General features: G+C 60.2%; 57 protein-coding genes and 2 pseudogenes (2 of these 59 only partly in view). 38 read left to right on the top strand and 21 right to left on the bottom strand.

Features of this window, described 5'->3' with window-relative positions; all coding sequences use genetic code 11:
• The 4 genes from FHX15_RS12920 to rsmA form a co-directional block, all read left to right on the top strand.
• Positions 1-901, top strand: the 3' end of a protein-coding gene (locus FHX15_RS12920; RefSeq protein WP_184397614.1) for an LPS-assembly protein LptD. It extends 1,454 nt beyond the left edge of the window; 901 of the gene's 2,355 nt are visible here — the last part of the coding sequence; its start codon lies off the left edge, out of view; it ends in the stop codon at positions 899-901.
• A gap of 184 nt (positions 902-1,085) precedes the next feature.
• Positions 1,086-2,027: a peptidylprolyl isomerase gene (locus FHX15_RS12915; RefSeq protein WP_184397612.1), complete on the top strand. Its 942-nt coding sequence runs from the start codon at positions 1,086-1,088 to the stop codon at positions 2,025-2,027.
• Between the two features lie 6 nt (positions 2,028-2,033).
• Positions 2,034-3,062, top strand: coding sequence for a 4-hydroxythreonine-4-phosphate dehydrogenase PdxA (pdxA, locus tag FHX15_RS12910; protein ID WP_184397610.1), 1,029 nt, complete (start codon positions 2,034-2,036; stop codon positions 3,060-3,062).
• A complete protein-coding gene (gene rsmA / locus FHX15_RS12905) occupies positions 3,062-3,889 on the top strand; it encodes a 16S rRNA (adenine(1518)-N(6)/adenine(1519)-N(6))-dimethyltransferase RsmA (RefSeq protein ID WP_184397608.1) in 828 nt (275 codons plus the stop codon). Before pdxA ends, rsmA begins: the two co-directional genes overlap by 1 nt.
• 97 nt (positions 3,890-3,986) lie before the next feature.
• On the opposite strand, the gene gmk is transcribed toward rsmA, so the two are convergent.
• The 7 genes from gmk to fabD form a co-directional block, all read right to left on the bottom strand.
• Positions 3,987-4,649 (bottom strand): guanylate kinase, encoded by a 663-nt coding sequence (gene gmk, locus FHX15_RS12900; RefSeq protein ID WP_184397606.1) that lies wholly within the window; start codon positions 4,647-4,649, stop codon positions 3,987-3,989.
• A 3-nt stretch (positions 4,650-4,652) separates the two neighbouring features.
• On the bottom strand, positions 4,653-5,540 hold the full coding sequence (locus tag FHX15_RS12895) for a YicC/YloC family endoribonuclease (protein WP_184397604.1): 888 nt from the start codon (positions 5,538-5,540) through the stop codon (positions 4,653-4,655).
• A 16-nt stretch (positions 5,541-5,556) separates the two neighbouring features.
• Complete coding sequence (mltG, locus tag FHX15_RS12890) at positions 5,557-6,786, bottom strand: endolytic transglycosylase MltG (RefSeq protein ID WP_184397602.1); 1,230 nt, start codon at positions 6,784-6,786, stop codon at positions 5,557-5,559.
• Between the two features lie 118 nt (positions 6,787-6,904).
• Positions 6,905-8,167, bottom strand: a complete 1,263-nt coding sequence (gene fabF / locus FHX15_RS12885) for a beta-ketoacyl-ACP synthase II (RefSeq protein ID WP_184397600.1) — start codon at positions 8,165-8,167, stop codon at positions 6,905-6,907.
• A 94-nt stretch (positions 8,168-8,261) separates the two neighbouring features.
• Positions 8,262-8,498 (bottom strand): acyl carrier protein, encoded by a 237-nt coding sequence (locus FHX15_RS12880; protein WP_003547058.1) that lies wholly within the window; start codon positions 8,496-8,498, stop codon positions 8,262-8,264.
• A 286-nt stretch (positions 8,499-8,784) separates the two neighbouring features.
• Positions 8,785-9,522 (bottom strand): 3-oxoacyl-[acyl-carrier-protein] reductase, encoded by a 738-nt coding sequence (fabG, locus tag FHX15_RS12875; protein WP_184397598.1) that lies wholly within the window; start codon positions 9,520-9,522, stop codon positions 8,785-8,787.
• Between the two features lie 28 nt (positions 9,523-9,550).
• Positions 9,551-10,495 (bottom strand): ACP S-malonyltransferase, encoded by a 945-nt coding sequence (fabD, locus tag FHX15_RS12870; RefSeq protein WP_184397596.1) that lies wholly within the window; start codon positions 10,493-10,495, stop codon positions 9,551-9,553.
• 205 nt (positions 10,496-10,700) lie between these two features.
• Between fabD and FHX15_RS12865 the strand changes: the two genes are divergently transcribed.
• The 5 genes from FHX15_RS12865 to rplI all read left to right on the top strand — a co-directional run bounded on the left by FHX15_RS12865 (position 10,701) and on the right by rplI (position 14,540).
• Entirely contained in the window at positions 10,701-11,744 is a 1,044-nt protein-coding gene (locus tag FHX15_RS12865) for an aldo/keto reductase (RefSeq protein WP_184397593.1), read from the top strand.
• Positions 11,745-12,094: 350 nt separating this feature from the next.
• Positions 12,095-12,553, top strand: a complete 459-nt coding sequence (gene rpsF / locus FHX15_RS12860) for a 30S ribosomal protein S6 (RefSeq protein WP_184397591.1) — start codon at positions 12,095-12,097, stop codon at positions 12,551-12,553.
• A 12-nt stretch (positions 12,554-12,565) separates the two neighbouring features.
• On the top strand, positions 12,566-12,814 hold the full coding sequence (rpsR, locus tag FHX15_RS12855) for a 30S ribosomal protein S18 (protein WP_007531286.1): 249 nt from the start codon (positions 12,566-12,568) through the stop codon (positions 12,812-12,814).
• Positions 12,815-12,941: 127 nt separating this feature from the next.
• On the top strand, positions 12,942-13,940 hold the full coding sequence (locus FHX15_RS12850) for a DUF2232 domain-containing protein (RefSeq protein WP_210290702.1): 999 nt from the start codon (positions 12,942-12,944) through the stop codon (positions 13,938-13,940).
• A 21-nt stretch (positions 13,941-13,961) separates the two neighbouring features.
• Positions 13,962-14,540 (top strand): 50S ribosomal protein L9, encoded by a 579-nt coding sequence (gene rplI, locus FHX15_RS12845; protein WP_184397587.1) that lies wholly within the window; start codon positions 13,962-13,964, stop codon positions 14,538-14,540.
• 58 nt (positions 14,541-14,598) lie between these two features.
• On the opposite strand, the gene FHX15_RS12840 is transcribed toward rplI, so the two are convergent.
• Complete coding sequence (locus FHX15_RS12840; protein ID WP_184397585.1) at positions 14,599-15,663, bottom strand: HlyD family secretion protein; 1,065 nt, start codon at positions 15,661-15,663, stop codon at positions 14,599-14,601.
• A 15-nt stretch (positions 15,664-15,678) separates the two neighbouring features.
• Positions 15,679-17,355 (bottom strand): MFS transporter, encoded by a 1,677-nt coding sequence (locus tag FHX15_RS12835; RefSeq protein ID WP_184397583.1) that lies wholly within the window; start codon positions 17,353-17,355, stop codon positions 15,679-15,681.
• 446 nt (positions 17,356-17,801) lie between these two features.
• Here FHX15_RS12835 and FHX15_RS12830 point away from each other — a divergent pair, with 446 nt between their 5' ends.
• Complete coding sequence (locus FHX15_RS12830) at positions 17,802-19,298, top strand: replicative DNA helicase (RefSeq protein WP_184397914.1); 1,497 nt, start codon at positions 17,802-17,804, stop codon at positions 19,296-19,298.
• 24 nt (positions 19,299-19,322) lie between these two features.
• Here the strand turns inward: FHX15_RS12830 and FHX15_RS12825 are convergent, their stop codons facing one another.
• The 3 genes from FHX15_RS12825 to FHX15_RS12815 all read right to left on the bottom strand — a co-directional run bounded on the left by FHX15_RS12825 (position 19,323) and on the right by FHX15_RS12815 (position 21,234).
• Positions 19,323-19,625, bottom strand: coding sequence for an AzlD family protein (locus FHX15_RS12825; protein WP_184397581.1), 303 nt, complete (start codon positions 19,623-19,625; stop codon positions 19,323-19,325).
• Positions 19,626-19,638: 13 nt separating this feature from the next.
• Positions 19,639-20,343: an AzlC family ABC transporter permease gene (locus FHX15_RS12820; RefSeq protein ID WP_184397579.1), complete on the bottom strand. Its 705-nt coding sequence runs from the start codon at positions 20,341-20,343 to the stop codon at positions 19,639-19,641.
• A gap of 69 nt (positions 20,344-20,412) precedes the next feature.
• On the bottom strand, positions 20,413-21,234 hold the full coding sequence (locus tag FHX15_RS12815) for an AraC family transcriptional regulator (RefSeq protein ID WP_184397912.1): 822 nt from the start codon (positions 21,232-21,234) through the stop codon (positions 20,413-20,415).
• Between the two features lie 189 nt (positions 21,235-21,423).
• Here FHX15_RS12815 and alr point away from each other — a divergent pair, with 189 nt between their 5' ends.
• Positions 21,424-22,590 carry an alanine racemase gene (gene alr, locus FHX15_RS12810; RefSeq protein WP_184397577.1) on the top strand — a complete coding sequence of 389 codons (1,167 nt, stop codon included), beginning with the start codon at positions 21,424-21,426 and terminating at the stop codon, positions 22,588-22,590.
• A 105-nt stretch (positions 22,591-22,695) separates the two neighbouring features.
• On the opposite strand, the gene FHX15_RS12805 is transcribed toward alr, so the two are convergent.
• A complete protein-coding gene (locus FHX15_RS12805; protein ID WP_184397575.1) occupies positions 22,696-23,331 on the bottom strand; it encodes a LysE family translocator in 636 nt (211 codons plus the stop codon).
• Positions 23,332-23,477: 146 nt separating this feature from the next.
• Here FHX15_RS12805 and radA point away from each other — a divergent pair, with 146 nt between their 5' ends.
• From radA to FHX15_RS12785, 4 genes are all read left to right on the top strand, one after another.
• A complete protein-coding gene (radA, locus tag FHX15_RS12800) occupies positions 23,478-24,878 on the top strand; it encodes a DNA repair protein RadA (RefSeq protein ID WP_184397573.1) in 1,401 nt (466 codons plus the stop codon).
• Positions 24,879-24,967: 89 nt separating this feature from the next.
• Positions 24,968-25,588, top strand: coding sequence for a CvpA family protein (locus FHX15_RS12795; protein WP_184397571.1), 621 nt, complete (start codon positions 24,968-24,970; stop codon positions 25,586-25,588).
• A gap of 231 nt (positions 25,589-25,819) precedes the next feature.
• Complete coding sequence (purF, locus tag FHX15_RS12790) at positions 25,820-27,310, top strand: amidophosphoribosyltransferase (protein ID WP_184397569.1); 1,491 nt, start codon at positions 25,820-25,822, stop codon at positions 27,308-27,310.
• A gap of 178 nt (positions 27,311-27,488) precedes the next feature.
• Positions 27,489-28,229 carry an SDR family NAD(P)-dependent oxidoreductase gene (locus FHX15_RS12785; protein WP_184397567.1) on the top strand — a complete coding sequence of 247 codons (741 nt, stop codon included), beginning with the start codon at positions 27,489-27,491 and terminating at the stop codon, positions 28,227-28,229.
• Between the two features lie 9 nt (positions 28,230-28,238).
• Here the strand turns inward: FHX15_RS12785 and FHX15_RS12780 are convergent, their stop codons facing one another.
• Entirely contained in the window at positions 28,239-28,988 is a 750-nt protein-coding gene (locus tag FHX15_RS12780) for a GH25 family lysozyme (protein WP_184397565.1), read from the bottom strand.
• A 351-nt stretch (positions 28,989-29,339) separates the two neighbouring features.
• On the opposite strand from FHX15_RS12780, the gene cysS reads away from it, so the two are divergent.
• The 7 genes and pseudogenes from cysS to cimA all read left to right on the top strand — a co-directional run bounded on the left by cysS (position 29,340) and on the right by cimA (position 35,070).
• Positions 29,340-30,716: a cysteine--tRNA ligase gene (gene cysS / locus FHX15_RS12775; RefSeq protein WP_184397563.1), complete on the top strand. Its 1,377-nt coding sequence runs from the start codon at positions 29,340-29,342 to the stop codon at positions 30,714-30,716.
• 123 nt (positions 30,717-30,839) lie between these two features.
• Positions 30,840-31,034, top strand: a pseudogene (locus FHX15_RS12770) (endonuclease domain-containing protein); the annotation flags it as partial.
• The gene (locus FHX15_RS12765; protein ID WP_184397561.1) at positions 31,031-31,510 is read left to right on the top strand and encodes a GFA family protein; all 480 of its coding nucleotides are present in this window, start codon (positions 31,031-31,033) and stop codon (positions 31,508-31,510) included. The pseudogene FHX15_RS12770 and the gene FHX15_RS12765, both read left to right, overlap by 4 nt.
• Positions 31,510-31,995 carry a GFA family protein gene (locus FHX15_RS12760; RefSeq protein WP_184397908.1) on the top strand — a complete coding sequence of 162 codons (486 nt, stop codon included), beginning with the start codon at positions 31,510-31,512 and terminating at the stop codon, positions 31,993-31,995. Before FHX15_RS12765 ends, FHX15_RS12760 begins: the two co-directional genes overlap by 1 nt.
• On the top strand, positions 31,992-32,468 hold the full coding sequence (locus FHX15_RS12755) for a GFA family protein (protein ID WP_184397559.1): 477 nt from the start codon (positions 31,992-31,994) through the stop codon (positions 32,466-32,468). Before FHX15_RS12760 ends, FHX15_RS12755 begins: the two co-directional genes overlap by 4 nt.
• Complete coding sequence (gene pip, locus FHX15_RS12750) at positions 32,465-33,424, top strand: prolyl aminopeptidase (RefSeq protein ID WP_184397557.1); 960 nt, start codon at positions 32,465-32,467, stop codon at positions 33,422-33,424. Before FHX15_RS12755 ends, pip begins: the two co-directional genes overlap by 4 nt.
• 29 nt (positions 33,425-33,453) lie before the next feature.
• Positions 33,454-35,070 (top strand): citramalate synthase, encoded by a 1,617-nt coding sequence (cimA, locus tag FHX15_RS12745; RefSeq protein ID WP_184397555.1) that lies wholly within the window; start codon positions 33,454-33,456, stop codon positions 35,068-35,070.
• Position 35,071: 1 nt separating this feature from the next.
• Here the strand turns inward: cimA and FHX15_RS12740 are convergent, their stop codons facing one another.
• Complete coding sequence (locus FHX15_RS12740) at positions 35,072-35,932, bottom strand: protein-L-isoaspartate O-methyltransferase family protein (RefSeq protein WP_184397553.1); 861 nt, start codon at positions 35,930-35,932, stop codon at positions 35,072-35,074.
• A 115-nt stretch (positions 35,933-36,047) separates the two neighbouring features.
• On the opposite strand from FHX15_RS12740, the gene rarD reads away from it, so the two are divergent.
• Positions 36,048-36,962 carry an EamA family transporter RarD gene (gene rarD / locus FHX15_RS12735; RefSeq protein ID WP_184397550.1) on the top strand — a complete coding sequence of 305 codons (915 nt, stop codon included), beginning with the start codon at positions 36,048-36,050 and terminating at the stop codon, positions 36,960-36,962.
• A gap of 193 nt (positions 36,963-37,155) precedes the next feature.
• On the opposite strand, the gene FHX15_RS12730 is transcribed toward rarD, so the two are convergent.
• Complete coding sequence (locus tag FHX15_RS12730) at positions 37,156-38,169, bottom strand: ABC transporter substrate-binding protein (protein ID WP_184397548.1); 1,014 nt, start codon at positions 38,167-38,169, stop codon at positions 37,156-37,158.
• A 486-nt stretch (positions 38,170-38,655) separates the two neighbouring features.
• Complete coding sequence (locus FHX15_RS12725) at positions 38,656-39,279, bottom strand: TIGR00730 family Rossman fold protein (protein ID WP_184397546.1); 624 nt, start codon at positions 39,277-39,279, stop codon at positions 38,656-38,658.
• A 155-nt stretch (positions 39,280-39,434) separates the two neighbouring features.
• Here FHX15_RS12725 and FHX15_RS12720 point away from each other — a divergent pair, with 155 nt between their 5' ends.
• The 5 genes and pseudogenes from FHX15_RS12720 (at position 39,435) to FHX15_RS31460 (ending at position 45,468) form a co-directional block, all read left to right on the top strand.
• Positions 39,435-41,429, top strand: coding sequence for a LysM peptidoglycan-binding domain-containing protein (locus tag FHX15_RS12720; protein WP_184397544.1), 1,995 nt, complete (start codon positions 39,435-39,437; stop codon positions 41,427-41,429).
• 163 nt (positions 41,430-41,592) lie between these two features.
• Positions 41,593-43,470 (top strand): ABCB family ABC transporter ATP-binding protein/permease, encoded by a 1,878-nt coding sequence (locus tag FHX15_RS12715; RefSeq protein ID WP_184397542.1) that lies wholly within the window; start codon positions 41,593-41,595, stop codon positions 43,468-43,470.
• Between the two features lie 127 nt (positions 43,471-43,597).
• Positions 43,598-44,302 (top strand): annotated as a pseudogene (locus FHX15_RS12710) (phosphatidylserine decarboxylase); the annotation flags it as partial.
• Positions 44,303-44,320: 18 nt separating this feature from the next.
• A complete protein-coding gene (gene pssA / locus FHX15_RS12705; RefSeq protein ID WP_184397538.1) occupies positions 44,321-45,166 on the top strand; it encodes a CDP-diacylglycerol--serine O-phosphatidyltransferase in 846 nt (281 codons plus the stop codon).
• Between the two features lie 167 nt (positions 45,167-45,333).
• A complete protein-coding gene (locus FHX15_RS31460) occupies positions 45,334-45,468 on the top strand; it encodes a hypothetical protein (protein WP_312861820.1) in 135 nt (44 codons plus the stop codon).
• Positions 45,469-45,651: 183 nt separating this feature from the next.
• Here the strand turns inward: FHX15_RS31460 and FHX15_RS12700 are convergent, their stop codons facing one another.
• Together FHX15_RS12700 and FHX15_RS12695 are read right to left on the bottom strand one after the other, a co-directional pair.
• Entirely contained in the window at positions 45,652-46,416 is a 765-nt protein-coding gene (locus FHX15_RS12700) for an SOS response-associated peptidase (RefSeq protein WP_184397536.1), read from the bottom strand.
• 95 nt (positions 46,417-46,511) lie between these two features.
• Entirely contained in the window at positions 46,512-46,832 is a 321-nt protein-coding gene (locus tag FHX15_RS12695) for a YnfA family protein (RefSeq protein WP_184397906.1), read from the bottom strand.
• 106 nt (positions 46,833-46,938) lie between these two features.
• Here FHX15_RS12695 and FHX15_RS12690 point away from each other — a divergent pair, with 106 nt between their 5' ends.
• The 8 genes from FHX15_RS12690 to FHX15_RS12655 all read left to right on the top strand — a co-directional run bounded on the left by FHX15_RS12690 (position 46,939) and on the right by FHX15_RS12655 (position 52,010).
• Positions 46,939-47,355, top strand: a complete 417-nt coding sequence (locus FHX15_RS12690; protein WP_184397534.1) for an NUDIX hydrolase — start codon at positions 46,939-46,941, stop codon at positions 47,353-47,355.
• A gap of 52 nt (positions 47,356-47,407) precedes the next feature.
• The gene (locus FHX15_RS12685) at positions 47,408-47,869 is read left to right on the top strand and encodes a TIGR02301 family protein (protein ID WP_184397531.1); all 462 of its coding nucleotides are present in this window, start codon (positions 47,408-47,410) and stop codon (positions 47,867-47,869) included.
• Positions 47,870-47,972: 103 nt separating this feature from the next.
• The gene (locus FHX15_RS12680; RefSeq protein WP_184397529.1) at positions 47,973-48,230 is read left to right on the top strand and encodes a hypothetical protein; all 258 of its coding nucleotides are present in this window, start codon (positions 47,973-47,975) and stop codon (positions 48,228-48,230) included.
• Positions 48,231-48,249: 19 nt separating this feature from the next.
• The gene (locus FHX15_RS12675; protein WP_184397527.1) at positions 48,250-49,005 is read left to right on the top strand and encodes a hypothetical protein; all 756 of its coding nucleotides are present in this window, start codon (positions 48,250-48,252) and stop codon (positions 49,003-49,005) included.
• A gap of 70 nt (positions 49,006-49,075) precedes the next feature.
• Positions 49,076-49,915, top strand: a complete 840-nt coding sequence (locus FHX15_RS12670; protein WP_184397525.1) for a YgfZ/GcvT domain-containing protein — start codon at positions 49,076-49,078, stop codon at positions 49,913-49,915.
• Complete coding sequence (locus FHX15_RS12665; protein ID WP_184397523.1) at positions 49,912-50,520, top strand: HD family hydrolase; 609 nt, start codon at positions 49,912-49,914, stop codon at positions 50,518-50,520. Before FHX15_RS12670 ends, FHX15_RS12665 begins: the two co-directional genes overlap by 4 nt.
• Positions 50,517-51,047, top strand: a complete 531-nt coding sequence (locus FHX15_RS12660) for a tyrosine phosphatase family protein (protein ID WP_184397520.1) — start codon at positions 50,517-50,519, stop codon at positions 51,045-51,047. The genes FHX15_RS12665 and FHX15_RS12660 overlap by 4 nt, the downstream gene beginning before the upstream one ends.
• Positions 51,048-51,101: 54 nt before the next feature.
• The gene (locus FHX15_RS12655) at positions 51,102-52,010 is read left to right on the top strand and encodes a mechanosensitive ion channel family protein (protein ID WP_184397518.1); all 909 of its coding nucleotides are present in this window, start codon (positions 51,102-51,104) and stop codon (positions 52,008-52,010) included.
• A gap of 1 nt (position 52,011) precedes the next feature.
• On the opposite strand, the gene FHX15_RS12650 is transcribed toward FHX15_RS12655, so the two are convergent.
• Both FHX15_RS12650 and FHX15_RS12645 read right to left on the bottom strand, forming a co-directional pair.
• On the bottom strand, positions 52,012-52,527 hold the full coding sequence (locus FHX15_RS12650) for a superoxide dismutase family protein (RefSeq protein ID WP_184397515.1): 516 nt from the start codon (positions 52,525-52,527) through the stop codon (positions 52,012-52,014).
• A 135-nt stretch (positions 52,528-52,662) separates the two neighbouring features.
• The gene (locus tag FHX15_RS12645) at positions 52,663-52,992 is read right to left on the bottom strand and encodes a hypothetical protein (RefSeq protein ID WP_184397513.1); all 330 of its coding nucleotides are present in this window, start codon (positions 52,990-52,992) and stop codon (positions 52,663-52,665) included.
• Between the two features lie 460 nt (positions 52,993-53,452).
• Between FHX15_RS12645 and FHX15_RS12640 the strand changes: the two genes are divergently transcribed.
• Together FHX15_RS12640 and FHX15_RS12635 are read left to right on the top strand one after the other, a co-directional pair.
• Positions 53,453-55,357, top strand: a complete 1,905-nt coding sequence (locus FHX15_RS12640) for a bifunctional diguanylate cyclase/phosphodiesterase (RefSeq protein WP_184397511.1) — start codon at positions 53,453-53,455, stop codon at positions 55,355-55,357.
• Between the two features lie 173 nt (positions 55,358-55,530).
• Positions 55,531-55,998, top strand: partial view of an HD domain-containing protein gene (locus FHX15_RS12635; RefSeq protein WP_184397509.1) — the 5' portion only. Its footprint extends 177 nt past the window's final position; only the first 468 of its 645 coding nucleotides appear in the window; it begins with the start codon at positions 55,531-55,533; its stop codon lies off the right edge, out of view.

Below are 55,998 nucleotides of genomic sequence, written 5' to 3'. Positions count from 1 at the left end.
CGTCAATGCCAACGGCGTTCCCTATGCCGGCGATTATCTCGACGATAATGCGGCAACGCGCGGAATGGTGACGGCCGGGCTGGAAATGCGTTACCCGATCCTGTTTACGACCAGCAACAGCACACATGTTCTGGAGCCGATTGCCCAGATCTACGCACGACCGGATGAACCGCTCGCCGGCCGGCTTCCGAACGAAGACGCGCAGAGCTTCGTCTTCGATGCGACCAACCTTTTTGATCGTGACAGGTTTTCCGGCTACGACCGTATCGAGGGCGGCACGCGCGCAAACGTCGGTTTCCAGTATACCGGCACGTTCGACAGCGGCTACAAGCTGCACGGCATCTTTGGGCAGTCCTATCAGCTTGCCGGTCAGAATTCATTTGCGACCGACGACCTCGTGAATGTCGGCGCCGAATCCGGCCTGGAGACCGATCGTTCCGATTATGTCGGACTGGGCGGTATCGAGATGCCCTTCGGCCTCTCCGTGGCAGCATCCTACCGCCTGGACGAGAAGGATTTCTCCTTCAACCGCGGCGACCTGACGACGGCCTATCAGAACGATACTTTCTCGGGACAGGTGACTTACACGCACGTGACCGCTCAGCCGGCCTACGGCTTTGCTCAAGACCAAGATGAGATTCAGGCGAGCAGCAGGATCAAGTTCAAAGATTACTGGTCGATCTTCGGCGGCATCGCCTGGGATCTGAACAACGACGTCGTCGTCAGGCGTACCCTCGGCATTTCCTATGAGGACGAGTGCACGATCTTCACCATCGCCTATGTGGATAGGCGGGATACGACGGACCAAACGGCAAGCGACTGGACGATCGCCGCACGTCTGACCTTCCGCACGCTCGGCGATATCCGGCTGGGCACGGGTGACGCTGCAAACAGCCTCTGACGCCAGATGGGCGGCCGGAATCTCCGGCCGGGCCATTCTTTCGCCGTAACCCTGTGCAGGACATTGCGACCAGTCGTTATGTGAGGCATAGGGTGTCGCAGAGCATGAGAGGCGATTTCTGCTTGTCTCAGTCTATGGTAAGAACGCCGCGCCGGGTCGTGCGGCGCTATCGGGAGGTCAACGAATGATTGACGCGAAGAAAACCGTCACTACGCTTATTGCAGGCGCAGCCTTTATGCTTGCTGCCTTCGGTTCCCCAGCCCTCGCCGCCAGCGAAGTCAAGGTGGTGGTAAACGGTACCGCCATTACCAGTGGCGACGTTGCAAAGCGACAGGCCTTCATGCGCCTGCAGCGCTTGAAGCCCGATGCCAAGGCTGCCGAAGAACAGCTTGTCGACGAGACGCTGAAGCGGCAGGAAATCTCCCGTGTGCGCATGTCGGTTTCGCAGGACGACGTCAACGCCTCCTTCGCCCGTTTCGCCGCCAGCAACAAGCTTTCCGTCGAGCAGATGTCGCAGATCCTCGACCGCGCCGGCGTCGGTGTCGATCATTTCAAGAACTTCATTGCGGTACAGATGAGCTGGCCGCGTCTCGTCAATGCGCGCTACGGCTCCAGCGCGCGCCTCTCGAATTACGACCTGGTCAACCGGATGATGCAGAACAACAAGCAGAAGCCGGTGACGACGGAGTATATTCTGCAGCAGGTCATTTTCGTTGTCCCCCCGGCCAAGCGCAACGCGATCACGGCCAAGCGCAAGAGCGAGGCTGAGGCATCGCGCTCCAAATATCCCGGATGCGATCAGGCAAAGACCTTCGCTGCTACGATGCGGGATGTTTCCGTGCGCGATCTCGGTCGCATGCTCGCCCCTGAAATCCCGGCGGAATGGAAAGATCTCGTTGCTCAGGTCAAGGGCAATACGACGGCAACGCGCGTAACCGACAAGGGCGTGGAATATCTGGCAATCTGCAGCCAGCGCCAGGTCTCGGACGACCAGGCAGCCGAAATGGTGTTCCGTCAGGAGGACCTCGACAAGGCCAAGTCGGACAAGTCCGCAGCACCTGAAAACGAAAACAGCACCAAATATCTGGATGACCTGCGCAAGCACGCGCAGATCATCTATCGCTGATTTTCCATGGCGACACCGTTTTCGCAACCGCTTGCAGTGACGCAGGGCGACCCGGCCGGCGTCGGGCCTGATATCACCCTCATGGCTTGGCTTCGCAGACGCGAGCTCGGGCTGCCGCCATTCTTCCTCATTGGCGATCCCGATGTGCTTGCCGTGCGCGCACGACAGCTGAAGCTCGATGTTGCCCTGCGCAGCATCGGCACCGCGAGGGAAAGCCTCGGTGCATTTGCGGACGTGCTGCCTGTCATGCCTATTCCGGCCGGCATTGATGTTGCAGCGGGAGAGCCGCATGTCGCCACGGCGAAGGGTACCATCGCCTCGATCGAGACGGCTGTGGCGTTGGTGATGCAAGGCGAAGCCCTTGCGGTCGTCACCAATCCGATCGCCAAGTCGGTGCTTTATGAGGCGGGGTTCAGGTTTCCCGGTCACACTGAGTTCCTCGCCGATCTCGCCTTGCGTGCGACGGGCCAGTCTGTCATGCCCGTCATGATGCTTGCCGGACCGAAACTGCGCGCCATTCCAGTCACCATCCATATTCCGCTCAAGGATGTGCCGCAGGCGCTGACACTCGGCCTGATCGTCGAGACCTGCCGGATCGCGGACAGGGATCTGAGGCAGCGGTTTGGCATCGCCGCTCCGCGGCTTGCGATCGCAGGGCTTAATCCACATGCCGGCGAAGGCGGCGCAATCGGCAAGGAGGATGAGACCATCATCCATCCGGCGGTTCAGATCCTTCGCGATGAGGGCATCGATGCGATCGGACCCCTCCCCGCCGACACCATGTTCCATGACGAGGCGCGCGCGCGTTATGATGTTGCCGTCTGCATGTATCACGATCAGGCGCTGATCCCTGCCAAGGCACTCGGCTTCGATGATTCCGTGAACGTCACGCTAGGCCTTCCCTTCGTGCGCACCTCCCCGGACCACGGCACCGCTTTCGGTATTGCCGGCAAGGGGCTGGCACGTGAGGCAAGCCTCATTGCCGCTCTAAAGCTCGGCGCGCAGCTTGGCCGTACCGCTGAAAGCCATCGTTGATGGCTGCACTCGATAGTCTGCCGCCGCTTCGCGAGGTCATCCAGCGCCACGGCCTCGATGCGCGCAAGGCGCTCGGGCAGAACTTCCTGCTCGACCTCAATCTGACGCAGAAGGTTGCCCGCACCGCCGGTACACTTCAAGATGTGACAGTCTTTGAAGTCGGTCCCGGCCCCGGCGGACTGACGCGGGCCATTCTGGCGCTCGGTGCAAAGAAGGTCGTCGCCGTCGAACGCGATGCACGCTGCCTGCCGGCGCTGGCCGAGATTGCCGACCATTATCCCGGCCGGCTGGAGGTAATCGAAGGCGACGCCCTGAAGATCGATTTCGAGGCGCTGGCGTCGGAAGGTCCCGTCAAGATCATCGCCAACCTGCCCTACAATGTCGGCACCCAGCTTCTGGTGAACTGGCTGCTGCCAAAGACGTGGCCGCCCTTCTGGCAATCGCTGACGCTGATGTTCCAGAAGGAAGTCGGCGAACGCATCGTCGCCTCCGAGAATGATGATCACTATGGCCGGCTCGGCGTACTCGCCGGCTGGCGCACCCATGCCCGCATGGCCTTCGATATTCCGCCGCAGGCTTTCACGCCACCGCCGAAGGTCACCTCGACGGTGGTTCATCTGACGCCGAACGAAAATCCCATTCCCTGTTCAGTCGCCAATCTGGAGAGGATCACACAGGCCGCCTTTGGTCAGCGCCGCAAGATGCTGCGCCAGAGCCTGAAGCCGCTTGGCGGCGAAAGCCTGCTTGTCAAAGCCGGCATCGATCCGGCTAGACGCGCAGAGACGTTGTCGGTGGAGGAGTTTTGCCGGCTGGCGAACAGCCTTTAGAGCACTTCCTTCTCTTGGAAACGGGAGATGCTCTTTATCTCTTTGTTTTCACGCAATTCCAGACGCAAAAGCGCTGCACACTTCTGCTGGAATTGCGTTACAGAACCGGCGTCTCTTCCAGCAATTGTCGAACGAAATCGAACATGCCGTGACGACGATCGCGGCGCAGGCGTTCTGCCTTGACGATCGACTGCACGGCGTCGAAGGCGGCGTTCAGATCATCATTGATGATGACGTAGTCATACTCGCGCCAATGGGCGATTTCGGCACGGGAATTCGCGAGGCGCGTCTGGATGACCTCCTCGGAATCCTCGGCGCGGCGATGCAGGCGGGATTGCAGTTCGGTCATGGTCGGCGGCAGCACGAAGATCGAGACCACATCGGCCTGCATCTTCTGCTGCAATTGCTGGGCGCCCTGCCAGTCGATATCGAAGAGCATATCGCGGCCTTCCGACATCGCCTGTTCGACCGGTTCGCGGGGTGTACCGTAGAAATTGCCGTGAACCTCGGCCCATTCCAGCAGGGAGTCTGAATCGCGCAGCCGCTCGAATTCCCGCACCGTTTTGAAATGGTAGTGCACGCCTTCCACTTCGCTGGGACGGCGCTGGCGGGTCGTGACGCTGACGGAAAGGCCGATCTGCTTATCGGTTTCCAACAGTGTGCGCGCTATCGTGGATTTGCCGGCACCCGAGGGCGACGAGATGACCAACATCAGACCGCGGCGTGCGATCTGGATAGGCGATATTTTCGCCGGGCTCATGTCCTACTCCAAATTCTGGACCTGCTCGCGGAACTGGTCGATTACCACCTTCAGCTCGATACCGGCTGCGGTGACAGCCGATGCGTTCGATTTGGAGCAGATTGTATTCGATTCCCGGTTAAATTCCTGTGCAAGGAAATCGAGCTTTCGGCCAACCGGGCCACCTTTTGTCAGGAGATCGCGGGCGGCGCCGATATGCGCCTTCAGCCGATCGATCTCTTCGCGCAGATCCGCCTTCGTAGCCAGTAGCGCTGCTTCGGCATGCAGCCGGTCACGGTCGAGCGCGCCGGCTCCCTCCATGAGGAGCGCGACCTGCCCTGCGAGCCTTGCCGCGATCTCCTGCGGTGAGCGCGAGGGATCGGCCTCGATCGTACCTGTCAGCGCTTCGATTGTCGCGACATGGCCGAGAAGCACGCGCGCCAGGGCCGCTCCCTCCTGTTCACGCATGGTCTTAAGCTCGGAAAGCGCCACGGTGAGCCCCGACAGGATATCGGCATCACGGGCGGCGATCGTCTCTTCGCTGTCTTGTGCCTCGCGAAAATCGACGAGGCCGCGGATGGAAAGCAAGGTGTCGAGCCTCAGAGGCGCCGGATCGATAAGACCTTCCAGTCTATCGCGCATGGCGAGAACGGCAGCGAAGGCATCCTGATTGAGCACCGCTTCAAGCTGGCTTTCGCCTGTCGTCAGCGCCAGCGTGGCCTGCAGATTGCCGCGGCTGAAATTTTCGCCGGCAATGCGGCGGACATCCGATTCGAGCCGCTCCAGACCCGGCGGCAAACGGAGACGGAGATCGAGGCCCTTGCCGTTGACCGAACGCAGCTCCCATGCCCAGCGCCACCGACTGCTCGTTCCCTCGCGTCGCGCAAACCCGGTCATGGACTGCAATGCCATCAAAGGCCTCCCGATGTCAGTTGATCTTCTTTTTCTTGAGCGGGACCGCCGATGTATTGTCCGCAGGCTGGTCCTCCGGCTGTCCGTCGACGGCTATTTCGGGATCAGCGCCCTTATCTGCTTCCAGCTTGCGCCAGCGCTTGACATTGGCGTTATGTTCTTCGAGCGTCGCAGCGAAGACATGGCCGCCGTTGCCATTGGCGACGAAGTAAAGGTCCTGCGTCTTCCAGGGGTTGGCGACGGCTTCAAGCGCATCCTTGCCGGGATTGGCGATCGGCGTCGGCGGCAGGCCCTTGATGACGTAAGTATTGAAAGGCGTCTCTTTCTTCAGGTCCGACTGATAGATCGGCCGGTCGGCCGGTTTGCCCTCGCCACCGAACAGGCCATAGATGATGGTCGGATCGGACTGCAGGCGCATGCCCTTGCCGAGACGGTTCAGGAAGACCGAAGCGACATGGGCGCGCTCATCCGGCACGCCGGTCTCCTTTTCGACGATCGAGGCGAGCGTTACCAATTCTTCCTTACTCTTCAAAGGCAGCGAAGAATCGCGCCGTTCCCAGATCTGGTCGACCAGCTTCTGCTGAGCGGCGGCCATCTGGTCGATGATCTCGGACCGTTTGGTGCCACGCGAGAACTTGTAGGTATCGGGTCGCAGGCTGCCTTCGGCCGGCAAGGCCGCAGGCAGATCGCCTTCGAGAACCGGATCGTCCAACATGCGATCGAACATCTGCCGCACTGTCAGTCCTTCGGGGAAGGAGACGGAATAAAGGATCGACTTGCCCGATTTCAGGAGCTCCATGATCTCGTTCATGGATGCGTGCGCCTTGATCTCATATTCACCGGCCTTGAGGCTTTCGCCGGCATTGAGATGCGTCGCCGTCAGATAACGAAAGATGCGGGCATCCGAGATGATGAGGTTGCGCTCAAGATTCGTGGCGATTTCCGAAAGGCCTGCACCATTGCGAACGATGAAATTGGTATTCGTCTGCAGCGGGCCGGGGTTCTGATAGGCCGTGATCGCGTAGTAGACGCCGATGAGGCCAGCGATGCAGACGACGACCAACATGGTCATCACAAAATTCAGGAAGAGGACTACCTGGCTGCGGGCATTCCGGGAGCGCTTCGGCGGCTCGGGAACGCGTTCCGGGCGCAGGGCTTCGCTCGGCGACTTCGGGATGATCGGTCCCTTCTGCGCCGACTGACCGTTCTGGCCGTTGTCGCTGCTCTGGTTGGTCGTGTCGCTCACCGGCAATCCTCTAAAACTAGGCCCTGCTTCGCTATTTCGCGAAGTAATGCGGCAAAAAACAGGTTCTGCCGCGCTTCATGATGCCGTTTGACGTTCGCCCGCGCTTGAAAACCGCCTGTTACGCGTTGTAGCGGCGCAGCACCAGCGATGCATTCGTGCCGCCAAATCCAAACGAATTGGATAGCGCCACGTTAATTTCTCGCTCACGAGCCTTGTGCGGAACAAGATCGATCGCCGTTTCTCGCTCAGGATTGTCGAGATTGAGTGTCGGGGGGGCAACGTTATCCCGAATCGCGAGTGTCGTGAAGATCGCCTCGATGGCACCGGCAGCACCCAGCAGGTGACCGGTCGCAGATTTGGTCGACGACATCGAAATTTTCGATGCCGCATTCCCGACGAGGCGTTCGACAGCGCCAAGCTCGATTGTATCGGCCATGGTCGAGGTACCGTGAGCGTTGATATAGTCGACGTCGGCAGGCGTCAGGCCGGCGCGTTTCAGCGCCATGGTCATGCAACGGAACGCGCCTTCGCCGTCTTCCGAGGGAGCGGTGATGTGGTAGGCATCGCCGGAAAGCCCGTAGCCAACCACTTCGGCGTAAATCTTGGCGCCGCGCGCCAGCGCATGGTCCAGCTCTTCGAGGACCACGATACCGGCGCCCTCGCCCATCACGAAGCCGTCACGGTCCCTGTCGTAGGGGCGCGAGGCTTTCTGCGGATCGTCATTATGCTGAGTGGACAGCGCCTTGCAGGCGGCAAAGCCGGCGAGCGAAATGCGGCTGACCGGAGATTCCGTTCCGCCGGCAACCATGACATCGGCATCGCCAAGTGCAATCAGACGGGCGGCATCGCCAATCGCATGCGCACCGGTCGAGCAGGCGGTGACGACCGAGTGGTTCGGGCCACGCAGCTTGTGGCGAATGGAGACCTGGCCGGAGACGAGATTGATCAGGCGGCCGGGGATGAAGAAGGGAGAGATACGGCGCGGGCCTTTGTCGCGCAGCGTATAGCCCGCTTCGACAATACCTTCGATGCCGCCAATGCCGGACCCGATCAGCACGCCGGTCGCGATCTGGTCCTCATCGGTCTCTGGATGCCAGTTGGCGTCGTTCAACGCCATGTCGGCGGCGGCCATGCCGTAGATGATGAAGGGGTCGACCTTGCGCTGTTCCTTCGGCTCCATCCAGTCGTCAGGATTGAAAGTGCCGTCCGCGCCCTCGCCGACGGGAATTCGGCAGGCAATCTTGGCAGGGAGATCGTCGACCTCGAATTCGGTCACCAGACGAGCGCCGTTTACTCCCGCAAGCAGGCGGGACCAGGTAACTTCCGTTCCGCATCCCAAGGGCGATACCATACCGGTACCTGTAATGACGACCCTTCTCATCGACTGCTTTCCCCCCGTCTGTTATGTTTTATGGAGAAACATGCTCAAAAGAAAAGGGCGGACTCTTGGCCCGCCCTTTCTCAAATGCGCAGAATCAGGCCTGAGCCTTCTCAATGAATTTTACAGCATCGCCGACCGTCAGGATCGAGTCAGCGGCATCATCAGGAATTTCAACGCCGAATTCTTCTTCGAAGGCCATGACTAGTTCGACGGTGTCGAGCGAGTCTGCGCCCAGATCGTCGATAAAGCTGGCGCTCTCGACAACCTTGTCGGCATCGACGCCAAGATGATCAATAACAATTTTCTTTACGCGTTCTGCGATATCGCTCATGTCGGTTTCCTCGACCTTATGTCCTGATCGGAATGTCTTTCTGACACCCCTACCCTGTTTCAGCCTGCGATGTTTTCAGACACCCTCGGCAAACTCGTTTTACCCGGCTTTAGAGAAGTCCCAGGCTTGCGAAAAGCCCGCCGGTCCGTCTGCTTTTTCGGGACGACTGTACACAGTCATGGCCCGCTTAACATGCTTTAAGTCTGCCGCAAAGCCAGAAAATCAACCGTTCGTGATTGCTCAACACGCTATTGGCTGAAATCGGCGGCTGCGGCAGCTAATCGTTTCAGATCATGGCCATGCCGCCGTTCACGTGCAACGTCTGACCCGTCATATAAGCCGCTTCCGAGGAGGCGAGATAGACGACGGCAGAGGCCACTTCGGCGCCGGTTCCCATGCGTTTCATGGGGATCGCCCCCATGATCGCTTCCTTCTGCTTGTCGTTCAGCTTGCCGGTCATGGCGCTTTCGATGAAGCCCGGAGCGACACAGTTTACCGTCACGTTGCGCGTGGCGATTTCTTGTGCCAGCGACTTTGAGAAGCCGATCATGCCGGCCTTGGAGGCGCAGTAATTGGCCTGGCCCGGATTGCCGGTGACGCCGACGACGGAGGTGATGTTGATGATGCGGCCATAGCGGCGGCGCATCATCGGATGGGTGAGCTCGCGCGTCAGGCGGAAGGTCGCCGTCAGGTTCACTTCGAGAACGGCATCCCAATCTTCGTCGCTCATGCGCACGAAGAGGCCATCCTTGGTTATGCCGGCATTGTTGACGAGGATATCGACGCCTTCGAGATCGGCTTCCGCTTTCTGGCCGAGAGCCTTCACCTCGTCACGATCCGACAGGTTTGCCGGGAAGATCTTGACGCGCTCGCCAAGCTCGTTTGCCAAGGTCTCGAGCTTTTCGACGCGGGTGCCGTGCAGGCCGACGATGGCGCCCTGCTTATGGAGAAGGCGGGCGATTTCCTCGCCGATGCCGCCCGATGCGCCGGTGACGAGAGCCTTGCGGCCGGAAAGATCGAACATGAGGACGTTCCTTATATAAATAGAGCTATCAGGCCGTGAGAGCAGCAATGGCGGCGTCGATATCGCCCGGACCATTGACCGCGACACCATTGATATTCTTGTCGATGCGGCGTGCAAGGCCGGTCAGCACCTTGCCGGCACCGAGTTCATAAAGCGTAGTGACGCCATTTGCGCCAAACCATTCCACCGTTTCGCGCCAGCGGACCTGTCCGGTGACCTGCTCGACGAGAAGCCTGGCAATCTCTTCGGCATCCGTGACAGGCGCGGCGCGGACATTGGCGATGAGGGGCACGACTGGGTTTGCCTTTTTCACCCCGGCGAGCGCCTCGCGCATGGCATTTGCGGCCGGCGCCATCAGCTTGGAATGGAAGGGAGCGGAAACCGGCAACAGGATGGCGCGCTTGGCGCCCTTATCGGTCGCAAGGCCGGCGGCCTTTTCCACGGCCGACTTTTCGCCCGATATGACGAGCTGACCGCCGCCATTGTCATTGGCGATCTGACAGGAGCCGGTGGCGGCGGCCTCCTCGCAGACAGCCTGCACGTCGGCATGTTCGAGGCCGATGATGGCGGCCATGGCGCCGACACCGACCGGAACTGCGGCCTGCATGGCGTTGCCGCGGATGCGCAGAAGACGAGCCGTATCGGCGACAGAGAAGGTGCCCGCAGCACAGAGAGCGGAATATTCGCCGAGCGAATGGCCGGCGACGTAAGCGACCTTCGCCTTCAGATCGAGCCCCTTGGCTTCCAGAACACGGATGACAGCCATGGAGACGGCCATCAGCGCCGGCTGGGCATTCGCCGTCAGCGTCAGCTTGTCCTCGGGACCGTTGAACATCACATCGGAAAGCTTTTCACCGAGCGCTTCATCGACCTCTTCGAAAACGGCGCGGGCTTCCGCAAAATTCTCGGCGAGATCCTTGCCCATGCCGATGGCCTGGCTGCCCTGGCCGGGAAAAGTGAAAGCAACGGTCATTTTCGGTCCCTCGATAGTGCCCATCGGGCCATTTCGCCTCCAATTGACATTCTTTCTTTCAGAGTCAAGTGGCGGCGGATTCTCTCCAAAGCCTTCCGCCCCGGCCAGAACACCCGGTTTTTTATCTTGCGCTTGATCAAATCCGGCTTAGATTTGCGCAGCTCTTCCCAAGCCCTCCTTTCCCAGACCACGTCCAGGGTTCCCGATGAAATACAATAAATTAGGCCGTACAGATATTTCCGTTTCCGAGATTTGCCTGGGCACCATGACCTGGGGCACGCAGAACAGCGAAGCGGAAGCCCACGAGCAGATGGACTACGCCGTCCAGGAAGGCATCAATTTCTTCGATACCGCCGAGCTTTATCCGACCACGCCCGTTTCGGCCGAAACGCAAGGGCGCACGGAAGAATATATCGGCAGCTGGTTCGCAAAGACCGGCAAGCGTAAGGACATCGTCCTTGCCACCAAGGTCGCCGGCACCGGCCGTTCGTATATCCGCAACGGCGAAGGCGCCGACGCCAAGAACATCCGTCTTGCGCTCGAAGCCAGCCTGAAGCGGCTGAAGACCGACTATGTCGATCTCTACCAGATCCACTGGCCGAACCGCGGCCATTTCCATTTCCGCCAGAGCTGGCATTACGATCCCTTCAAACAGGATCGCGCCAAGGCCACCGCCAACATGACCGAAATTCTGGAGACGGTCGGCGCGCTGGTGAAGGAAGGCAAGATCCGCGCCTTCGGCCTGTCGAACGAAACGACCTGGGGCACGCAGAAATATGTGACGCTTTCCGAGCAGCTGAACCTGCCCCGCGTCGCGAGCGTGCAGAACGAATACAATCTTCTCTACCGCCATTTCGATCTCGATATGGCTGAACTCTCGCATCATGAAGACGTGGGTCTGCTCGCCTATTCGCCGCTTGCCGCCGGCATTCTGACCGGCAAGTACGTCAACGGCGAGAAGCCGGCGGGCACGCGCGCTGCGATCAACGGCGACCTTGGCGGACGCCTGCAACCGCTGCAGGAAGCGCCGACGAAAGCCTATCTGGAGATCGCCGCTCGCTACAGGCTTGACCCTGCCCAAATGGCGCTCGCCTTCTGCCTGACCCGCCGCTTCATGACGTCGGCCATTATCGGCGCGACAACGATGGCGCAGCTGAAGACGGATATCGGCTCGGCGAACGTGGAACTCAGCAGCGATGTTCTCGCTGAAATCGAGAAGGTACACCGGCTGTATCCGATGCCTCTCTGAGGCCCTCAGCTTTCGGATTTTTTAAGGGCGCGAGGTATCGTGCCCTTTCCACTTCCGGTATCGAGCATCTGCTTTTTGCAGTTTCTTGCCCGCTTCCCTTGCCTTCCGCTCAAAAATCCGTATAAGCGCGCCTGTTCGTTAACCCGGTCTTCTGGCTGGTGGCTGAACGGAGGGCCGGTTTGCATTTTGCAGATCGTTCGGAACGGAAGCGTTCCAGCCTCCCGTGTCTCCGCTCTCGACCGTCTCGGAAACGCTTTTCTTGCTTGGCGCCCGTCGTCTCTCAGGAGCAGTCGTTGAGGCTTAGCCGCCGAATGCCGGGTTCTGATCAACGCAAGAAAGGCAAAGCTGTCATGGCTCTTTATGAACATGTATTCCTTGCCCGACAGGATATCACGTCGCAGCAGGTCGATGCCCTCGTAGAACAGTACAAGGGCGTGATCGAAGCAAACGGCGGCAAGGTCGGGCGTATCGAAAACTGGGGCCTCAAGTCCCTCACCTACCGCATCAAGAAGAACCGCAAGGCTCACTACGCCCTGATGGACATCGATGCACCGGCAGCTGCGATCCAGGAAATGGAACGCCAGATGCGCATCAGCGAAGACGTTCTTCGCTACATGACCATCGCTGTTGAAAAGCACGAAGACGGTCCGTCTGCCATGATGCAGAAGCGCGACCGCGACGACCGTGGCCCGCGTGAAGGCGGCGATCGTGGTCCGCGCCGCGAATTCGGCGACCGTCCGCCGCGCCGTGATGGCGACTTCCAGCGTGCCCCGCGTCCGGATCGCGCACCTCGCGAAGACCGTGCATAAGGAGAAATAAGAATGTCTGAATCTTCCTCCGCTCCGGTCCGTCGTCCGTTCCACCGTCGTCGCAAGACCTGCCCGTTCTCCGGTGCAAACGCTCCGCGCATCGACTACAAGGACGTCCGTCTCCTGCAGCGCTACATTTCCGAGCGCGGCAAGATCGTTCCGTCCCGTATCACAGCCGTTTCCCAGAAGAAGCAGCGCGAACTCGCTCAGGCGATCAAGCGTGCACGCTTCCTCGGTCTGCTGCCGTACGTCGTAGCCTAATTGACTATGGGAGCTCCGGATTTCTAATCCGGGGCTTCCTCCCTTTCGCGATGGGCGCGGATCGGAACCTCAAAACCCATGTTGAGGCATCTCCCGAATTGATTCAGGGAAATCCTCTAACTGCTTGATGAAGCAGGACAGCGAAGTGACGAAACTGAACCCGAAAACGCTTGCGACCGGCGCTCTTGCCGGATTGACCGCCGCCTTGCTGGTGCTTGGCGCGAGCATGCAGCCGTCGTTCAGTGCCGTGCTTTATGCCGCTTCCGCGCTTCCGATCCTGCTCGTCGGCCTCGGCTGGGGCAATCTCGCCGCCATTTCCGCTGTTGTCACCGCTGCCGTTCTCGGCGCGATCGCCATCTCTCCGTCCTTTGCGCTCGTCATGACACTGGTGACGCTGCTGCCGGCAGGCTGGCTGAGCCACCTCGCCAATCTCGCGCGCCCCGCTTCCGAGCTTGGCGGCCCGGACAATCTGCTCGCCTGGTATCCGCTTTCCGATATCCTGCTGCATCTTTGCGGCCTCGTGACCATCGCCGTTATCGTCACCGGCATCATGATCGGCTACGGGCCTGAAATCACCGACCAGATGGTCGATGCGCTGATGGCCTCGCTTCAGCAGCAGCATCCGACCTTCGTTCCGGATCCCGTCGCCACCGCGCAGACGAAATCCCTCGTCGTTCTGATGCTGCCTGCAATACAGGGCGGCATCTGGGTGGTGATGCTGTTTGCCGCCTATTACATCGCGACGCGCATCGTTGCTGCATCCGGCAGGAACTTGCGCCCGCGCGAGGACATCCCCTCGTCGCTGCGCATGAACCGCAATTCGATCTTCGTCTTCCTCGCCGGTCTTGCCACCACCTTCATGGGCGGCGTTCCGGCGATGATCGGCGCCACGGTCGTCGGCGCCTTCGGCGCCGGCTTCCTGATGTCCGGCTTCGCCGCGGTGCATTTCCGCACGCGCGGCAAGGACTGGCGTTTGCCGGCCCTCATCCTCTGCTACCTGGCATCCACCATGATGCTGCCAGTACTTTTCATCCTCGTGCTCGGTCTGGCCGATACCCGCAAGGCGATCGCCCTGACCCCGACCAAGGATGCCGATGCTCCCAAACAAACCGATACCGAAATCTGAGAACAAGAAAGGAAAATCAACATGGACGTCATTCTTCTCGAACGCATCTCCAAGCTCGGCCAGATGGGCGAAACCGTAAAGGTTCGCGACGGCTTTGCACGCAACTACCTCCTGCCGCTCGGCAAGGCACTGCGCGCCAACGCTGCCAACAAGGCCCGTTTCGAAGCCGAGCGCGCAACACTCGAAGCTCGTAACCTGGAGCGCAAGTCCGAAGCCCAGAAGGTTGCCGACGTTCTTAACGGCAAGTCCTTCATCGTTGTCCGTTCCGCTGGCGAAACCGGCCAGCTTTACGGCTCCGTCGCTGCCCGTGACGTCGTCGATGTCCTGGCTGCCGAAGGCTTCAACATCTCGCGCAACCAGGTTCACCTGAACACGCCAATCAAGGCGATCGGCCTGCACAAGGTCGAGCTGCAGCTCCATGCCGAAGTTGAAATCAACATCGAGCTGAACGTTGCCCGCTCCACCGAAGAGGCCGAGCGTCAGGCCAAGGGCGAAGAGCTCACCTCGGTCGACGCCATCTACGGCGTTGACGAAGACGCTCTGCGTCCGGAAGACTTCTTCGATCCGGAAGCCGACGGCCTCGCCGAAGACGAAGCTTGATTTTTGAGAGATCCTCTCTCGAAATGGATGAAAGCCCGGTTCGCGCCGGGCTTTCTGCTTATTTGGCTGCCGTGTTCTGTCGCGGAGCAGCACTCTTGTCGACATCGACGACGACCGAGAGCCCTGGGCCGAGGTCCTTGACAGCCGGCTGGTCGGGATCGAAGCGGATACGCACGCCGACGCGCTGGGCGATCTTCACGAAATTGCCGGTCGCATTGTCGGCCTTGATAACTGCGAATTCCGATCCCGCGGCAGGAGAGAAGCCCTCGATATGTCCGCGCAGTTGCTGCCTGCCGAGCGCATCGACGGTGATAGTCACCGGCTGCCCCACCTGCATGCCGTACAGCTGGGTTTCCTTGAAATTCGCGACGACCCACACATCCTCCGGCACGACTGCCATGAGCTGCGTTCCGGCCGCTACATATTGCCCGAGCCGAACCCCGACTTCACCGAGATGACCATCGCGCGGCGCCACGATCTTCGTGTTCTGCAGGTCGATTTCCGCAAGCCTTACGGCAGCTTCGGCGCTCGCAACATTCGCCTCCAGCAGCGAGCGATTGACGATGATCGTCGCCAAGTTCTGGTTGGACACTTCCAGTGCGGCCTTCGCCTGGTTGACGGCGGCCTTTGCCTGATCAAGTGTCGCCTGCGCAGCCTCTGTTTCACTCTGGGATGCAATGCCGCGGTTGCTGAGATTGTTGACGCGATCCCAAGCCTGCTGCGCCCGCGTCAGCGCTGCGTTTGCGCTATCGACCTGCGCCTGGCTGGAAGCGATGCTCGCCTTTGCCGCGAGTTCGGATTGGCGGGAATTCTCCAGCGATGCCTTCTGCCCATCGAGCGCGGCACGTGCCTGGGCAAGCTTCTGCAGGTAGATGCGGTCGTCGATCTGGGCGAGCGTATCGCCCTGCTTGACCTGCTGATAGTCCTTCACGGGGACATCGACGACGTAGCCGCTAACCTGGGGGCTTATGATCGTGACATAACCTCGAACATATGCGTTGTCCGTCGTCTCAACCGAGGTGACGAACGGCGGCAGGCGCCACGCGTAGAGAATGAGAAGGACCCCGGCAATACCGGCGAGCACTGCGATGATGGTCGAGGGGGATCGAACATATTTCCACATGTCAGGCACTCAACCTCACGATTGGGCGGGAATTGCATTGGGCTCGCCACTCCCTGACCACGGCAGACGGCGCCATGCCTGATGCAGAAGAATGACGATCAGACCGAAGACGGAGGAATAGCCGATCACAAGGAAAGTGTCGTTGTAGGCGAGAATATAGGCCTCACGGCTGACCTGCTGGGCCAGCAAGGCCAGCGCTTCCGCGTTGAGCAACATCTTGTCGCCGAGCACTTTGCCATACGCAGCGCTCATCTGAGAGATGCGCTGCGCCACGATCGGGTCCTGCAACAGAACATGTTCGACGAGAATGCTCGAGTGGAATTTTTCCCGGATCGTAACAAACGTGCCGAGCATCGCGGAGGCGAAGAGCGAGCCGATGCTCTGCGTGAAAATGAAGATCACGAGAAAGTTGACAATATATTGAATGCCGCGGGCGGTCGCCGCCTTGAAGCCGTTCGCCATCACAGGCGGCAGGAACATGGCTGCACCGGCGGCGACCATCGCCTGGCTCAGATACATCTGAGGCGGTCGGGTGAGGCTCGTCGACTGGCTATCCAGAAAGGCTCCGCCTGCGATAAGGGCAAGCGCCAAGACGTGAGCGGTCTCGACATAGCGGGTTGTCATCAGAAATGCGCAGAAAAGACCACCCGCCACAGAGGCGAGAAGGATGATTGCATAGAGCGTTACGGTCTGATCGTTCAGAAGCCCCAGTTGCTGATAGAAGCTGGCAGCGGTCGACGACTGCTCGGAGGAGACGAAACGGAAGAGCAGCAGGACGCCTGCCATCCGCATGTTGGCGCCGGAGAACAGCCAGCGGAAATCGATCAGCGGATTGGCGCGCGGCAGCTCCAAGGCAAGCATGAGCGCAAGCGCGCCTACCGATACTGCCAGCAGCACGCCGATCCATGGCGCCTCGAACCACCAATAGAGCCGGCCGAGCGTCAGCACGATAGCGAGACAGCCGAAACCGACAGCCAGCAGAAGATAGCTCAATATGTCCTGCCGCTGAATGACTTTGGCCCGCGGCGGCGCCGTGAGCGGCAGCAAGTAGATGACCGGCAGGGCTATGAGCGCGAGCCCCATCTCGAATGTATAGAGTGCCTCGTAGCCGCCGAACTGAAGCAGCGAGGGCGAGATGATGCGTGCGAGCGGTGCAGCAAACAGCGTGCACATCAGGGCAAGGCTGAGCCCCAAGGACAGCTTCTTTGACGGCGGAAATGGTTCCAGCATGTACAAGAAACCGAGCGAGGAAAGTGATGCCGCAGCCATGCCGCTCAACGTGCGTACGACGATTGCGGAGCGCAGGTCGGTGATGAGAAGATTGAGCGCAGCCGCAACAACGAAGCAGATAATGCTGAGTTCAGCAAAACGGCGGAGACCGTATTGGCTGCGGATCTTGAAGAGCGCGATCGACATGCTGGCATAGGGCGCCATGTAAGCAGCCGAGAGCCAGGAAATTTCAGCCGTGGTTGCCGAAAACGAGCCCTGCAGCTGGTTAATGTTGGCAGTCAGCAGGTTCATGCCGAGGCCTTGCGTCAGAAAGAGCAGGAGCGAGGCCGCCATATAGAGCGGCCTTTTCCAGATAGGCATCGGCGCACCCGCCACGGGAGGCGATGACGGTGTGTGTTGCGCGTCCGGCCCAGCGGCCGGCCTTGGCGCCACATTGTCGTTAGCTGTCTCAGCGAGGCTCATTGGCAGGACCTCAAACTTCCCAATGCCCTACAGGTCGGTGCATGGCTCATGGGGTCTAAATTAGTCTCTGGATCGTTTTCGGGAATACCGGATGACCTGCGCCCGTACCTCCACTGTGATGCCGCCGGTCTCGCCGGGCGCGACCTTGCCGGTTTTATCGTTTTCCATGATTTCAGGTGATGACCGCCCCTGCGCGGATGCAAGTCTCGCTCAACTCGCTTAAACTGCCATGCAAGGCCTATGAAAGTGAGTCGTTTTCGGCCGTGCTCTGCAGGTCACACACTCAGTATTTTTGTACTGGCGAAGGTGTGACTGTGGAGAAGTCGAACAGTGTGCACAGCGCCGCCGATTTGACGACCGCCTGAAAGCTGTTGCCGCGAGCCACTTGATTTTGCGTGAGCGGCCCTGCAAATCCGGGTTTTGGATAAAAGACAGTACGGATGACGATGAACGAAGCTGCACGAAAGATTGCCGCCGTTGCTCCTGCAGAGCAGCACTATCGCGAAGCACCGAACAACATCGAGGCCGAACAGGCGCTGCTCGGCGCCATCCTGATGAATAACGACGCTTATTACCGGGTGTCGGACTTCCTGAAGCCCACGCATCTCTACGAGCCGCTGCACCGGAAGATCTTCGAGGTCGCCGGCGACATCATCCGCATGGGCAAGATCGCCAACCCCGTCACGGTCAAGACCTTTCTGCCGGCCGACGAAAAGGTCGGCGACATCACCGTTTCGCAATATCTTGCAAGCCTCGTCACGGGTGCTGTGACGATCATCAACGCCGAGGATTATGGCCGCGCGATCTACGATCTGGCGATCCGCCGCGCGCTGATCACCATCGGCGAGGACGTCGTCAACATCGCCTATGACGCGCCGCTCGACATGCCGCCGCAGGCCCAGATCGAAGATACCGAACGCCGGCTGTTCGAGCTTGCCGAAAACGGCCGCTATGACGGCGGCTTTCAATCCTTCAACGACGCCGTGGCGCTCGCCATCGACATGGCGGCCGTCGCCAAGGAGCGTGACGGCGGGCTCTCGGGCATTTCCACCGGCATCCATTCGCTCGATTCGAAGATGGGCGGCTTGCAGCGGTCGGACTTGATCGTACTCGCGGGACGTCCCGGCATGGGCAAGACCTCGCTTGCCACCAACATCGCCTATAACATCGCGGCCGCATACGAAGGCGAAGTGCAGCCGGACGGCAGCATGAAGGCGAAGAACGGCGGTGTCGTCGGCTTCTACTCGCTTGAAATGTCGTCGGAACAGCTCGCCACGCGTATCATCTCAGAGCAGACGGAAGTCTCTTCCTCGAAGATCCGCCGCGGCGACATCAACGACGCCGATTTCGAAAAGCTCGTCGCCTGCTCGATGATGATGCAGAAGGTGCCGCTCTATATCGACCAGACCGGCGGTATCTCGATCGCCCAGCTTTCGGCACGCGCCCGCCGCCTCAAGCGCCAGCGCGGGCTCGACGTGCTCGTCGTCGACTACGTGCAGCTGATGACCGGCTCCGGCAAATCCAGCGATAACCGCGTTCAGGAAATCACCCAGATCACCACGGGCCTCAAGGCGCTCGGCAAGGAACTGAACGTGCCGATCATCGCGCTGTCGCAGCTCTCGCGCGCCGTCGAAAGCCGCGAAGACAAGCGGCCACAGCTTTCCGACCTTCGTGAATCCGGCTCGATCGAGCAGGACGCCGACGTCGTGCTCTTCGTGTTCCGCGAGGAATATTACGTGAAGAACATGGAACCGCGCGATATCCACGATCCGAAATATCCGGAATGGGAAGCCTTGTTCGACAAGGTGAAGGGCACGGCAGACGTCATCATCGCCAAGCAGCGTCACGGACCGACCGGCACGGTGAAGCTTGCCTTCCAGTCCGAATTCACGCGCTTCGCCGACCTCGCCGATCCATCCTTCACGCAGTATGAGGAACATTGACGCGGCTTTCCGCGTCAATTTCCGTTAGAGACCTGCAGCCCGCAGCAAAGCCACTGTCGCGACCCCGATGACAACGCTTACCAGCATCTGCAGGCGGCTGGCAGCGATTGCGGTTGCCACACAGGCCAGCGTCTCCGCCCAGCCGGTCGCAAAGGCGGTCGGGGCAATGACAGCCATCAGCACGGCCGGCGGAATGGCTTCGATCGCCGTTCTCCGGTTCTCGTCGATCTCAACGTAGCGGATCAGCACGAGGCCGCTGAAACGGGTGAAGATCGTCGCGGCTGCCATGGCAACGATGGCGAGCAGAGTATTGAGATCGAGCGTCATGCGGCCTGCTCCTTTATCTTGGCCCGCCAAAGAGAGCCATTGCCAGACCAGCCAGCGCACCGGCGGCGATATACCAGACACCGGGCACGAACTGGTGCACGATAACGGATGCAATGCCGCTTGCGGCCAGCACCGCGCCGGTTCGCGACCCCTTCCAGAAGCCCATCACCAGCACGATGAAGACTGCCGGAAAGGCGAAGTCGAGGCCGATGACCGCGGGATCGCCGAGAAAAGCGCCAAGGAGCGCCCCTGCGAGCGAGGAGCCGACCCAGGTCAGGTAGAAGGGAGTGACGATGCCGGCATACCAGGCGGGTGTCAGCCGTGTGGTGCCGGCGCGAAATTCCGCCATTGCCCAGAGTTCATCGGCCAGGAACAGCATGGCGACATAGCGTTTGATGCCGGAGAAGGCCTGCATCTTCGTGCCGATCGAAGCGCTCATCAGCACGTGGCGGATATTGACGAGCAGGGCAGCGAAGCCGACGCTGATCCAGCTTGCCGGATACGTCCAGATATCCATCGCCACGAATTGTGAACCGCCGGCAAAGACGAGCGCGCTCATCAGCGTCGTTTCCAGCGTCGAAAGCCCTTTGGTGGCCGAGACCGCGCCGAAGACCAGGCCAATCGGCAGGACCGCGACGATCAGGGGAAAAATGGCGCGCACTCCGCCAAGAAATTCGCGGATCAGACTTTTGCCGGTTGGCTGACTCTGTTGCAACATCGGCAACCTCCACATCAAGACGGCGGAGAGGTAGCCGAGGCCGCTAAGGGCTGTATTGAACGAAAGTGATCAACCGACACGGAACTGGCCGGGAGTAACGCCAGTGCGGGATTTGAAGTGGCGTGTGAAATGCGCCTGATCGGCGAAACCGCACTGAAGCGCGACATCGGCGGGCATGTGACCCTCCCTCAGCAGCCGCCGGGCGACCAGCACACGCCGGTCGGTCAGGAAGGCATGCGGGGTGATGTGATATTCCCTGCGGAAAGCGCGGATCAAATGGGCGCGGCTCAACCCCGCTATCTTTGCCAGTTCCTCGAGGCCGAGATCGCTGTCGAAATTCTCGATCAGGTAATCGCGGGCGCGCGCGACAGCACTGCGCTCCTTGGTATCGATGGGCAGGACGATCGTGCTGCCGTAGCGGGCGAAGATAGCAGCCAGCACCGAGAACATGCTTTCATCGGATTCCAGCGCGCCCGCGCCACTCTCAAGCGTGCGGTGAGCATTGTGGAAAGCTTCGGCAAGCTGGGGATCGCGCGGCAGCGACCCGGCAAAGGATGGCGTCGCATTGAAGGCCTTGCCGGTAACATCCTCCAGAATGTCGATGAAGAGCTTCGTATCCGGATAGATCATCCGATAGCGATAGCCTTCGCCGCCGGGAGTGCCATCGTGCACCACGCCGGGATCGATCAGATAGAGGTCGCCCGGGCCGGTCTCTTCCCGCCTGCCGCGCAGCGTGGCGATCTGGCTGCCGCTTTCGATTGCGCCGATGCTGAACGTATCATGCGCATGCGGCGCATATTCATGCGTTAAAAAACTGGCGCTCAGGCACTCCATGTCGCAGAAGCGGCTGTCCCGCCAAAAGCGGGCCGATTCCACCTTGGCAAGCGGCATGGCGTCTGCCGCCTCTTTCTGGGAAACGTTCTGCATCCCGACAGACTAGCGCGGAGGCTTCCCTGCGTCTTGAACAAAAGTGATCGCAGGTGAGGAAAGCCTGGTATGTCGCCCCGCATGCTTTCTCTTTGCCACAATGGTCTCTAGAGTATTGGCAGCATTTTCCTTTCTCTTTCGGCGCGGCGATTCATGACAGATTTTACCATCCCCTTCGAAGACGACGATCTTTTCGCCTCTGCCGGCCTGCGGCTGACCGTCGATCTGACGGCGCTGGCCGACAATTGGCGGGATATGGCGCGGCGCTCGGGAAAGGCGCGCACGGCCGCCGTCGTCAAGGCGGATGCCTATGGGATGGGAATCGAGGATGCTGGCGAAGCGCTCTATCTTGCCGGCGCACGGGATTTCTTCGTAGCGACTGTCGATGAAGGTGTCACGCTGCGCATGTTTGCGCCCGAGGCACGCATCTTCGTGCTGGCGGGCATCTGGCCGGGCACTGAGCGGCGCTTCTTCGAAAACGATCTCGTGCCGATCATCTCTTCGGAAGAGCAGCTTGCCTTCTGGATGGCGGTGCTTGCCGACTATGGCGACTATCCGTGCGCGCTGCATGTCGATACCGGCTTCAATCGACTTGGCCTGACGGTGGACGAGGCGATTGCGCTCGCCAATGACGTGTCGCGGCCGGCGAGTTTCGCTCCCGTTCTCGTCATGAGCCATCTTGCCTGCGGCGACGATCATTCCGCTGACATGAACAAGCAGCAGCTTGAATCATTCCGGACGGTTAGCGCTGCCTATGAAGGTATCGATTCAAGCCTTGCGGCCTCCGGCGGCATCCTGCTCGGCGACGACTATCACTTCGATCTCACCCGGCCGGGCATTGCGCTTTACGGCGGGCAGGCCGTCAATGGCATGGCAAACCCGATGCGACCGGTGGCAACCGCCGAGGCGCGCATCATCCAGATCCGCACGGTCAAGGCAGGCGAATCCGTCAGCTATGGGCGGGCGCTGCAGCTGACGCGCGACAGCCGGCTGGCGATCGTCTCGGCCGGCTATGCCGATGGCTATATGCGCAGCCAGTCGAGCGGCGGCGTGCCGCTGCGCCAGGTCGTGCCGCAGGGTGGACAGGGGTTTGTTGCCGGCCAGAAGGTTCCGGTCGCAGGGCGCATCACCATGGACCAGACAATTTTCGACGTGACCGACCTGCCTGAAAATGCCGTGCGCGCCGGCGACTATATCGAACTCTTTGGCAAGAATATCCTCGTCGACGATGCCGCGAAGGCCGCGGGTACGATCGGCTATGAGATGCTGACGAGTATCGGCCTGCGCCACGAGCGCAAATACGAGACGGACGAGGAATAGCAGATAGAGCATTCCCGTTTTTCTTCGAATCACGGAAACACCCTATCTCTTTGTTTTGCCGCAATTCCGGACGCAAAACCGCGAGACACTTTTGCTGGAATTGCTCTAGCGAGTCGTGAGTGCGAGGCGCACGCCGAGTGCCACGAATAGCGCGCCGAGGCCGCGATCCAGCCACAGACCGATTTTCGTATTGCTCTTGAAAAGAGCGGCAAGGCGGCCTCCCGCCAGGATCAGCGGCGGCTCGATGAAAAAGGCCACCACAATGATCAGGCCGCCGTGAACGGCAAGCTGCAGCCAGGCCGGACCTGCGCCGTCGACGACGAATTGCGGCAGGAAGGCGAGGAAGAAGATCGCAACCTTCGGATTGAGCAGCGAGACCAATACGCCCTGTCGATAGATGCGTCGACGCCCAAGCGTTTCGCCCGCCGCCCGCACGAAACCGCCCTCGCCTTTCGAGCGCAGCGCCCGGATGCCGAGCCAGACGAGATAAATCGCGCCGACCCATTTGACGGTGGAGAAAGCGATTGCCGAGGCGGCCAGGATCGCCGACAGGCCGAAGGCGGCGAGAAGCACATGCATGCAGGCGCCGGTCCAGATGCCGAAGACGGCCGAGAAGCCGGCGCGCGTGCCGCCCTTCATCGTGTGGCCGAGGATGAAGGCCATGTCAGGACCGGGCGAGATGTTCAAAAGCACCGCCGCGGTGAAGAAACCGATCCAGTGAGCGAGCGAATAATCGAGCATGGCCTATCCTTTCAGAGCGTGGCAATGCTGACAGCCCGGTCGCTGATGGGAAAATCATTAGTTTTGATCGATGCGGGAAGCCATTATCTAGGGCAGAAATCCGATTCGGGCGCTTGCCGCGTCCCTCTACCCGAAAGCAGTCATTGATGGCCAAGGCCAGAACACAATTCATCTGCCAGAGCTGCGGCGCGGTGCATAACCGCTGGGCCGGCAAATGCGACAATTGCGGCGAGTGGAATACCATCGTCGAGGAAGATCCGATGGGCGGCATCGGCGGCGGTCCTGCCAAGACGCCGAAGAAAGGCCGTCCGGTCGCATTGACGGCTCTCTCCGGTGAGATCGAGGAAGCGCCGCGCATCCATACCGGTATTTCCGAGCTCGACCGTGTCACCGGCGGCGGCTTCGTGCGCGGCTCGGCCGTGCTCGTCGGCGGCGATCCCGGCATCGGCAAGTCGACGCTGCTCATGCAGGGGGCGGCCGCATTGTCGCGCCGCGGCCACAGGATCATCTATGTCTCGGGCGAAGAGGCGGTGGCGCAGGTGCGGTTGCGCGCTCAGCGGCTGGCTGCCGCCGACACCGATGTGCTGCTGGCGGCCGAAACCAATGTCGAGGACATTCTCGCCACCTTGGCCGATGGCAAGCGGCCCGATCTCGTCATTATCGATTCCATTCAGACGCTCTGGAGCGAGCTTGCCGAATCCGCACCGGGCACGGTAACGCAGGTGCGCACCGGCGTTCAATCGATGATCCGCTTCGCCAAGCAGACGGGTGCGGCCATGGTGCTCGTCGGCCATGTGACCAAGGACGGCCAGATCGCCGGTCCGCGCGTGGTCGAGCATATGGTCGATGCCGTGCTCTATTTCGAAGGCGATCGTGGCCATCACTACCGCATCCTGCGCACGGTGAAGAACCGCTTCGGGCCAACCGACGAGATCGGCGTCTTCGAAATGTCTGACAAGGGTCTGCGCGAAGTCGCCAATCCCTCGGAACTCTTCCTCGGCGAGCGTAACGAAAAATCGCCGGGCGCGGCCGTCTTCGCCGGCATGGAGGGCACGCGGCCGGTTCTCGTCGAAGTGCAGGCGCTGGTGGCGCCGACGTCGCTCGGCACGCCGCGGCGCGCCGTCGTCGGCTGGGACTCGGCGCGTCTGTCGATGATCCTTGCAGTGCTGGAGGCCCATTGCGGCGTCCGGCTCGGGCAGCACGATGTCTATCTCAACATTGCCGGCGGCTTCCGCATCTCGGAACCGGCGGCCGATCTTGCCGTTGCGTCGGCTCTCGTTTCATCGCTTGCCGGTATTGCCCTTCCGGCCGATTGCGTCTATTTCGGCGAAGTCAGTCTGTCGGGCGCTGTCCGGCCGGTTGCGCAAACAGCCCAGCGCCTTAAAGAAGCCGAAAAGCTGGGGTTTTCGGCGGCTCTTCTACCATCCGGCTCTGCCGAACTGCCGAGGGGCAGCGGTCGCTGGAGCGAGATCGAGAGCCTGCCGGATCTGGTTGCGCGCATTGCCGGCTCCAAGGGCGCGTTGCAGCGTGTGGAAGAAGACGTTTGATCCTTCATCACCAATAGCGGGGATGCTATAGGATCAGCCAAACAAGGCGCGACGCAGCCCGCAAGGCAGCAGTCTGGAGTGGAATTTACATGCCCATTACGATTTTCGACGGTATTGTCATCGGCGTCGTACTCTTCTCCGCCGTATTGGCAATGGTCCGTGGCTTCTCGCGCGAGGTCCTCTCGATCGCGAGCTGGGGCGGCTCTGCAGCAGCCGCCTACTACCTCTACCCCTATCTCGTGCCTTACGCGAAGAAATATACCGATGACGATCGCATCGCCATCGTCGGTTCGGCGGCCGTCGTCTTCCTGATTGCGCTGATCGTCATCTCCTTCATTACGATGAAGATCGCCGATTTCATCATCGACAGCCGCATCGGCGCACTCGACCGTACTTTAGGCTTCCTCTTCGGTGCGGCGCGCGGCATACTTCTGCTCGTCGTTGCGGTTGCCTTCTGGAACTGGCTGGTCGATGCCGATCACCGTCCGGCGTGGGTCAATAATGCGAAATCGAAGCCGTTCCTGGATTCCCTTGTCGTTCGCCTGCAGGCAGTGCTGCCGGATGAATTCTCCCAGATGATCCAGAAGAGCATTACCGAGAAGCTTGGTGGCGCACGCACGACAAATGAAAATGCGCCGGCCAATGATCAGGCGCCGGCGGAAGATGCAACACCCGCGCCTAACAATGGCGCACAGCAGCCATCGAATTGACGCAGTGTTCACTAGCTTGACCCGCGGCCTGGCAATTGCCATTTGAGCGGGACGTAAGACCAAAGGTCCGGCCGGGCATTTCGCTTTGCCGGGCCTCAGCCGTTTCAGAACCGGCGAACGGATTTTGAGACAGGTGCCGTTGACCGTGAGACTATCGGAAAGCTCAGAGATTTCCGGTATCATGCAATTGGAAATGCCAATCCATTCTTGTGAGAGCAAAGGCCCGCAGAAATGAACCAGTCCGATTCCTTCCCGACTGACGATCCGCTCGACGGAGATACGCTGCATGAAGAATGCGGCGTTTTCGGAATTCTGGGACATGCCGATGCCGCCGCACTGACGGCGCTAGGCCTGCACGCCCTGCAGCATCGCGGGCAGGAGGCGGCTGGTATCGTTTCCTTCGACGGCAAGCGCTTCCATCAGGAACGCCACATGGGCCTCGTCGGCGACCACTACACCAATCCGATGACGCTCGCCCGCCTGCCCGGCAGCATCTCGATGGGCCATACGCGCTATTCCACGACGGGCGAAGTGGCGATGCGCAACGTTCAGCCGCTCTTTGCCGAACTGGAAGAAGGTGGCATCGCCATTGCCCATAACGGCAATTTTACCAACGGCCTGACGCTGCGCCGTCAGATCATCGCAACCGGCGCGATCTGTCAGTCGACATCCGATACCGAAGTCGTCCTCCACCTCATCGCCCGCTCCCGCCATACATCCACGGCCGATCGCTTCATCGACGCCATCCGTCAGATGGAAGGCGGCTATTCGATGCTCGCCATGACGCGCACCAAGCTGATCGCCGCGCGCGACCCTACCGGCATCCGCCCACTGGTCATGGGTGAGCTCGATGGCAAGCCGATCTTCTGCTCGGAAACCTGCGCGCTTGACATTATCGGCGCCAAGTTCATCCGCGACGTGGAGAATGGCGAAGTCGTCATCTGCGAAATCCAGCCCGACGGTTCGATCAGCATCGATGCGCGCAAGCCGAGCAAGCAGCAGCCCGAGCGCCTCTGCCTGTTCGAATATGTCTATTTCGCTCGTCCGGACTCAGTCGTCGGCGGCCGCAACGTCTATACGACGCGCAAGAACATGGGCATGAACCTTGCCAAGGAATCGCCAGTCGATGCCGACGTCATCGTGCCCGTTCCTGATGGCGGCACGCCTGCAGCGCTCGGCTACGCTCAGGAAAGCGGCATTCCTTTCGAATATGGTATCATCCGCAACCACTATGTCGGCCGTACCTTCATCGAGCCGACCCAACAGATTCGCGCCTTCGGCGTTAAATTGAAACATTCCGCCAATCGGGCGATGATCGAAGGCAAACGCGTCGTTCTGGTGGACGATTCCATCGTGCGCGGCACGACCTCGCTGAAGATCGTGCAGATGATCCGCGAGGCGGGTGCCAAGGAAGTGCATATCCGCGTCGCCAGCCCGATGATCTTCTTCCCGGATTTTTACGGCATCGATACGCCTGACGCCGACAAGCTGCTCGCCAACCAGTATGCCGACGTCGAAGCCATGGCGAAGTATATCGGTGCGGATTCGCTTGCCTTCCTGTCGATCAACGGCCTCTATCGCGCCGTCGGTGGCGAGGATCGCAACCCGGCCCGCCCGCAGTTCACCGACCACTACTTTACCGGTGACTATCCGACCCGCCTTCTCGACAAGAACGGCGAGTCCATGGGCAACAAGATTTCCATGCTCGCCAGCAACGGCTGAACCGCTAGAGCGCCGCGCGTCCGTCTGAACGCACGGCACTCTAACTCCTCGAATCTACGCATCATGCTTTCCGAAAATCGATTCCGATTTTCGGGCCGATGCTTTAGCGCTTTGACTTTCCTATCTGGGGCGCTTATTGCGCCCCTTATCTTTTCAAGCACATGCGGAGCCGGGGCAGATGAACATCAATCTTGAAGGCAGGATCGCGCTGGTCACAGGTGCATCGCGCGGCATCGGCTATTTCACCGCTCTCGAACTCGCCAAGGCCGGCGCGCATGTGATCGCCTGCGCCCGCACAGTCGGCGGCCTGGAAGAGCTTGATGATGCCATCAAGGCCGTCGGCGGCTCAGCAACCCTCGTCCCCTTCGATCTTGCGGACATGGAAGCGATCGACCGTCTCGGCGGCTCGATCTTCGAGCGCTGGGGCAAGCTCGACATTCTCGTCGCCAATGCCGGCGTGCTCGGCGTCATCTCGCCGATCGGCCATATCGAGGCGAAGGTCTTCGAGAAGGTGATGAACATCAACGTGAACGCCACCTGGCGGCTGATCCGCTCGGTCGACCCGCTGCTGACCCGCTCGGATGCCGGCCGCGCCGTCATCATGTCCTCGGGCGCCGCCCACAAGTGCCGCCCCTTCTGGGGCGCCTATTCGGCATCTAAGGCAGCCGTCGAGGCTCTGGCGCGCACCTGGGCCGGCGAGACGCAGACAACGCCACTGCGCATCACCAGCGTCGATCCGGGCGCGACTCGCACTGCCATGCGCGCACAGGCCGTCCCCGGCGAAGATCCGATGAGCCTGCCGCATCCCTCCGAAGTGGCGAAGGCGATCCTCCCCTTGCTCGGCCCGGGCGTGACGGAGACGGGCAAACTGTTCGTCGTGCGGGAGAACAAGTTGGTGGATTATCGGCTGCCGGGATAGGCTGAGTTCTCAGTTTGTAGCAACGGCTGGGAAGAGACGTGCAAAGCCCGTTTCTGATGGGCACAGTGCATTAAGGTCCACTGCCCCCCGAATGCCGTCCACAGTGCCATTGTCAGCAAATTGCCAGATCGACCAACGGCTGCAGCTTTCCTGCGCAGGCTCCTTGAATACGCTTCGCAGCCAGAGGTAATGATCAGGAAAACGGCTTTCGTTACCTTTCAGATATTGGTCCAAAAATTCCTGCGTGACGTAAAAAATCGGCTTTTCGGGAAAGCTACTCTTCAGCTCGGCAAGGAACGCGTTCACTTCCATCACCATTTCCTCGAGCGTGGGGATCTTGTCGCAATTGCCGACAAATTCCAGGTCGATCGCGATCGGCAAGGCATCCGGCGTTTTCGGCACGGTTGCCAGGACATTCTGCGCCTGATCCCTGCGCGGGCGGCAGAAGGTGAAAAAGTGATAAGCGCCCCTCACCAGCCCCGCATCTCCGGCACGCTGCCAGTTCTCTGCGAACCGGGAATCCCGGTGATCGCCACCTTCGGTCGCCTTTATGATCGCGAAACGCACGTTCGGCTGGGCAGCCACGGTCTTCCAATCAACGGCACCCTGATGATGACTGACATCGATGCCTTGGATCGGATAACGGGTCAGTGATGGATTGTTGAAGCGAAGCATTCCAAAATCGTATGCCAAATATGCAGCGAATGCGACTATCAGAATTGCAGCCGCTCCGATCGCCCACCGGACCAATCTTCCCACTCGTTCCCCCCAACAATTATAGCAACGTCCGCTGGTTAAGGACGATTTGCGCCGCGAGAATGGCGGAAGCTTCAGAGCCTGCACTATATTTTCGCCAGACTTTGGTGCCCGCGGTCGGCGCATCGCAGGGACTAATCGAACTCCCGCCGAATGGGCTATCGCCCCCTTGACCAAACTCCGATCCCGCGCCATAAAACGCGTCATGAAAACGGTTACCTGCATTATTTGCCGGAAGATTATTCGCTAGCCCAAAGCTGGCCTGGCCGTTTTCGTCTCCCAAATGTCCAAGATGCGAAACGCCCCGGCCTGCCGGTGGTGGTATTTTCTGCGTATGCATTTTAGGAGAGTAAAATGGGCGGCACGCCGGAACTGAAGCTGTACAATACGCTGACGCGGGAGAAATCGGTTTTCAAGCCGATCGATGCCGAAAACGTCCGCATGTATGTGTGCGGCCCGACGGTCTATGATTTCGCCCATATCGGCAATGCGCGGCCGGTCATCGTGTTCGACGTACTGTTCCGCCTGCTGCGCCACGTCTATGGCGAAAACCATGTCACCTATGCGCGCAATATCACCGACGTCGACGATAAGATCAACGCACGGGCGCTAAGGGATTATCCGGGCTTGCCACTGAATGCGGCGATCCGGGCTGTGACGGAAAAGACCGAGAAACAGTTCCTTGACGATGCCCTGGCACTCGGCTCGCTGGAGCCGACGGTGCAGCCGCGTGCCACCGACAATATCGCTGAGATGGTCGACATCATCGAGCGGCTGATTGCGCGCGGCCATGCCTACCAGGCATCGGGTGAAGTGCTGTTCGACACGAAGTCGATGGCCGATTACGGCCAGCTATCCAAGCGCAACCTCGACGAACAGCAGGCGGGCGCCCGCGTCGCGGTCGATGCGCATAAGAAAAACCCCGGCGACTTCGTGCTCTGGAAACTCTCCGATGAAAACGAACCCGGCTGGGAAAGCCCCTGGGGCCGCGGCCGTCCCGGCTGGCATATCGAATGCTCGGCGATGAGCGGGCGCTATCTCGGCGACGTCTTCGATATCCATGGCGGCGGCCTGGACTTGATCTTCCCGCATCATGAGAACGAGATCGCCCAGTCGCGTTGCGCCCATGGTACCGATGTGATGGCGAATGTCTGGATGCATAACGGCTTCCTGCAGGTCGAAGGGCGCAAGATGTCGAAATCCGAAGGCAATTTCGTCACCATCTACGAACTCTTGCACACGGAGACATTCGCCGGTCGCCGATGGCCGGGCGAAGTACTGCGTCTTGCCATGCTGATGACGCATTACCGCGAGCCGATCGACTTCTCGGTCAAGCGATTGGAAGAGGCCGAACGCTTGCTCGCGAAATGGCCGGCGACTGAGCCTGGCGATGCCAAGCCGGACGAGACGGTGCTGGATGCTCTTGCCGACGATCTTAATACGGTCGCAGCCGTCCAGGCGCTGCATGCGCTCGCCCAATCGGGCAATAACGCGGTCTTTGCCGCCAGTGCGGCCCTGCTCGGCGTGCTGCCGAAGAAGACGGAAATCGATGAGGCGGTGGCCGCCGAGATCGATGCGCGCGTCAAGGCTCGGCTGGAGCTGCTCAAGGCGAAGAATTTCGCCGAAGCCGACAAGATCCGCGATACGCTTGCGGCCGAGGGTATCCAGCTCAAGGATGGCAAGGATCCGGTAACGGGCGAACGCGTGACGACGTGGGAGGTGAAGCGGTAGGATGGATTGGGTGGCGACACATACCCCCCTCTGCCCTGCCGGGCATCCCCCCCACAAGGGTGGAAATTGGCTGGGGGCGCCGGCTCGCCCTGATCATCCATATCGTTTGGCGAGGAGGGCTCGGCCCACCGACTTATTGTCGAAATTGACGGCTCGCAGCACGGGCTTGCGCATAATATCTCTTATGATGATGCGCGGACTCGACGCCTTCAGTCCGACGGCTGGACTGTCCTGCGTTTCTGGAATGACGAAATTCTCCGAGATCTCGATAATGTTTGCAGCCACATCATCCGCACCATCGGAAAGGACCCGCCATGACTGAGACATATACCGGTGGATGCCAATGTGGAGCGATCCGGTTCCGGGCGCGGGGTACGCTCCCGAGTTCCTCGATCTGCCATTGCCGCATGTGCCAAAAGGCGTTCGGCGCCTACTACGCGCCGCTGGTTTCCGTGCGCGGAATGGAATTCGAATGGACCAGAGGGCAGCGAAAGACCTTCCGGTCCTCGAATTTTGTCAGTCGTGGTTTCTGCGGCGATTGCGGCACGCCGCTGACCTATGAGGCGCCTGATGGTATGGCGGTTGCGGCGGGCGCGTTCGATGATCCTTCTCTGCTGCCGCCAACCACACAATGGGGCGTGGAAGGCAAGATTGGCTTCGTCGATCATCTGCATGAACTGCCGGGCGAACGGACCGAGGCGGATGTCGCCGCAGGCTCCTTCCTCCGCGAGATCGTTTCCTATCAGCATCCGGATCACGACACGCCGGTCTGGCCGCCGGAGGATCACGCGTGATGGAAACGGTGGAGCAAACTGGCGGGTGCCAGTGCGGCGCAGTTCGCTATCGGGCGCGGGGCGAACTCGGCTATCCGCATATCTGTCACTGCCGCATGTGCCAGAAGGCTGCCGGCAATTATTTCATGCCGCTTGCTGCGGCCATGCGGGAAGGTTTCGAGCTGACCCGCGGAGAGCCGAAATGGTTCCACTCCTCCGGCCTTGTGCGGCGCGGCTTCTGCGGTGATTGCGGCACGCCGCTTTTCTACGATAGTCCCGATGCCGACTCCATCAACATCACGCTCGGCTCGCTCGATGATCCGCAGGCGGCAAAGCCGGTCATGCAGTCCAATCTCGACAGCAAAATGGTTTGGTTTCATGCGCTCGATGAGTTGCCTGTCGAACCGGAACCGGAAACAGCCGATCGCGAGGACAGGATCGCAGCGAGCAATCGTCAGCATCCCGACCACGATACACCCGACTGGCCTTCAGGAGCTCATCCATGACAGAGACGACGAGAACAGGCGGCTGCCAGTGCGGCGCCGTGCGCTTCCGCATCACAGGCAAGCTCGGACGCCCGTCCATCTGCCATTGCCGCATGTGCCAGAAACAGTTCGGCGGTTTCTTTTCCGCGCTGGTGACGGCGCCGGAAGACGGCATGGAATGGACGCGGGGCGAGCCCGCCTATTTCCAGTCCTCGATCAATATCGACCGCGGCTTCTGCCGCGATTGCGGCACGCCGATGACCTATCGCCATCCGGGCGGCCTGGAGCTTGCGATCGGCACCTTCGACGACCGCAGCGACCTCGCGCCGCAGATCCAGGTCAATTACGATGCCCGCCTGCCCTGGATCGAGACGATCTTCGACGCGCCTGTTCATAAGGATCCGGACTTCTATGCCCGGCAGGAGGCGATTATCTCCTTCCAGCATCCCGACCATGATACCGCCGTTTGGCCCGCGAAAGGCGTGAAGATATGACCGAAGCGCTGCGCACGCTTTACCCGGAAATCGAACCCTATGCGTCCGGCCATCTCGATGTCGGCGACGGCCATGTGCTCTATTGGGAACGCTGCGGCACGCCCGGCGCGAAGCCGGCGGTCTTCCTCCATGGTGGTCCGGGCGGCGGCATTTCGCCCGTTCATCGCCGCCTGTTCGCCCCTGACCTTTATGACGTCCTGCTATTCGACCAGCGCGGCTGCGGCAAGTCGAGCCCGCATGCCAGCCTTGAAGCCAATACGACCTGGCATCTCGTGGCCGATATCGAGCGGCTGCGGGACATGGCCGGTGTCGAAAAATGGCAGGTCTTCGGCGGCTCCTGGGGCTCGACCCTGGCGCTTGCCTATGCCGAGAAGCACCCCGAGCGGGTGTCCGAACTCATCGTGCGCGGCATCTATACGCTGACGCGGGCCGAACTCGACTGGTATTATCAGTTCGGCGTCTCCGAGATGTTCCCGGACAAGTGGGAGCGCTTCGTGGCACCTATTCCGCCGGAAGAACGCCACGAGATGATGCTCGCCTATAACCGCCGGCTCACCGGTTCGGACCGGGCCGTTGCTCTCGAGGCCGCGCAGGCCTGGAGCATCTGGGAGGGCGAGACGATCACGCTGCTGCCGGAGAAATCGACCAGCGGCAAGTTCGAGGAAGCCGATTTCGCCTATGCATTTGCCCGCATCGAGAACCACTTCTTCGTCCATGCCGGCTGGATGGACGAAGGCCAGCTGCTGCGCGATGCCGACAAGCTGAAAGATATTCCCGGCGTCATCGTCCACGGGCGCTATGATATGCCCTGCCCGGCCAAATATGCCTGGCTGCTGCACAAGGCATGGCCGAAGGCCGACTTCCATCTGATCGAAGGTGCTGGCCATGCCTTCTCCGAACCCGGCATTCTCGATCAGCTGATCCGGGCGACCGACCGGTTCGCAGGCAAACAATAAAGCCGCAAGCGGCGACAGGAAACACCACCATGACACGCGAAAGAATCTACCTCTTCGACACGACGCTTCGGGACGGGCAGCAGACGCCCGGCATCGACTTTTCGGTCGAGGACAAGATTGCGATTGCAAGCATGCTGGACGAGTTCGGGCTCGATTATGTCGAGGGTGGATATCCGGGCGCAAACCCGACCGATACCGCCTTTTTCGCCGAGAAGCGCACAAGCCAGGCAATCTTCGTTGCCTTCGGCATGACGAAGCGGCCCGGTGTTTCCGTCTCCAACGATCCCGGAATCGCCAGCCTGCTGCAAGCGCGCAGCGACGCTGTCTGTTTCGTCGCCAAGAGCTGGGACTATCATGTGCAGGTGGCGCTCGGCTGTACCAACGAGGAAAACCTCGAATCTATTGCCGAAAGCGTCAAGGCCGTCGTTGCCGCCGGCAAGGAAGCGCTGGTCGATTGCGAGCATTTCTTCGACGGCTACAAGGCCAATCCGGAATATGCGCTCGCCTGTGCCAGAACGGCCTATGAGAACGGTGCACGCTGGGTGGTGCTTTGCGACACCAATGGCGGCACGCAGCCACCGGAAGTGCGCGCCATCGTCGAGGCCGTGATTGCCTTCGGCGTGCCGGGGCACTGTCTTGGTATTCATGCGCATAACGACACGGGCCAGGCTGTCGCCAATTCGCTCGCCGCCGTCGAGGCGGGCGTGCGCCAGATCCAGGGAACGCTGAACGGCATCGGCGAGCGCTGCGGCAATGCCAACCTGGTGACGCTGATCCCGACGCTGGCGCTGAAGAGTGCCTACAACACACGTTTCGAAACGGCGATCGACGCCGAACGGCTGACCAACCTCACCCGCCTGTCACACGCCTTCGACGAGCTGCTCAACCGCTCGCCGGATCACCAGATGCCCTATGTCGGCGCCTCCGCCTTCGCCACGAAGGCCGGCATCCATGCCTCAGCGTTGTTGAAAGACCCGCGCACCTACGAGCATGTGCCGCCGGAAAGCGTCGGCAATTTCCGCAAGGTCATGGTCTCGGATCAGGGCGGCAAGGCGAATTTCATCAATGCGCTGAAGCGGCGCGGCATCGACCTCGCCAAGGACGATCCGAAGCTCGATCTCTTGATCTCGATCGTCAAGGAGCGCGAGGCATCCGGCTACGCCTATGAGGGTGCGGATGCAAGCTTCGAGCTTCTGGCGCGACGCACCATGGGCACTATTCCGGACTTCTTCACACTCGACGGTTTCCGAGTGATGATCGAACGGCGCTTCGATTCCCACGGCCGCATAAAGATCGTCTCCGAAGCCGTCGTGAAGATCAGCATCGACGGGCAGACGCTGATGTCGGTGGCGGAAGCCGAAGGCCCTGTCAACGCACTCGACCTTGCGCTACGCAAGGATTTTGGCAAGTACCAGCATGAGATCGACGATCTCGTGCTTGCCGACTTCAAGGTGCGTATCCTCAACGGGGGCACCGAGGCCATCACCCGCGTTCTGATCGAATCCACCGATTCCAGCGGCGTGCGCTGGTGGACGGTCGGCGTTTCCGACAATATTATCGACGCCTCGTTCCAGGCGCTGATGGACTCGGTCATCTACAAGCTGATGAAGAACCGTCAGCTTGCGGGCAAGATCGCCGCCGAATAAGTTAGAAGAGGCCCCAGTCCTCCTCCGAATACCATTCATCCCCTTGTCTCGGCGTCTTCCAGCGCAGCCGCGTGACCTCGTTCATGCCGCCGTGCCGGAAGGTGTCGTCCAGCGCCTTGTAGGTTTCGAGCGTGCCGGTCGCGCCATGGCCCCAGACAAAGATGGTCGGGCTCAGATAACGGGCGCGATAGCCGTCCGGGATGCATTCGATCAGGAAAAAACCGCCACGAGCGCTGAGCGGACGTAAATTACCGTTGCCGTCACGGGAGGGGGCGCTGAGCGGAAAGATCAGCCTGCCGCCGGCGGCGAGATTGTCGATCCATGCTTCGGCCGGCCTGTGGACCGCGAAATTGACGTAGACAGCATCGGCAGGCGATCGCGGCCATTCCAAGCCGTTGCCGCAGATAACCTCGACATTGCCGTAGGGGGCGAGGTTGGCGGCGGCGCGAAGCGCGAGATTGCGGTCGTATTCAATCGCCACCACATGGCCGTCGGAACCAACCAGGTGCGACAGCATGGCGGTGTAATAACCGCCGCCGGCACCGATGTGGCAGACCGTCTCGCCGGGTTTCGGTGCGAGCCAGTGAAGGCCGAGCGCATGCAGCGAAGGGCTGCCGTTGTTGACCTGCCGCCCCTCCTGTAGCGCGATTAAAACATCCTGGTAGAGGATGACGGGATCGGTCGACGGCATGTCCTGATAGCCGAACCCGTTCGCCATGCGCCATGGCGGCGGATCCAGGAAATCCTCCCGCGGCACCGTGGCAAAGACCTTTCGCAGCCGTTCGTCGCCCACGATGCCCATCTTCGTGAGCATCTGAGTGGCATAGGCTTGGCGGCAAATCACCAGTTCCTTTTCGCCCATATTTTGCCTCTACCCATAGCCAGGCAAGCGCCGGTCCATTCAAGGAAATGAATTGGCCTATTCACGTCGCTTAAGCTAATGCGGATCAGAAACAGAACAAAGATGGAAACACCCGATGTCTGCCGATGCAAGCGCCCCCTTGATTAAGAACGAAGATAGTCCACGCGGCTTCGCCTTCGCGCTGACGGCCTATCTTCTGTGGGGCTTTCTACCGATTTACATGAAGGCGCTCGCGCATATTTCACCGGCCGAAGTGATCGCCCACCGCATTCTCTGGTCGCTGCCGCTTGCCGGCATCGTGCTCCTGGTTCTGGGGCGCACGCAGGATGTCGCCATTGCGCTGCGTTCGCCGCGCATGCTCGCCATGGCAATGATGACTGCAGCGCTGATCACCGTGAACTGGGGCACCTATGTCTGGGCGATCGGCGCCGGTCATTCGCTCGACGCGGCCATGGGTTATTTCATCAATCCGCTTTTCAGCATCTTCCTCGGCGCAGTGCTGCTCAAGGAAAAGCTGCAGCCGATGCAGATCGCGGCGATCTGCCTTGCCGGCCTTGCAGTTGTCGTGCTCGCCTTCGATAGCGGCGGCATTCCTTGGGTGGCGCTGACGCTGGCGATTAGCTGGGGCTTCTACGCACTGTTTCGCAAGACGCTGCCGCTTGGCCCGAACCAGGGCTTCTTCCTGGAAGTGCTGATCCTCAGTCTGCCGGCTCTGCTCTACATTCTCTATCTGGAAATCGTCACCGGCGAAGGGCACTTGTACCGAACCGGCTTCAGCGATACCGCCCTGCTGCTCGGCTGTGGGCTGATCACCGCTGTACCGCTGATGATCTATGCCAACGGCGCCAAGCTGCTCAAGCTGTCGACCATCGGCATCATGCAGTATATCGCGCCGACGATGATCTTCATCATCGCCATTTTCGGCTTCGGCGAAGAGCTCGATACGGCGCGTATGATCGCCTTCCCGCTGATCTGGGCCGGCCTGTTCTTCTACAGCTGGTCGATGCTCAGGACGGCACGCGGGCGCTAGACTCCACGCATTTTTCACGCAACTCCGGGCAAATTGCTGCGGATTTTTGCGCACCTTGCTTGAGCAGGCTGGGCATTTCCGTGCCCTGCCTTCTTGATCGTGCTTGGGAGGGGATCGATCTGATTATTGCGTGCCTGCCGATGTGCCCAGCGGGTGCCGCTCCCGGACGCGGTTCGGGAGCGGCACGATGGCCTTACCTGACGTTATTGACGAATTCCGTCGTGTAAGTCTTCGACAGGTCGATCTGCTTGTCTTTCAGAGATTTCGAAAAGCCCTGCAGGACGGCGAGCACCGTTTTCGGACCATCTTGCGGCATGACGCCATCAGCTGTGAACATAGCCTTGCCGTGGTCGAGAGCCTGGGTGTAGCCGTCCTTGTCGCTGACGTAGAAATCCTTCGGCATCTGGTCGGTGATCTCAGCGGCAGAATGCGTATTGATGTATTTCAGCGTCTTGACGAAGGCATTGGCGAGCTTTTGCACTGTGTCCTTATGTGCGTCGACCCAAGCGGTTTCCATGTAGAGCGAAGCGGCCGGATAAGTGCCGCCAAGGGCCGCGCGGGTACTTTCCGTCGTGCGCATATCGACCAGGATGCTGGCTTCCCCAGTCTTCAACAGACGTGTGATGGTCGGTTCTGTCGTCATACCGGCCTGGATCTTGTCCTGTTGCAGGGCGGCGATGAAGGTTGCGCCCGCGCCGACAGGGACCGAGGTTATATCGGAAAGACTGAGACCATTCTTGACCGCCAGATATTGTGTCAGGAAATTCGTCGATGATCCCAATCCGGTCACGCCAAGGCTCTTGCCCTTGAAATCTGCAACCGATTTAATTTCGGGATGCTTCGTCGATACCAGCTCAACTTCGCCGGGCGCCTGACTGAACTGAACGACGGATTCGACGAACTTGCCTTTGCCCTGAAGATCGATGCAGTGGTCGTAGAAACCAACGACACCTTGGACCGCGCCTGCCAAAAGCTGGTTTTCGGCATCGACGCCGGCCGGCTCGTTCAGAAGTTCGACGTCGAGGCCCTCATCCTTGAAGTAACCCAAGGATTCGGCAAGCTTGGCCGGCAGGTAAATCTGCTTCTCATAGCCGCCAACCATGAGGGTAAGCTTGTCGGCTGCGCTGACAGTGCCTGCAGTCAAGGATGTTGCAGTAAGAAGCGTCGAAAAGACGACGGTGTGCAAAAGCGCGCTTGAAAAACGCATTATAATCTCCTCCGAGTAGTGTGATTTACATCGCTTCCGTCTCACGTCGATCGTGTCTCCTCCACGATGTATCCTTTGCGTAGAGAGCCGAAGCTTTCAGCGAGCTTTCAGGATTCTTTACAAATTCGTAAACAATGCCGACCGAGGGGCGCTTAGGCGTCCTGAATTGCGCTGCGGGAAAGCTCGGTTCGGGTCTTCCTCATATTCGACGGCGGCGAATTTTTAAGTGATGTCGACCAAATCCAGCAACAGAGCGCCTGCGACGTCAGGGTAAGGCCAAGCTCACTGATCGGCATGTGCCAGGACGCCCGAAAGCGGCTGAACAATTCCAGTGGAATGGCGATTGGAAGAAGGGCTGCCGGATAAGGCAGCAGGAGGCCGGGATCCCGCAGCCAGAACCGCCGTGCACTTCTGCCCGAATTGCTCTTTTTCCACGCAATTCCGGACGCAACACGGCTGCACACTTTTGCTGGAATTGCTTGCGAACTACATCTTCGAGATCACATCGTCTTCGCCGCTGCGGTCGGCAGCGAGCTCCGCCGCCTGGGCCATGATCGCCGGGATGATGCCGGAGATCTCGTCGACGACAAGCGGCTGGACGCGATGGGCAGTGTGCAGGAAACCCTCGCTCGTCATGTGACGCAGGAGCTCCATCATCGGATCCCAGAAGCCATTGATATTGGCGAAAACCATCGGCTTTTCGTGGCGGCCGAGCTGCGCCCAGGTCATGATCTCGACGATCTCCTCCAGCGTGCCGATACCTCCGGGCAGAGCAACGAAGGCGTCCGAGCGCTCGAACATCGCATGTTTGCGTGCATGCATGTCAGGGGTTACAATGAGCTCGTTGAGCTGGCCGAGGGAATGGCGAGTCGCCTCCATGTCAATCAGGAATTCGGGAATGATGCCCGTCACCTGACCGCCGTTGGATAGGGTCCCGCTGGCCACAGCACCCATGATGCCTTTCGTGCCACCTCCGTAGATGAGGCGAAGGCCATATTCCGCGATCTCTTTTCCGAGTGCGCGGCCGGCAGACATATGGGAAGGATCGCGGCCCGGCCGAGAGCCGCAGTAAACGCAGATGGATCGAATCGATACAGATTGTTCGGTCATAAGGGAAAAACAACTATTCCATTTCAATGCAGTCAAGAAAATTGACTGAAAAGCGGCGTCCGGAGCTTCTCTAATTGCTTTGAATGCTTGTGGAAAGCAAAGGGAATCGCTAGCAATTTCCAGATACTACGGCAATTTGCCGCTTGGGAGACGTAATGATGAAAAACCGTGCCGGCTTGCTGGCCCTCGCAGTGCTCGTAATCGCAATCATACTGATGGTGTTTTTCGTCATGCCCCGTCTCGGCCCCGACGTGGCGAAAGTGGGTGACGCCATCAACCAGGCCGGCACCGAGGTCAACAACACGGTTAACGAAACGTCTAAGACTTCCCGCCCGGCTGCTGCCGATGCCGCAGCAGCCGCCCAGAAGATCGGCAGCCTCACTGCCGATGCCGTCAGGTCTCTCTCTGGCCTGAAAGCATTGTTTGCCGATGGCAAGACCCCCGCCGCCGATGCGCTTTCAGGCGCCAAGACCGCAGCCTTAAACGCATTGACCGCAATCGTCGACTTCGCGGCCCCCGAAGGTCTCGAAACGACCACCGCAAGCCTCGTCTCCAGGGCCAAGGACGGTGCGGGCAAGGCGCGCGGCATCATCCAGAACCTTCCCGAAAGTGCCGCTGATGCGTTGGCCGCCCTCACGCGGGCCGAAGCCGCGCTGACCGGCGCGACCGAGCCTGCGGGCACTACCGATACCGCTTCCAGCGGAGGACCGAAGATTCCCGCATTCGACGTCTTGCGCGTAGAGCCCGATGGCTCGACCGTCATTGCCGGTTCGGCAGAGCCGCATGGCAAGCTGGAAGTGCTCGACGGCGACAAGGTGGTCGTAACGACCGATGTCGACGGCGCCGGCGATTTTGCCGCCGTTCTCGACAATCCGCTTCCCGCCGGCGACCATCAGCTCGTGCTGAAAGTGACAGGCAAGGATGGCAAGACCACCCTTTCTGAAGAAGTCGCGACCGTTTCCGTACCCAAGGATGGCAGCGGCAACGAGCTGCTTGCCATGGTCTCCAAGCCTGGCACGGCGAGCCGTATCATCACGGCCCCGAAGGCTGAGATCGCCAGCGCCGAGCCGCCGAGCGCCAATGACGCATCGGCAGCGGCTACCGGAGCCAACGATCAGGTCGCAATGCAGGCTCCGAATATGCCTGCAAGCGCAGGCGATACCGCCAAGATGGCCCCTGCAGTTCCCGGGACCCAGCAGGGCGGCGATAACCAGGCTGATGTAGTCATCAGCGCTGTCGAGATCGAGGGCGACAAGATTTTCGTTGCCGGTACGGCGCCCCCCAATGCCAAGGTCGTCGGTTATGCCGATGATGCTCTGATCGGCAAGGACACTGCTGGGTCGGACGGCCATTTCGTCATCGAGGGTGTGAGGAACCTATCGGTCGGCGATCACAAGATCCGCGTCGACGTCACTGATGGCACTGGCAAGGTGCTCGTACGCGCCACCGTCAATTTCAATCGTCCCGCGGGCGACCAGGTCACGGTTGCCGCCCAGTCCGGCAGCAATGCAAGCGCCAATCAGGCCATAGTGCCGCTCGATGAAGGCCAGCTGGGCAAACTCAAGGGCGATGCAACGAAGGCCTTCAGCCTGCTGAAGAGCCTGTTTGCGGATGGCAAGGTGCCGGGTGCGGAACAGCTTGCAGCGGCACGCTCGGCAACCGAATTCGCTCTGCGCTCGCTTGTTGACTTCCATCCGGCGATCGATGCGACCGATGCCTTCAAGCAGGCATCGGCATCCGCCTCGCAGATTGCCTCGAACGCTCTTACAGTGCTGCAGGGTCTGCCCAAAGATGCGAAATCAGTCGGCGCGGCGCTCGACCAGCTCGGCGGGATCATCGCCCAACTGACGGTTCCCGCTGCCGCGCCGTCGAACGAGCTATCCGCCGCCGGCCAGCCGAAGACGATCGAACAGGCGCCGCTGACGGCAAACAACAATGCGGTCATCATCCGCCGCGGCGATACGCTGTGGCAGATTTCCCGGCGCACCTACGGCCTCGGTGTGCGCTATACGACGATCTACATCGCCAATGAGGACAAGATCCTCAATCCGGACCGCATCCGTCCAGGCCAGGTCTTCGGCCTTCCGAAGGATGCGCTTCCGAATGCCGAGGAGCTGCATCGCAAGCGGCTCTCGGGCGGGCATCTCTAAATCAAGAAACGGCGGCCCATCGGGTCGCTGTTTTCGTTAGGACCGACGCGCAACAGTACGCTTATAAAATCGCTCTCAATGTTGTATTCCGCCTGCCGGTATCATATCTCGCGGGAACGGCGACAGGCCGCGGCAACAGCAGCCTTCCGGGCTGGAGACAGGCATGGCAAACGGCAAGACAGTTTCGGATTCCAACCTGCTCGGAACGCTCTACAATCTCTGGCCCTATATGTGGCCGGAGGGACGGCCGGATCTAAAGATGCGGGTCGTATGGGCTTCCGTCTACCTCCTCGTATCGAAGTTCGTCCTGCTGCTGGTGCCTTATTTCTTCAAATGGTCCACAGATGCGCTGAACGGCAGGATGGACCTGCAAGGATCCCTGCCGCCGCTGCTCATCGGCGCCACTGCCCTCGTCATCGCCTATAACCTGACGCGCCTCATCCAGCTCGGCCTCAATCAGCTCAGAGACTCGCTCTTTGCCAGCGTCGGCCAATATGCGGTGCGCCAGCTCGCCTACCGCACCTTCGTGCACATGCATGAGCTTTCCCTGCGCTTCCATCTGGAGCGCAAGACGGGCGGGCTTTCGCGCATCATCGAACGCGGGACCAAGGGTATCGAAACGATCGTGCGTTTCACGATCCTGAACTCTATCCCGACGGTTATCGAATTCCTGCTGACGGCAGCGATCTTCTGGTGGGGCTATGGCTTCTCCTATCTCGCCGTCACCGCCTTCACAGTCTGGGCCTATATCTGGTTCACGATCCGCGCATCCGACTGGCGCATCTCCATCCGCCGGGCGATGAACGACAGCGATACGGACGCCAATACCAAGGCGATTGATTCGCTCCTCAATTTCGAGACCGTCAAATATTTCGGCAATGAGGAGATGGAGGCCAAGCGCTTCGACAAGTCGATGGAGCGCTATGAAAAGGCTGCGACCGACGTGTGGACCTCGCTCGGCTGGTTGAACTTCGGCCAGGGCGTGATCTTCGGTATCGGCACGACCATCATGCTCGTTCTCTCTGCCTGGTCGGTGCAGCGCGGCGACCATACGGTCGGCGATTTCGTCTTCGTCAATTCCATGCTGCTGCAACTTTCTGTGCCGCTGAATTTCATCGGCTTCGTCTACCGCGAAATCCGCCAGGGGCTGATCGACATCGAGCAGATGTTCGACCTTCTGGAAGTGAAGGCGGAGGTTCTGGACGCGCCAGATGCGAAAGACCTTGCGATCGGCCAGGGCGCCATCTCCTTCAAGGACGTGCATTTCGCCTATGATCCGGCCCGGCCGATCCTGAAGGGCATTTCCTTCGAGGTGCCGGCCGGCAAGACGGTTGCGGTCGTCGGTCCCTCGGGCGCCGGCAAATCGACGCTGTCGCGGCTGCTCTACCGCTTCTATGACATCCAGAGCGGCTCGATTACGGTCGATGGGCAGGATATCCGCAAAGTCACACAGAAGAGCCTCCGTTCGGTGATCGGCATGGTGCCGCAGGATACGGTGCTGTTCAACGATACCGTCGCCTATAACATCCGCTACGGTCGCCCGTCAGCCAGCGAGGCCGACGTGAGGCAGGCCGCCGAAATTGCCCAGATAGGGCATTTCATCGAGACGCTGCCGGAGGGCTTCGAGACCAAGGTCGGCGAGCGCGGCCTGAAGCTTTCAGGCGGCGAGAAGCAGCGCGTAGCGATTGCCCGCACGATCCTGAAGGCGCCGCCAATCCTAATCCTCGACGAGGCCACTTCGGCGCTCGACACGACGACGGAGCGGGAAATCCAGACCGCGCTCGACGTCGTCTCCAAGAATCGTACGACGCTGGTCATCGCCCACCGCCTCTCCACCGTGATTGGCGCAGACGAAATCATCGTCTTGAAAAGTGGCGAGATTGCCGAGCGCGGCACACATGCCGCCCTTCTCGAACAGAACGGTCTTTATGCCTCGATGTGGAACCGCCAGCGCGAGGCAACGCAGGCCGAAGAGCATCTGAAGCAGGTCCGCGAGAGCGACGAGCTTGGTATCGTCAACAGGCTGGCACCGGCGAGCTGACCTCCAAACCGGCAAATGGGCGTTTTGTTGTTCAGAACCAGCGCATGGTAGATTGCCTGATATCCGTGGCATTGCTCCTCCGGTCGTTTTTATGTAACCAGCGGATACGAAAAACGACAGGAGCCCGGCACACATGAGCTTGTTCGATACGGTTCGCAACACGATCGTTCCGGTCCACAAAGAGGGTTACCCCTTCGTCGCCGCCTTCTTCGTCGCATCACTCATATTGGGCTGGATCTTCAAGCCGCTCTTCTGGATCGGCCTCATTCTGACGCTCTGGTGCGCCTATTTCTTCCGTGATCCGGAACGAGTGACGCCGCAGGACGACGATCTCGTCATCTCGCCGGCCGACGGCAAGGTTTCCTCGATCCAGATGGTCACGCCGCCGGCCGAGCTGAATCTCGGAGCCGAGCCGATGCTGCGCATCTCGGTCTTCATGAACGTCTTCAACTGCCATGTGAACCGTGCGCCGATGCGCGGCCGCATCGTCAGCATCAACTACCGTCCCGGCAGCTTCGTGAATGCGGAGCTCGACAAGGCGAGCGAAGACAACGAGCGTAACGGCCTCGTCATCGAAACCAGCCATGGGCAGATCGGCGTGGTGCAGATCGCCGGCCTTGTGGCGAGGCGTATTCTCTGCTTCTCGCATGTCAACGAACCGGTCGATGCGGGCGAGCGTTTCGGCCTCATCCGTTTCGGCTCACGGCTCGACGTATTCCTGCCGGCGAATGCGGCGCCGCGCGTCTCGCTCGGCCAGACAGCGATTGCCGGCGAGACGGTCATTGCCGAATTCGCTTCGGCAAAGGGTCCGGTCATCAGCCGCCGCAGTTAGGTTTCAGGAGAGCGCGATATGGAACCACCCTTTCCGCCCTTCGAACCGAACGGCCCGAACGACGATTCCGCCCGCGGGCCGCGTCTGCGCGAGATTCCGATCCGGCTCGTCGTTCCGAACCTGATCACCATCCTTGCCATCTGCGCCGGCCTGACCGGTATCCGCCTCGCCTTCGAGAGCCGCTATGAACTGGCTGTCGCCATGGTGCTCGTCGCCGCCTTCCTCGATGGCGTAGACGGCCGGATGGCGCGACTGATGAAGGCCACGTCGAAATTCGGCGCACAGATGGATTCACTTGCCGACATCGTCAATTTCGGCGTCGCCCCTGCCCTCGTGGTCTATGTCTACGCGCTTGACGAAGCGCGCTCGCTCGGCTGGATCGCAGCGCTCATCTATGTGATCGCCGCCGGCCTGCGGCTCGCCCGCTTCAATGTGATGTCGGAACGCGAGAACCGCGCGCCCTGGCAATCGGAATATTTCGTCGGCGTGCCGGCGCCGGCGGGCGCCATGCTGGTGCTGCTGCCGGTTTATCTCGGTTTCCTCGGCCTTATTCCCGACAGGACCTTCGCCTTCCTCTCCTCGGGCTACACGGTCCTCATTGCCTTCCTGCTCATCAGCCGTCTGCCTGTCTGGTCCGGCAAATCCGAGAGCCGTATGCGGCGCGATCTCGTGCTGCCGGCGATGCTCGGCGTCGTGATCTACGTCGCGCTGCTGATGAGCTTCACCTGGGAAGTGATGGTTTTCACGGTCTGCGCCTACCTTATTTCGCTGCCCTTCGGCGCGCGAAAATGGAAGCGCAAATATGGCACGCTGACCATCGAGGAACCCGGCGTCGGCGAGGATGACATCGGCCGTCACATCTGAACGTTTACTTTATTAAGTAAGTATTAACGAACGCAGGCTTCGGGTAAGCCTCGCGAATTATGGTCTATGTTTACATTTCCTGATCGGCGATGCCTCTCTTTTGTCGCTATTAAAGACAAAAGAACGAGACAGATAAAATTCTAGAGAAAACACGTAAGGAGAGTATCGTGACCTCGAAGAAGTCGGAACAGCAGCAGGCAGCAAAGCCGGATCTGGCGACCAACTACCGTCCGCTCGGAATCAAGGCCGTGGCTGCGGCCTCGCTGATGGCAAAGCCGGCACCGGTCAAGAAGCTCGCTTAAGCGGGCACGAAGAAGCGCACGAGCAATCTGATTGCCAGCAAGCTCATAACGATGCCGGATAAGTGGCATCCGGAGCCCGTCATGCGGTGGGTTGGCAATAATGGGCTGCGGAGACGCGCCCTGGCCGGAACCGGACCAACAAAAATCACGGGATCTTCCATTCAGCGGATAGTGGGTTCAGCTTCAGAAGAAGCTGAGCTGAGCGTCGTCAGAAGTTTTCTTCTGCAGCTGCTTCGGCACCTTTTCGAGCGGCACGGGATCCTGAAGATCCGGCCCCATATTGGCGACCTTGTTGACCTTGTCGGAAACCGGAATCGCCTCGAAGAAATCCTCCTGAACCGGTCGCATCAGGTCAACGACCTCGCGCGGCTCCTGCGTCTTGCAGTCCAGCCAGCGGGAAAAATCCTCCGGCTGGATGACGACGGGCATGCGGTCATGGATTGAGGAGATCGTGCCGTTGGCCTTGGTCGTCAGGATGGCGCCGGTATCGACCTCCGAACCATCGGCCGAGGACCATGTTTCCATGAGACCGGCAAAGGCGATAACACCGCCGCGGCGCGGCCGGATCCAATAGGCCTGTGCCCTCTCGCCGCTTTCCTTCGAAGGGCGATGCCATTCATAGAAGCCGGAGGCAGGTATGAGGATGCGCCGATGGCGCATGGCGGCGCGGAAAGAGGCCTTGCCGATTGCGGTTTCCGCGCGCGCATTGATCAGCAGCGGAAACTCCTTGGGATTCTTGACCCAACCCGGCATGAAACCCCAGCGCACCAGAAGCGCACGGCGGTCCGGCAGATTGCTGCCCGGTTCCTGCCCCTCACCGGCGACAACAATGAGAATCGGCTGTGTCGGCGCGATATTGTAGCGCGCCGGAAAGCCTTCCAGTTCGGCAAGGCTGAAAGTCTCAGCGATATCCTTGACTACTTCTGTCAGGGCAAAACGTCCGCACATGGGGATGTCTTTGCATCGTGCCCGGCATCGGTCAAGGCGGTTTGCCCTTATGCAATTGCGAATGGGAAAGCGCTGCACATCTTTCGCAGAAGGCTTTAACTGCGTGGCGCAAAGAGGATGATCGCCGTGCCGGCGAGGCACATCATCGCGCCCCCGATGTCCCAGCGGTCGGGAACGCGGTTTTCCGCCAGCCATAGCCATAGCAGCGAAGCGACGATGTAGATGCCGCCATAGGCTGCGAACGTGCGCCCGGCCGCCTCGCTCGGCACCAGGGTCAGCAGCCAGGCGAACAAGACAAGCGAAACCATGCCCGGCGCCAGCCACCAGACAGGCCTCGCCAAGCGCAGCCAAGCCCAGAAAGCGAAGCAGCCGGCAATTTCGAAGAGAGCGGCAAGGGCATAGATAAGGTAGGTCAAAGACACCTCACAGGAATCACGCATTCATATTCCACGCATTGCCGACGGTTGCGCAAGGCGAGCCGGCCGTGGGATAAGGCAGCATCACAGCAAAGCGCGCAAAGCAATGACCTCCCAAGCCAAACCCGCCTCCTCCGCCATCCTCGAACGTGATGGCCGTTTCCTTCTCGTGCTCCGGCGAAACCCGCCTTCGGCCGACATGTATGCCTTTCCCGGCGGGCGGGGCGAGCCCGGCGAAACACCCGAGGAAACGGCGCTACGGGAATTTTTCGAGGAAACCGGTATTCAGGTGCGTAACCCGCGCCTCTTTTCCACCTACGACCTGAAGACACACGCACCGGATGGCAGAGTCAGCAGCCATTTCTTTCTGTCGGTCTTCCGGGTCGAGGCGGATCGCCATCTTGTGGCCGAAGCCGCCGATGATGCGGCTGCGCTCGGCTGGTACAGCGTAGACGAGATCCGCCGCATGCCGGTGCCGCAAAGCGTGCTCGAATGCGCTGAACGCGTTGCGGCCGGCGAATGAGGTTCCTCGTGAGAATAGAAGTGGAAAGTGCCGTATTCGCCTTGTTCCTGTCATGCTCCCTGTATCAACTGAGAGCATGATTCCCGTTGGACGCGTTGTCTTGTCATGTCTCGTCGTTGCCGGCCTCGCCTGGGCTGGTCCCGCAATGGCACAGGGTGGCAAGAATGCGCCGCCTTCGCCGCCAGAGGAAGTCGCACCGCAGGCCGTGACGGTGCCCTATGACGACAAGCTAGCGCGGCTGGCGGAGGTCTTGGGTTCGGTACATTACCTGCGCACGCTCTGCAAGGCGCCGGGCGCGGACGAATGGCGGGCCGACATGCAGCAACTGCTTGATTCTGAAACGAATGGAGAGCCGCAGCGCAAAGAAAAACTGACCGCAGCTTTCAATCGCGGATACCGGGCTTTTGCCTCGGTTTATACGGATTGCACGCAGGCGGCCATCGTGGCAGAAGAGCGCTACCGTAACGAAGGTGCAACACTCGCGACAGAAATTACCTCACGCTTTGGAAATTAACGTTTAATTAACCTGTTTTCGCATGCGGACGTGTCGTTTTGGGAAAAGGCTGTTAGTGTTGTTAACGTAGCGGTAAGACATGAGAAGTTCTGAGGAAAAGATAATGGAACCAAGCCTCAACGACATCGACGACATGATCGTCCACGAAAAGATGCAGGCGGCTCTGGAATACCAGAACGAGGCTTGGGCCGACGGCATGGCCGATGGTATCGAGCCTGAAATCATTGCCGATGCTGCGATTGCTCACGCGCTGCGCGAGACGATCAGACTGCATGGAGAAGGTAGCGCCGAGACCTTGCTGGATTCGCTGCGCGACCGCATGCTGGCAGGTGAGTTTTCCACCAACCGGACCCTGCAATAAGGGCAATACAGAGAGTCTCATGCGCACCGGTAAAGATATTTCCTCGCGAATCCCGCTCGCGCCGGTCCTGCTCGCCGTCGGCCTTGCCGCAGGCAGCATACTATGCGCTTCTTCCGCCTATGCGCTTTCCGAACTTCAGAAGGTTCCGGGCCAACCCGATGCCCCCGCGACGACGGCGCAACAGGGTCAGACACAGCCCGCTGCACCGCAGAACGGTTCTTCCGGCATTCCAAAGCCCGATCCGCTCGTCAACAAGGACAATGGCCAGAGCGTCGATAAGACTCCGGGCGCATCCGACAACTCCAAGCCCGTCGAAGTGCTCTACGACATCAGCAAGGTGCCGGAGCCGGTGCGCAAAATGCGCGAACAGATCGTCGAGGCCGCAGCATCCGGCGATCTGGAACGCCTGCGCCCGCTGATGAGGACAGGTGCCGATCAGACGCAGGTGACCGTCGGGGAACCGACGGACGATCCGATCGGCACGCTGAAGGATCTCTCCGGCGATCCCGACGGGGACGAAATCCTCGCCATCATGCTCGATGTTATTTCGACCGGCTTCGTGCATGTCGGCCAAGGCACGCCTGAGGAGATGTATGTCTGGCCCTATTTCGCCGAGAAAGACCTGAAATCGCTGACGCCGCCGGAACGCGTGGAACTGCTGCGCATCGTCACTGCAGGCGATCTCGCCGACATGCAGGAGTTCGGCGGCTATAATTTCTATCGCCTCGGCATTGCGCCTGATGGTAAATGGAAGTTCTTCACCGCCGGCGACTGACGCCGTGACGCTTGCACCGCCAGCCTCAAAGACCTACCTCTGAGCGATCACCAACGCGACAGGTTTCGCCATGCCAGCCGTATTCCTGAAAGACCGCTCGCTCATTGCTGTTGGCGGCGCGGAAGCAGAATCCTTCCTGCAAAATCTCATCACCACCGACATCGTTTCGATGAGTGCCGAGGAGGCGCGGCCGGGTGCGCTGCTGACACCGCAGGGCAAGATCCTGTTTGATTTCGTGATCTGGCGTGACGGTGACGGTTTCATCATCGAAACGGATGCGGCCCAGCGCGAAGCCCTGCTCAAGCGGCTGGCCATGTACCGGCTGCGCGTGCCGGTGACGCTGACGTCTGTCACAGAGGACGGCGTGACCGTTTCCTGGGGCGAAGATGCCGGCGAAGGTGTCAAGGACAGCCGGTTCGCCAAGGCCGGCGTCACTGTTCTGCGCCGCGCCGGTCATCATGGCAGCCACCATGCGACCCTCTACGACGCGCTGCGCATCGAGAATGGTATTGTCGCGTCAGGACCCGACTATGCGCTCCAGGATGCTTTTCCCCATGATGTGCTGATGGATTTCAATGGCGGCCTCTCCTTCAAAAAGGGCTGCTATGTCGGTCAGGAAGTGGTGTCGCGCATGCAGCATCGCGGCACGGCAAGACGCCGGGTCGTGACTGTTTCGGCCGATGTTGCCCTGCCTGCCAGCGGCACTGAAATCACAGCCAACGGCAAGCCGGTCGGCACACTCGGGTCCGTCGAGGGCACGAGCGGACTGGCGATCGTGCGCATCGATCGTGCCGGCGAGGCGATGGCCACGGGCACACCGCTGCTTGCCGGGGATGTTTCCGTAACGCTTACCCTGCCGGCATGGTCCGGCCTCAGCTTCCCAACCTCCTCGGACGAGGCCAGCGCGTGACCGCTGCTAAGGCTCCACGCGCCTGGCAACGCATGTTGTCCGGCCGGCGGCTCGATCTGCTCGACCCCTCGCCGCTCGATATCGAGCTGACCGATATTGCCCACGGGCTCGCACGCGTCGCCCGCTGGAACGGCCAGACGTCCGGCGACCATGCCTTTTCCGTTGCGCAGCACTGTCTCGTCGTCGAATTCATCTTCCGGCATTTCAACGAAGCAACGCCCAGTGATTGTCTGATGGCATTGCTGCACGATGCGCCGGAATATGTGATCGGCGATATGATTTCACCCTTCAAGGCCGTTGTCGGCGGCGGATACAAGATGATCGAGAAGCGGCTGGAGGCCGCCGTGCACCTGCGCTTCGGCCTACCGCCGCACCCTTCCCGCGAGCTCAAGGACAAGATCAAAAAGGCCGACACGATCGCCGCCTATTTCGAGGCGACGGTGCTCGCCGGCTTCACACCCGTCGAAGCGCAGAAATTCTTCGGCCAGCCGCGCGGCATTTCCACAGATATGCTGTTGATCGATCCCCTTCCCGCGATCGAAGCACAGCGGCTCTTCTGCGAGCGTTTTTCCGAGATCGAGGCAGAGCGGGGCATGAAGCCGTGACCGTGATCGTGGTTTCTCCGCTCGCGCGGATCGCCGAAATGGCAGTCCGGCACAAGGCGCGCGAGATGATCAGCCTGATGGCCAAGGAGCAGGCCTTTCACCGGCCGGGCGTCATCCAGGCTGACCGGCATCTTCTGCTCAACATGAACGATATTGCCTTCAAGGGCACGGGCGATCTCGTAGCACCCGACGAAAATCATGTGCGGGCCATCATCGATTTCGCCGCCGGCTGGCAGCAGGAGACACCGCTGCTCGTCCATTGCTGGATGGGCGTATCGCGCTCACCCGCGGCGGCGCTGATTGCGGCGCTGTCGCTTGCACCTGAGCAGGAAGATCTGGCGCTTGCCCGCCGGCTGCGAACGGCCTCGCCCTACGCGACGCCGAATGCCAGGATTATCGAAATCGGCGATGCGCTGCTCGGCCGGCGCGGCCGGCTCGTCGATGCCATCAAGGCAATAGGCCGCGGCGCAGAGGCCGACGGCAACGCGCCTTTCGTGCTTTCTATCCGGGACAATACAAACGGTTGACGCTCCTGCCCCTTGCTCCATCTAGCCCTCGACGCGGCATTCGAGGAGCAAATAATGGAACAGCAGGCCTCTGACTTCATCATCGCAACCCGTTCAGCGCTCGGTCAGGCGAGTGCGCTTGCAGTTCAATATTCCTTCTCCATCGTCGGAGCGATCATCCTGCTCATTGTCGGCTGGGTGCTTGCAAGTCTCATCAGCCGCTGGGTCTATGAAGGTATCTCGCGCGTGCGCGGCATCGACGTGACGCTCGCTCGCTTCTTCACCAATGTCGTGCATTATGCGCTGCTGGTGCTGGTCTTTGTCACCGTTCTCGGCCAGTTCGGCGTGCAGACGGCATCGATCATCGCAGCTCTCGGCGCCGCCGGCCTTGCCGTCGGTCTGGCGCTGCAGGGCACGCTGCAGAATATCGCAGCCGGCATCATGCTGCTCGTGCTGCGCCCCTTCCGCGTCGGAGAATATATAGAGACGAGCACCGTTACCGGAACAGTGCTGGAGATCGGCCTTTTTGCCACCGAACTGAAGACTGGAGACGGTCTCTACCGGCTGGCGCCCAACTCAACGCTCTGGAACACGCCGATCACGAACTACAGCCGCCAGCCGACCCGGCAGAACGAAGTGAAGATCAACATCACTCATCAGGAGGATCTCGATCTTGTCATGGAGATGCTGATGAAGCTTGCGACCGCCGACAAACGCGTACTCAAGACGCCGGCGCCAAGCGTCTTCATCGATAGTCTCGGCGACAGTGCGGTCGGCGTGACGTTGCGCTACTGGTCATCGACCGGTGACTGGTGGGACCTCAGTCGTGACATCATCAAGCGCGTCAAGCATGCCTTCGACAGGAAGCGCGACGTTGGCGACGCTCCGGCTCCGGTTTCGAGCGCTCCCGTTTCCGAACCGGCATCAGAGGAAGCGCAGGTCAGGGTTTCGGGCCGCAAGGCATCCCCCCAAACGCAGCCATAATCTATTTGATCACGCCGCAGGCGATCCTGTCGCCGGCGCCGCCCGCCGGCTGGCTTCGGTAATCGTCGGATTCGGCATGCACCATCAGCGCACGTCCGCGCACGCCATCCTCCTTGCCGTCGAGGGAGACCATGCTGTCGAAGATCTGGGCGCGCAGGATACCGTCCTTTCCGACATACTGATTCGGCAGATCACCGGCGTGCGGCCCCTTGGCGGCCAGGAAGCCATGCTCGGCTTTGGTCGGGTTGAAATGGCCCCCGGCCGATTGATGATGGGTGGCAGCGTCGCAGCGGCCGGTTTCGTGGATGTGGAAGGCAACCCATTTGTTGGCCGGCAGGCCGGAGATTTCGGCTTCGATGAACACCCCGCCATTGGCGGCAGCCGTCAGCGTGGCGCGGCCGGCCTCCTTGCCGTCAGGGCCAACGAAATTTGCCGTTGCCGTCTGCTTGTCCTGCGCAAAGCCTTGGGACGTCGCCGCAAGCAGGCTAAGCGCGGCGATAATGGATATGATTTTCATCGAGTTTTCCTTCCGTTAGGCCCTGCGTTTCGGACCTGTGTCCGAGCGCCCCAGGAAGGAAAAGTGTTACTGCCTGGAGAAAAGGCAAGGAAAAGCCGGCCACGAGGCCGGCTCAGGCAGGCTGACTAAAAAGCGTCAGGCAGCGAATTCGCCGTAAGTATTGCGATAGAGCAGCATGGCTTGATCATCGCCATCGGAGGCAACTTGCTGCAGCGCAAAGGGAATGGCTGTGCCCGTCGCCGAACCGTTGTCGCGATAGTCCATCATGAGCGCTACGAGGCTGCTCGAATATTTCGGCTGCGAATTATCAGCATCCTCGTCTTCGAGAAATTCCCTGATGATGCCGGGCTTCTGATCCGCTGCCCGCTCGCTGCGGCTCAATACGCCGTCGCCATTGGCATCGAGCCGCGAGAGCGTTGCCAAATATGCATAAGAGATGTCTGAAACTGATGAAAGAGCAGTCATACAAACCTCCGCTCACCGCGTCTTCCGGCGAGAGTCTGTACGCAGTACGCGGGTGGAAAATATCTAGGACGACTCGTTGACTAAACTGATTTGCACGCTCGGTCAATAAGCTGTTAACTCTCGGTTAATCATAGTTGACAAAGCGTAACCGCCCGCCCCGGCAGCAGTTTTCATTCGCCTCATAAATCCCAGTTTCTTCGTTATTTCAGCGTTTTGCCAGATACAAGCAAATTGCCGGCCGGGTATAAACAGCTACCCCGTTGCAACCGATTGTTAATAGGAGCGGTAGAAGATGCCGCTTGCGAGTTGTCGGAAATAGCCACTTGCTACTTACAAAAATTGATTTCTTTGCGTACTTTTTGAAAGGTCTTTTTATGTCCGGCGCGATATGGCACCTTTGCCAATCGAAGGCCTTTTGCCATGCTTCCATCGCAACCTTCCCGCGAAGGGATCCTTGCGTATGAAAGCTGAGACACTTTTCTGGCAGCAGTGCGCGCAGGCCGTCAATGAGGACGGATCGATCGATGCAGAGCATTTGATGGAGCTCGTCATTGCCGCCTATCGCAGCCATCAAGGCGAATATGATGAAATTGAGCATAGCGCCAAGACGCTGCTCAACGAAAACCGCAAGCTGAAGAATGCGATCAGTTCCAGCACACAGGCGCTTGCGGAGCAGCGCAGACTCTTCGAAATCGTCCTGAACAACCTGCCGCTCGGCCTCAGCGTATTCGATGCGGGCCAGCGACTGACCCTTTCCAACCGGCGCTTTCGCCAGCTCTTCGGATTTAGCGAAGACGACATCGCGCCCGGCGCGAAGATTGCCGACCTGATGCAGAAGACGCGCGGGAGGGAGCAGACCGACGCCAGGCCGCGTGGAAAAAAGGAAAGTCAGGAAGCCTCTTCGAAGACAGGGCGCATCCGCAGGCGCGAATGGCTTATGGATGACGGCCGCATCATCCAGAGCGTCGTCACTATCCTTGCCGACGGTAGCAACATCGCCATCCATGCCGACATTACCGAAGACCGCAAGGCTGCCGAGCGCATTACCTATCTTGCCCATCACGACCCGCTGACCGGCCTGCCGAACCGCATCCGATTCCGCGAACAGCTTGATGTGGCCCTTGCCGAGCGCAAGAAAGACGAGCAGATCGCGCTCGTGCATCTCAATCTCGACCGGTTCAAATCGATCAACAACACGCTGGGTGTGTCGGCCGGCGACAAGATCCTGCAGCAGGTCGCAGAGCGCATCCGGGCCTCGGCTGGTTCAGAGAATATCCTTGCCCGTCTTGGCTCGGACGAATTCGCGATCCTTCAGAGGCACCGTCAGCAGCCATGGAACGTCACCGCGCTCGCCGACCAGATCCGCCGGGAGCTCAGCGAACCCTTCTTCCGCGGTGACAAGCAGGTGGAACTCAGCGTTTCCATGGGCATTTCGATCGCTCCTGACGACGCTGTCGAGACTGACAAGCTATTGCGCAACGCGGCAGTCGCCCTTTCCCACGCCAAGGCCGACGGGCGTCGGCACCAGCGCTTCTTCACCGTCGAGATGGACGAGAAGATGCAGGCCCGCCATGCGCTGGAAGCCGATCTGCGTGCCGCCGTGCTGAACGGTGAATTCGAGCTTCACTACCAGCCGCTCTACGACCTGACGCATCATCGCATCTGTGGCTTCGAGGCGCTGATCCGCTGGAATCATCCCGTGCGCGGCCGCGTTTCGCCGATGGAATTCATTCCGCTGGCTGAAGAGGTCGGCCTCATTGTCGATATCGGGCGCTGGGTTTTGCACCGCGCCTGCAACGATGCAGCGCAATGGCCCGAGGACATCAAGATTGCCGTGAATGTCTCGGCCATCCAATTTTCGACCGGCGATCTGCAGCAGTACGTCAATGAGGCACTTGCAGCCGCAGAGCTCTCGCCGTCGCGCTTGGAACTGGAGATTACCGAAAGCGTGCTGATGGAAAATCGCGATGAGGCCTTGCCGATCCTGCATGCACTCAAGGAGCGCGGCATCCGCATTTCCATGGACGATTTCGGAACCGGCTATTCTTCGCTGAGCTATCTCTCGAGCTTTCCCTTCGACAAGATCAAGATCGACAAGTCCTTCGTGAACGACATCGTCGATCACAAGGAAGCGCATGCGATCATGCGCGCCATCATCCTGCTCGGCGATGCGCTCGGCATGCGCGTGACCGTGGAGGGCGTGGAAACCGCAGAGCAGATGGCGTTGCTCGAACGCGAGGCATGCGACGAAATCCAGGGCTATTATATCAGCCCCCCAAAACCGTCCGAAGACGTTGCCCTCATGCTTTGCATGCCCCCGAAAAGGAACGACAGCATTGAACCATTCGCTACGCTCCAGCGCTGACTTCGGCATGTTGCGACTCGCCTGCCAAGCCGTTATCGACGGAATTCGAACCCGTTAGAGCGCCGTCCGCCATTCGAGGCACAAAGGACGCTCTAACTCCTTGAATCGACGCATCAGGCTTCCGAAGATCGTTTCCGATTTTCGGGCCGATGCTGTAAAAACCGGTGAGGACGATGTTCAGGGCCGAAGCCTTCTCTCCCCACGAGTCCCTGGCGGGGGAGCTCATTCCACATGCGACCGAGGGTGACGACGGGTCGCACGACCTTGCCCATATCCTACGCGTCTTCCGCAATGCCATGCGCATCCACGCTGCGGAAGGCGGCAACGCGCATGTGCTGGCAGCTGCCGTGCTGCTGCATGATTGCGTCGCCGTCGAGAAGAATTCACCTTTGCGCGCCCGGGCGTCGGCACTCGCCGCTGAGAAAGCCTCGCAGATACTGAAAGAGCTCGGATGGAGCGACGATAATATCGCCGATGTTGCCCATGCGGTGACGGCACACAGCTTTTCGGCTAACGTTCCGCCGGAGACGCTGGAGGCAAAAATCCTGCAGGATGCGGACAGGCTGGATGCCATCGGTATGATCGGCGCGGCACGTTGTTTCTATATCGGGGGACGACTCGGATCGGCCCTTTACGATCCT

Source organism: Rhizobium sp. BK650 (assembly GCF_014195325.1).
Classification (GTDB): domain Bacteria; phylum Pseudomonadota; class Alphaproteobacteria; order Rhizobiales; family Rhizobiaceae; genus Rhizobium.
The sequence above is the reverse complement of the archived record's forward strand: the minus strand, read 5'-3'. Positions and strand labels throughout refer to the sequence as shown.

Coding starts and splice junctions, on each gene's coding strand:
- FHX15_RS12915 (WP_184397612.1), top strand. CDS start 1,086: ATGATTGACGCGAAGAAAACCGTCACTACGCTTATTGCAGGCGCAGCC.
- pdxA (WP_184397610.1), top strand. CDS start 2,034: ATGGCGACACCGTTTTCGCAACCGCTTGCAGTGACGCAGGGCGACCCG.
- rsmA (WP_184397608.1), top strand. CDS start 3,062: ATGGCTGCACTCGATAGTCTGCCGCCGCTTCGCGAGGTCATCCAGCGC.
- gmk (WP_184397606.1), bottom strand. CDS start 4,649: ATGAGCCCGGCGAAAATATCGCCTATCCAGATCGCACGCCGCGGTCTG.
- FHX15_RS12895 (WP_184397604.1), bottom strand. CDS start 5,540: ATGGCATTGCAGTCCATGACCGGGTTTGCGCGACGCGAGGGAACGAGC.
- fabF (WP_184397600.1), bottom strand. CDS start 8,167: ATGAGAAGGGTCGTCATTACAGGTACCGGTATGGTATCGCCCTTGGGA.
- FHX15_RS12880 (WP_003547058.1), bottom strand. CDS start 8,498: ATGAGCGATATCGCAGAACGCGTAAAGAAAATTGTTATTGATCATCTT.
- fabG (WP_184397598.1), bottom strand. CDS start 9,522: ATGTTCGATCTTTCCGGCCGCAAGGCTCTCGTCACCGGCGCATCGGGC.
- fabD (WP_184397596.1), bottom strand. CDS start 10,495: ATGACCGTTGCTTTCACTTTTCCCGGCCAGGGCAGCCAGGCCATCGGC.
- FHX15_RS12865 (WP_184397593.1), top strand. CDS start 10,701: ATGAAATACAATAAATTAGGCCGTACAGATATTTCCGTTTCCGAGATT.
- rpsF (WP_184397591.1), top strand. CDS start 12,095: ATGGCTCTTTATGAACATGTATTCCTTGCCCGACAGGATATCACGTCG.
- rpsR (WP_007531286.1), top strand. CDS start 12,566: ATGTCTGAATCTTCCTCCGCTCCGGTCCGTCGTCCGTTCCACCGTCGT.
- FHX15_RS12850 (WP_210290702.1), top strand. CDS start 12,942: ATGAAGCAGGACAGCGAAGTGACGAAACTGAACCCGAAAACGCTTGCG.
- rplI (WP_184397587.1), top strand. CDS start 13,962: ATGGACGTCATTCTTCTCGAACGCATCTCCAAGCTCGGCCAGATGGGC.
- FHX15_RS12840 (WP_184397585.1), bottom strand. CDS start 15,663: ATGTGGAAATATGTTCGATCCCCCTCGACCATCATCGCAGTGCTCGCC.
- FHX15_RS12835 (WP_184397583.1), bottom strand. CDS start 17,355: ATGAGCCTCGCTGAGACAGCTAACGACAATGTGGCGCCAAGGCCGGCC.
- FHX15_RS12830 (WP_184397914.1), top strand. CDS start 17,802: ATGAACGAAGCTGCACGAAAGATTGCCGCCGTTGCTCCTGCAGAGCAG.
- FHX15_RS12825 (WP_184397581.1), bottom strand. CDS start 19,625: ATGACGCTCGATCTCAATACTCTGCTCGCCATCGTTGCCATGGCAGCC.
- FHX15_RS12820 (WP_184397579.1), bottom strand. CDS start 20,343: ATGTTGCAACAGAGTCAGCCAACCGGCAAAAGTCTGATCCGCGAATTT.
- FHX15_RS12815 (WP_184397912.1), bottom strand. CDS start 21,234: ATGCCGCTTGCCAAGGTGGAATCGGCCCGCTTTTGGCGGGACAGCCGC.
- alr (WP_184397577.1), top strand. CDS start 21,424: ATGACAGATTTTACCATCCCCTTCGAAGACGACGATCTTTTCGCCTCT.
- FHX15_RS12805 (WP_184397575.1), bottom strand. CDS start 23,331: ATGCTCGATTATTCGCTCGCTCACTGGATCGGTTTCTTCACCGCGGCG.
- radA (WP_184397573.1), top strand. CDS start 23,478: ATGGCCAAGGCCAGAACACAATTCATCTGCCAGAGCTGCGGCGCGGTG.
- FHX15_RS12795 (WP_184397571.1), top strand. CDS start 24,968: ATGCCCATTACGATTTTCGACGGTATTGTCATCGGCGTCGTACTCTTC.
- purF (WP_184397569.1), top strand. CDS start 25,820: ATGAACCAGTCCGATTCCTTCCCGACTGACGATCCGCTCGACGGAGAT.
- FHX15_RS12785 (WP_184397567.1), top strand. CDS start 27,489: ATGAACATCAATCTTGAAGGCAGGATCGCGCTGGTCACAGGTGCATCG.
- cysS (WP_184397563.1), top strand. CDS start 29,340: ATGGGCGGCACGCCGGAACTGAAGCTGTACAATACGCTGACGCGGGAG.
- FHX15_RS12765 (WP_184397561.1), top strand. CDS start 31,031: ATGACTGAGACATATACCGGTGGATGCCAATGTGGAGCGATCCGGTTC.
- FHX15_RS12760 (WP_184397908.1), top strand. CDS start 31,510: ATGGAAACGGTGGAGCAAACTGGCGGGTGCCAGTGCGGCGCAGTTCGC.
- FHX15_RS12755 (WP_184397559.1), top strand. CDS start 31,992: ATGACAGAGACGACGAGAACAGGCGGCTGCCAGTGCGGCGCCGTGCGC.
- pip (WP_184397557.1), top strand. CDS start 32,465: ATGACCGAAGCGCTGCGCACGCTTTACCCGGAAATCGAACCCTATGCG.
- cimA (WP_184397555.1), top strand. CDS start 33,454: ATGACACGCGAAAGAATCTACCTCTTCGACACGACGCTTCGGGACGGG.
- FHX15_RS12740 (WP_184397553.1), bottom strand. CDS start 35,932: ATGGGCGAAAAGGAACTGGTGATTTGCCGCCAAGCCTATGCCACTCAG.
- rarD (WP_184397550.1), top strand. CDS start 36,048: ATGTCTGCCGATGCAAGCGCCCCCTTGATTAAGAACGAAGATAGTCCA.
- FHX15_RS12730 (WP_184397548.1), bottom strand. CDS start 38,169: ATGCGTTTTTCAAGCGCGCTTTTGCACACCGTCGTCTTTTCGACGCTT.
- FHX15_RS12725 (WP_184397546.1), bottom strand. CDS start 39,279: ATGACCGAACAATCTGTATCGATTCGATCCATCTGCGTTTACTGCGGC.
- FHX15_RS12720 (WP_184397544.1), top strand. CDS start 39,435: ATGATGAAAAACCGTGCCGGCTTGCTGGCCCTCGCAGTGCTCGTAATC.
- FHX15_RS12715 (WP_184397542.1), top strand. CDS start 41,593: ATGGCAAACGGCAAGACAGTTTCGGATTCCAACCTGCTCGGAACGCTC.
- pssA (WP_184397538.1), top strand. CDS start 44,321: ATGGAACCACCCTTTCCGCCCTTCGAACCGAACGGCCCGAACGACGAT.
- FHX15_RS12700 (WP_184397536.1), bottom strand. CDS start 46,416: ATGTGCGGACGTTTTGCCCTGACAGAAGTAGTCAAGGATATCGCTGAG.
- FHX15_RS12690 (WP_184397534.1), top strand. CDS start 46,939: ATGACCTCCCAAGCCAAACCCGCCTCCTCCGCCATCCTCGAACGTGAT.
- FHX15_RS12685 (WP_184397531.1), top strand. CDS start 47,408: ATGCTCCCTGTATCAACTGAGAGCATGATTCCCGTTGGACGCGTTGTC.
- FHX15_RS12680 (WP_184397529.1), top strand. CDS start 47,973: ATGGAACCAAGCCTCAACGACATCGACGACATGATCGTCCACGAAAAG.
- FHX15_RS12675 (WP_184397527.1), top strand. CDS start 48,250: ATGCGCACCGGTAAAGATATTTCCTCGCGAATCCCGCTCGCGCCGGTC.
- FHX15_RS12670 (WP_184397525.1), top strand. CDS start 49,076: ATGCCAGCCGTATTCCTGAAAGACCGCTCGCTCATTGCTGTTGGCGGC.
- FHX15_RS12655 (WP_184397518.1), top strand. CDS start 51,102: ATGGAACAGCAGGCCTCTGACTTCATCATCGCAACCCGTTCAGCGCTC.
- FHX15_RS12650 (WP_184397515.1), bottom strand. CDS start 52,527: ATGAAAATCATATCCATTATCGCCGCGCTTAGCCTGCTTGCGGCGACG.
- FHX15_RS12645 (WP_184397513.1), bottom strand. CDS start 52,992: ATGACTGCTCTTTCATCAGTTTCAGACATCTCTTATGCATATTTGGCA.
- FHX15_RS12640 (WP_184397511.1), top strand. CDS start 53,453: ATGAAAGCTGAGACACTTTTCTGGCAGCAGTGCGCGCAGGCCGTCAAT.